The sequence below is a fragment of the Marivita sp. genome, assembly GCF_020055675.1.
Lineage (GTDB): Bacteria > Pseudomonadota > Alphaproteobacteria > Rhodobacterales > Rhodobacteraceae > Marivita.
Genome location: NZ_JAIPUS010000002.1, coordinates 1 through 56,482, shown reverse-complemented (window position 1 = coordinate 56,482; position 56,482 = coordinate 1). Strand labels below are relative to the sequence as shown.

52 protein-coding genes, 2 tRNA genes, 1 other RNA gene and 1 pseudogene (1 of these 56 cut by a window edge) are annotated in these 56,482 nt (G+C 62.6%); 31 read left to right on the top strand and 25 right to left on the bottom strand.

The annotated features are described in order from the left end of the window. The 5 genes from LCF59_RS02120 to putA form a co-directional block, all read right to left on the bottom strand. Positions 1–318, bottom strand: partial view of a L,D-transpeptidase gene (locus LCF59_RS02120; protein ID WP_292285122.1) — the 5' portion only. 243 nt of this gene lie to the left of the window's left edge; the window shows 318 of its 561 coding nt (coding positions 1–318); its start codon is at positions 316–318; its stop codon lies off the left edge, out of view. A 362-nt stretch (positions 319–680) separates the two neighbouring features. Next, complete coding sequence (locus tag LCF59_RS02115; RefSeq protein WP_292285120.1) at positions 681–887, bottom strand: cold-shock protein; 207 nt, start codon at positions 885–887, stop codon at positions 681–683. 235 nt (positions 888–1,122) lie between these two features. Then, positions 1,123–2,778 (bottom strand): energy-dependent translational throttle protein EttA, encoded by a 1,656-nt coding sequence (gene ettA, locus LCF59_RS02110; protein WP_292285118.1) that lies wholly within the window; start codon positions 2,776–2,778, stop codon positions 1,123–1,125. 161 nt (positions 2,779–2,939) lie between these two features. Further along, positions 2,940–3,683 (bottom strand): rhomboid family intramembrane serine protease, encoded by a 744-nt coding sequence (locus tag LCF59_RS02105; protein WP_292285116.1) that lies wholly within the window; start codon positions 3,681–3,683, stop codon positions 2,940–2,942. A gap of 31 nt (positions 3,684–3,714) precedes the next feature. Further along, positions 3,715–7,137, bottom strand: coding sequence for a bifunctional proline dehydrogenase/L-glutamate gamma-semialdehyde dehydrogenase PutA (putA, locus tag LCF59_RS02100; RefSeq protein ID WP_292285115.1), 3,423 nt, complete (start codon positions 7,135–7,137; stop codon positions 3,715–3,717). Positions 7,138–7,248: 111 nt separating this feature from the next. Between putA and LCF59_RS02095 the strand changes: the two genes are divergently transcribed. The 3 genes from LCF59_RS02095 to LCF59_RS02085 all read left to right on the top strand — a co-directional run bounded on the left by LCF59_RS02095 (position 7,249) and on the right by LCF59_RS02085 (position 8,460). After that, entirely contained in the window at positions 7,249–7,719 is a 471-nt protein-coding gene (locus LCF59_RS02095) for an Lrp/AsnC ligand binding domain-containing protein (RefSeq protein ID WP_292285113.1), read from the top strand. 31 nt (positions 7,720–7,750) lie between these two features. Beyond that, complete coding sequence (locus LCF59_RS02090; RefSeq protein ID WP_292285111.1) at positions 7,751–8,296, top strand: tetratricopeptide repeat protein; 546 nt, start codon at positions 7,751–7,753, stop codon at positions 8,294–8,296. Positions 8,297–8,374: 78 nt separating this feature from the next. Then, positions 8,375–8,460 (top strand) — tRNA-Leu (locus LCF59_RS02085). A 231-nt stretch (positions 8,461–8,691) separates the two neighbouring features. Here LCF59_RS02085 and LCF59_RS02080 read toward each other — a convergent pair. Continuing rightward, entirely contained in the window at positions 8,692–9,468 is a 777-nt protein-coding gene (locus LCF59_RS02080; RefSeq protein WP_292285109.1) for a transporter substrate-binding domain-containing protein, read from the bottom strand. A 126-nt stretch (positions 9,469–9,594) separates the two neighbouring features. Here LCF59_RS02080 and LCF59_RS02075 point away from each other — a divergent pair, with 126 nt between their 5' ends. Continuing rightward, positions 9,595–10,335, top strand: coding sequence for an amino acid ABC transporter ATP-binding protein (locus tag LCF59_RS02075; RefSeq protein ID WP_292285107.1), 741 nt, complete (start codon positions 9,595–9,597; stop codon positions 10,333–10,335). Between the two features lie 10 nt (positions 10,336–10,345). Beyond that, complete coding sequence (locus tag LCF59_RS02070) at positions 10,346–11,119, top strand: amino acid ABC transporter permease (RefSeq protein WP_292285105.1); 774 nt, start codon at positions 10,346–10,348, stop codon at positions 11,117–11,119. 89 nt (positions 11,120–11,208) lie between these two features. Here LCF59_RS02070 and LCF59_RS02065 read toward each other — a convergent pair whose 3' ends face one another. Beyond that, positions 11,209–11,793: a TetR/AcrR family transcriptional regulator gene (locus LCF59_RS02065; RefSeq protein ID WP_292285103.1), complete on the bottom strand. Its 585-nt coding sequence runs from the start codon at positions 11,791–11,793 to the stop codon at positions 11,209–11,211. Between the two features lie 73 nt (positions 11,794–11,866). Here LCF59_RS02065 and LCF59_RS02060 point away from each other — a divergent pair, with 73 nt between their 5' ends. The 15 genes from LCF59_RS02060 (at position 11,867) to LCF59_RS01990 (ending at position 26,798) form a co-directional block, all read left to right on the top strand. Then, complete coding sequence (locus tag LCF59_RS02060; protein WP_292285101.1) at positions 11,867–12,175, top strand: hypothetical protein; 309 nt, start codon at positions 11,867–11,869, stop codon at positions 12,173–12,175. A gap of 77 nt (positions 12,176–12,252) precedes the next feature. Further along, positions 12,253–13,539: a homoserine dehydrogenase gene (locus LCF59_RS02055; RefSeq protein ID WP_292285099.1), complete on the top strand. Its 1,287-nt coding sequence runs from the start codon at positions 12,253–12,255 to the stop codon at positions 13,537–13,539. A gap of 85 nt (positions 13,540–13,624) precedes the next feature. After that, positions 13,625–14,590 (top strand): class II fructose-bisphosphatase, encoded by a 966-nt coding sequence (gene glpX, locus LCF59_RS02050; RefSeq protein ID WP_292285097.1) that lies wholly within the window; start codon positions 13,625–13,627, stop codon positions 14,588–14,590. A gap of 10 nt (positions 14,591–14,600) precedes the next feature. Continuing rightward, positions 14,601–16,358: a single-stranded-DNA-specific exonuclease RecJ gene (recJ, locus tag LCF59_RS02045; RefSeq protein ID WP_292285095.1), complete on the top strand. Its 1,758-nt coding sequence runs from the start codon at positions 14,601–14,603 to the stop codon at positions 16,356–16,358. 128 nt (positions 16,359–16,486) lie between these two features. Further along, positions 16,487–16,561 (top strand) — tRNA-Glu (locus LCF59_RS02040). 65 nt (positions 16,562–16,626) lie between these two features. Further along, positions 16,627–18,015, top strand: a complete 1,389-nt coding sequence (locus LCF59_RS02035) for a trypsin-like peptidase domain-containing protein (RefSeq protein WP_292285093.1) — start codon at positions 16,627–16,629, stop codon at positions 18,013–18,015. A 3-nt stretch (positions 18,016–18,018) separates the two neighbouring features. Continuing rightward, complete coding sequence (locus tag LCF59_RS02030; RefSeq protein ID WP_292285091.1) at positions 18,019–19,323, top strand: replication-associated recombination protein A; 1,305 nt, start codon at positions 18,019–18,021, stop codon at positions 19,321–19,323. Between the two features lie 31 nt (positions 19,324–19,354). Beyond that, a complete protein-coding gene (gene crcB, locus LCF59_RS02025; protein WP_292285089.1) occupies positions 19,355–19,735 on the top strand; it encodes a fluoride efflux transporter CrcB in 381 nt (126 codons plus the stop codon). Then, on the top strand, positions 19,732–20,775 hold the full coding sequence (locus LCF59_RS02020; RefSeq protein WP_292285087.1) for an RluA family pseudouridine synthase: 1,044 nt from the start codon (positions 19,732–19,734) through the stop codon (positions 20,773–20,775). The genes crcB and LCF59_RS02020 overlap by 4 nt, the downstream gene beginning before the upstream one ends. Next, on the top strand, positions 20,775–21,458 hold the full coding sequence (locus LCF59_RS02015) for an HAD-IA family hydrolase (protein WP_292285085.1): 684 nt from the start codon (positions 20,775–20,777) through the stop codon (positions 21,456–21,458). The genes LCF59_RS02020 and LCF59_RS02015 overlap by 1 nt, the downstream gene beginning before the upstream one ends. Further along, positions 21,455–22,177, top strand: a complete 723-nt coding sequence (locus LCF59_RS02010; RefSeq protein ID WP_292285084.1) for an ATP12 family chaperone protein — start codon at positions 21,455–21,457, stop codon at positions 22,175–22,177. The genes LCF59_RS02015 and LCF59_RS02010 overlap by 4 nt, the downstream gene beginning before the upstream one ends. A 179-nt stretch (positions 22,178–22,356) precedes the next feature. Then, entirely contained in the window at positions 22,357–23,373 is a 1,017-nt protein-coding gene (locus tag LCF59_RS02005) for an amino acid ABC transporter substrate-binding protein (protein ID WP_292285082.1), read from the top strand. A 128-nt stretch (positions 23,374–23,501) separates the two neighbouring features. Further along, on the top strand, positions 23,502–24,716 hold the full coding sequence (locus LCF59_RS02000; RefSeq protein WP_292285079.1) for an ABC transporter permease subunit: 1,215 nt from the start codon (positions 23,502–23,504) through the stop codon (positions 24,714–24,716). 1 nt (position 24,717) lies between these two features. Beyond that, complete coding sequence (locus LCF59_RS01995; protein WP_292285077.1) at positions 24,718–26,013, top strand: amino acid ABC transporter permease; 1,296 nt, start codon at positions 24,718–24,720, stop codon at positions 26,011–26,013. A gap of 11 nt (positions 26,014–26,024) precedes the next feature. Then, complete coding sequence (locus LCF59_RS01990) at positions 26,025–26,798, top strand: amino acid ABC transporter ATP-binding protein (protein WP_292285075.1); 774 nt, start codon at positions 26,025–26,027, stop codon at positions 26,796–26,798. A 70-nt stretch (positions 26,799–26,868) separates the two neighbouring features. Here LCF59_RS01990 and LCF59_RS01985 read toward each other — a convergent pair whose 3' ends face one another. From LCF59_RS01985 to LCF59_RS01935, 11 genes are all read right to left on the bottom strand, one after another. Beyond that, complete coding sequence (locus LCF59_RS01985) at positions 26,869–27,369, bottom strand: histidine phosphatase family protein (RefSeq protein ID WP_292285073.1); 501 nt, start codon at positions 27,367–27,369, stop codon at positions 26,869–26,871. 27 nt (positions 27,370–27,396) lie between these two features. Further along, positions 27,397–27,969: a ferredoxin gene (locus tag LCF59_RS01980; RefSeq protein WP_292285071.1), complete on the bottom strand. Its 573-nt coding sequence runs from the start codon at positions 27,967–27,969 to the stop codon at positions 27,397–27,399. A 77-nt stretch (positions 27,970–28,046) separates the two neighbouring features. Then, positions 28,047–28,916: an acetylglutamate kinase gene (gene argB / locus LCF59_RS01975; RefSeq protein ID WP_292285069.1), complete on the bottom strand. Its 870-nt coding sequence runs from the start codon at positions 28,914–28,916 to the stop codon at positions 28,047–28,049. 90 nt (positions 28,917–29,006) lie between these two features. Further along, on the bottom strand, positions 29,007–29,657 hold the full coding sequence (gene yihA, locus LCF59_RS01970; protein WP_292285448.1) for a ribosome biogenesis GTP-binding protein YihA/YsxC: 651 nt from the start codon (positions 29,655–29,657) through the stop codon (positions 29,007–29,009). 1 nt (position 29,658) lies between these two features. After that, a complete protein-coding gene (locus tag LCF59_RS01965) occupies positions 29,659–30,402 on the bottom strand; it encodes an MOSC N-terminal beta barrel domain-containing protein (RefSeq protein WP_292285067.1) in 744 nt (247 codons plus the stop codon). After that, the gene (gene yidC, locus LCF59_RS01960) at positions 30,399–32,213 is read right to left on the bottom strand and encodes a membrane protein insertase YidC (RefSeq protein WP_292285065.1); all 1,815 of its coding nucleotides are present in this window, start codon (positions 32,211–32,213) and stop codon (positions 30,399–30,401) included. The genes LCF59_RS01965 and yidC overlap by 4 nt, the downstream gene beginning before the upstream one ends. 141 nt (positions 32,214–32,354) lie before the next feature. After that, positions 32,355–33,818 carry a GGDEF domain-containing phosphodiesterase gene (locus LCF59_RS01955; RefSeq protein ID WP_292285063.1) on the bottom strand — a complete coding sequence of 488 codons (1,464 nt, stop codon included), beginning with the start codon at positions 33,816–33,818 and terminating at the stop codon, positions 32,355–32,357. Positions 33,819–33,942: 124 nt separating this feature from the next. Next, positions 33,943–34,812 (bottom strand): tRNA 2-thiocytidine(32) synthetase TtcA, encoded by an 870-nt coding sequence (ttcA, locus tag LCF59_RS01950; protein WP_292285061.1) that lies wholly within the window; start codon positions 34,810–34,812, stop codon positions 33,943–33,945. 41 nt (positions 34,813–34,853) lie between these two features. Next, a complete protein-coding gene (gene hrpB / locus LCF59_RS01945) occupies positions 34,854–37,304 on the bottom strand; it encodes an ATP-dependent helicase HrpB (RefSeq protein WP_292285059.1) in 2,451 nt (816 codons plus the stop codon). Between the two features lie 40 nt (positions 37,305–37,344). Next, complete coding sequence (locus LCF59_RS01940; RefSeq protein ID WP_292285057.1) at positions 37,345–37,800, bottom strand: excinuclease ABC subunit B; 456 nt, start codon at positions 37,798–37,800, stop codon at positions 37,345–37,347. 38 nt (positions 37,801–37,838) lie between these two features. After that, on the bottom strand, positions 37,839–38,303 hold the full coding sequence (locus LCF59_RS01935; RefSeq protein ID WP_292285055.1) for an excinuclease ABC subunit B: 465 nt from the start codon (positions 38,301–38,303) through the stop codon (positions 37,839–37,841). 107 nt (positions 38,304–38,410) lie between these two features. Here LCF59_RS01935 and LCF59_RS01930 point away from each other — a divergent pair, with 107 nt between their 5' ends. From LCF59_RS01930 to LCF59_RS01920, 3 genes are all read left to right on the top strand, one after another. Then, entirely contained in the window at positions 38,411–38,662 is a 252-nt protein-coding gene (locus tag LCF59_RS01930) for a zf-TFIIB domain-containing protein (RefSeq protein WP_292285053.1), read from the top strand. A gap of 442 nt (positions 38,663–39,104) precedes the next feature. Continuing rightward, positions 39,105–40,670: a cation:proton antiporter family protein gene (locus LCF59_RS01925; RefSeq protein WP_292285051.1), complete on the top strand. Its 1,566-nt coding sequence runs from the start codon at positions 39,105–39,107 to the stop codon at positions 40,668–40,670. A gap of 236 nt (positions 40,671–40,906) precedes the next feature. Next, entirely contained in the window at positions 40,907–41,764 is an 858-nt protein-coding gene (locus LCF59_RS01920; RefSeq protein ID WP_292285049.1) for a formate/nitrite transporter family protein, read from the top strand. 6 nt (positions 41,765–41,770) lie between these two features. On the opposite strand, the gene gdhA is transcribed toward LCF59_RS01920, so the two are convergent. The 3 genes from gdhA to mgtE all read right to left on the bottom strand — a co-directional run bounded on the left by gdhA (position 41,771) and on the right by mgtE (position 46,509). Continuing rightward, a complete protein-coding gene (gene gdhA / locus LCF59_RS01915; RefSeq protein ID WP_292285047.1) occupies positions 41,771–43,117 on the bottom strand; it encodes an NADP-specific glutamate dehydrogenase in 1,347 nt (448 codons plus the stop codon). Between the two features lie 156 nt (positions 43,118–43,273). Continuing rightward, the gene (locus tag LCF59_RS01910; protein WP_292285045.1) at positions 43,274–44,926 is read right to left on the bottom strand and encodes a thiamine pyrophosphate-dependent enzyme; all 1,653 of its coding nucleotides are present in this window, start codon (positions 44,924–44,926) and stop codon (positions 43,274–43,276) included. 188 nt (positions 44,927–45,114) lie between these two features. After that, positions 45,115–46,509, bottom strand: coding sequence for a magnesium transporter (mgtE, locus tag LCF59_RS01905; protein WP_292285043.1), 1,395 nt, complete (start codon positions 46,507–46,509; stop codon positions 45,115–45,117). A 137-nt stretch (positions 46,510–46,646) separates the two neighbouring features. Here mgtE and guaD point away from each other — a divergent pair, with 137 nt between their 5' ends. Continuing rightward, the gene (gene guaD, locus LCF59_RS01900; protein ID WP_292285041.1) at positions 46,647–47,951 is read left to right on the top strand and encodes a guanine deaminase; all 1,305 of its coding nucleotides are present in this window, start codon (positions 46,647–46,649) and stop codon (positions 47,949–47,951) included. Positions 47,952–48,100: 149 nt separating this feature from the next. Here guaD and rpmG read toward each other — a convergent pair whose 3' ends face one another. From rpmG to LCF59_RS01880, 4 genes are all read right to left on the bottom strand, one after another. Continuing rightward, entirely contained in the window at positions 48,101–48,268 is a 168-nt protein-coding gene (rpmG, locus tag LCF59_RS01895; RefSeq protein WP_028958297.1) for a 50S ribosomal protein L33, read from the bottom strand. A gap of 122 nt (positions 48,269–48,390) precedes the next feature. Then, positions 48,391–48,769, bottom strand: an RNA gene (gene rnpB, locus LCF59_RS01890) — RNase P RNA component class A. Positions 48,770–48,947: 178 nt separating this feature from the next. Then, entirely contained in the window at positions 48,948–49,658 is a 711-nt protein-coding gene (locus LCF59_RS01885; RefSeq protein ID WP_292285039.1) for an alpha/beta hydrolase, read from the bottom strand. Continuing rightward, positions 49,651–50,796: a cobalamin-independent methionine synthase II family protein gene (locus LCF59_RS01880; RefSeq protein WP_292285037.1), complete on the bottom strand. Its 1,146-nt coding sequence runs from the start codon at positions 50,794–50,796 to the stop codon at positions 49,651–49,653. The genes LCF59_RS01885 and LCF59_RS01880 overlap by 8 nt, the downstream gene beginning before the upstream one ends. A gap of 259 nt (positions 50,797–51,055) precedes the next feature. Here LCF59_RS01880 and LCF59_RS01875 point away from each other — a divergent pair, with 259 nt between their 5' ends. The 7 genes and pseudogenes from LCF59_RS01875 to LCF59_RS01845 all read left to right on the top strand — a co-directional run. After that, positions 51,056–51,304, top strand: coding sequence for a DUF2484 family protein (locus tag LCF59_RS01875; protein ID WP_292285035.1), 249 nt, complete (start codon positions 51,056–51,058; stop codon positions 51,302–51,304). Continuing rightward, a complete protein-coding gene (locus LCF59_RS01870) occupies positions 51,301–51,561 on the top strand; it encodes a DUF2484 family protein (RefSeq protein ID WP_367273333.1) in 261 nt (86 codons plus the stop codon). The genes LCF59_RS01875 and LCF59_RS01870 overlap by 4 nt, the downstream gene beginning before the upstream one ends. Positions 51,562–51,600: 39 nt before the next feature. Beyond that, positions 51,601–52,536 carry a UDP-N-acetylmuramate dehydrogenase gene (gene murB / locus LCF59_RS01865; RefSeq protein ID WP_292285033.1) on the top strand — a complete coding sequence of 312 codons (936 nt, stop codon included), beginning with the start codon at positions 51,601–51,603 and terminating at the stop codon, positions 52,534–52,536. A gap of 113 nt (positions 52,537–52,649) precedes the next feature. Beyond that, on the top strand, positions 52,650–53,570 hold the full coding sequence (locus LCF59_RS01860) for a D-alanine--D-alanine ligase (protein ID WP_292285031.1): 921 nt from the start codon (positions 52,650–52,652) through the stop codon (positions 53,568–53,570). Beyond that, a complete protein-coding gene (locus tag LCF59_RS01855) occupies positions 53,558–54,433 on the top strand; it encodes a cell division protein FtsQ/DivIB (RefSeq protein ID WP_292285030.1) in 876 nt (291 codons plus the stop codon). The genes LCF59_RS01860 and LCF59_RS01855 overlap by 13 nt, the downstream gene beginning before the upstream one ends. Then, on the top strand, positions 54,430–55,764 hold the full coding sequence (gene ftsA, locus LCF59_RS01850; RefSeq protein WP_292285028.1) for a cell division protein FtsA: 1,335 nt from the start codon (positions 54,430–54,432) through the stop codon (positions 55,762–55,764). Before LCF59_RS01855 ends, ftsA begins: the two co-directional genes overlap by 4 nt. Before the next feature lie 368 nt (positions 55,765–56,132). Then, positions 56,133–56,482 (top strand): annotated as a pseudogene (locus tag LCF59_RS01845) (cell division protein FtsZ); the annotation flags it as partial.

Here is a 56,482-nt window from a genome sequence, read left to right as displayed (position 1 = left end):
CGGTTCGCGCGCGATCATCTCGTTCGTGGGGCGCCAGGTGGGCCATTCCTTCTTGACCGAGATTTCGGCTGTGCCGGTGAACTCAAGCCCGGCGCGGCCAACACCGACGCCATAGCGGCGCGCCACCCCTTGCTCGGTGACATGATAGAGAAAATGCGCGCGCGGCAGGATCAGGATGCGGCCCGGCGCAACATCGGTCTTGAGGCGCACGTTCTGGGGCATGTAGATCGGATCGATATTGACCGCTTGCGCCGTTGCGACATGCGGTGCCGCCAGGCCGGCGGCCGCAGCGGCGATGAAATGTCTTCGGGAAATCATGGGCAGCCCTGGTCCTTTCGGTCTGTGATCCGCGTTACGCGGCTGATCGGGAATTCTGCCGATGCTTATAGCCGGAACAAGTCTATTGATTGCCGGTCCAGCGTTTATAATGATGTATTTGCGGCATAAAGGACACAGTGCCGTGCCAAGGCGTGCCGCGGTCATGGGCAGGCCCGCGTCCCGTGACCGTGTGATCCGCGGCGCCGGGCGAGCAGGAAACCGGTCGCCAATTTTGCATGACGTGGGGTTCCCTCACTCAAGAAGGATCGAGCGAATGGGGTTCCGGGTCGCGACAGGACAAAGAAAAACCGCCCGGAGGCACGCGGCCTCCAGGCGGTTTTCAATCCGAAAATCGGTGTGGCTTATGCCAGCGCGAGGTTGATCGCGCTTTCGCGTCCGTCACGACCAGCTTCGATGTCGAAGTTCACTTTCTGGTCGTCGCTGAGGCCTGTGAGGCCCGAACGTTCAACGGCGGAGATGTGCACGAACACGTCCTTGGAGCCGCCATCGGGTGCGATAAAGCCGTAGCCTTTTGTGGTGTTAAACCATTTCACTGTGCCAGTGGCCATGTGAAGTATCCTTATGTTTTCCGTTGCCCGCGGAAGTGCGGCAACATGGCGAAGTCACGTCTGGATCGAAGACTGAGTGCCGGAATCGGAAAACGTCAGGGTCGAATAGAAGATCGTTAGCCATTTCTCTATGACAGATCGCTGTGAGTCTCACAAGACAAATCTTGGATGTCCTGTCGATCGGTGGTCGATTGCCGGGACGGGCGGCCCCAATCGGGGCCACGTCCGTTTGGCTTTACCGCGAGAACTTCTTGAACTTGACCCGCTTCGGCTCAACCGCGTCCGGGCCGAGGCGGCGTTTCTTGTCTTCCTCGTAATCTTCGAAATTGCCTTCGAACCATTCGACATGTGCATCGCCCTCGAAGGCGAGGATGTGGGTGCAGAGGCGATCGAGGAAGAATCGGTCGTGGCTGATGACCACCGCGCAGCCGGCAAAATCGTCGATGGCGTCCTCGAGGGCGCGGAGCGTTTCGACATCGAGATCGTTGGTCGGCTCGTCAAGCAGCAGCACGTTGCCGCCCTCCTTGAGCAGCCGCGCCATGTGCACCCGGTTGCGTTCGCCGCCTGACAGGAGGCCGACCTTCTTCTGCTGGTCGCCGCCCTTGAAATTGAAGGCCGAACAATAGGCGCGCGAGTTGACCTGCGCATCGCCCAGCTCGATGACCTCGGCCCCGCCGGTGACCGCCTCCCAGACGGTGTCGTCGGACGCAAGATCGTCGCGCGACTGGTCGACATAGGCAAGCTGCACCGTGTCGCCGTAGCTGACATCGCCGCCGTCGGGCTGTTCCTGGCCGGTGAGGATCTTGAACAACGTGGATTTGCCCGCGCCGTTGGGGCCGATGACACCGACAATGCCGCCGGGCGGCAGGCTGAAGGACAGGTCTTCGATCAGCAGCTTGTCGCCCATCGCCTTTTTCAGGCCCTCGACCTCGATCACCTTGGAGCCGAGGCGCGGGCCGTTCGGGATGATGATCTGCGCACGCCCGACCCGTTCGCGCTCGGACTGGTTCGCCATCTCGTTATAGGCCTGGATACGCGCCTTGGATTTCGCTTGCCGGGCCTTCTGACCCTGCCGCATCCAGTCCAGTTCGCGTTCCAGCGTTTTCTGCTTGGCCTTGTCCTCGCGGGCTTCCTGTTCCAGGCGCTTGGCCTTTTGTTCCAGCCAACTGGAATAGTTGCCCTCGTAGGGGATGCCGCGCCCGCGGTCCAATTCGAGGATCCAGCCGGTGATGTCGTCGAGGAAATAGCGGTCATGGGTGACGATCAGGATCGTGCCCTTGTATGCGACGAGGTGGTTTTGCAGCCACGCGATCGTTTCGGCATCAAGGTGGTTGGTCGGTTCGTCGAGCAGCAGCATGTCCGGCGCTTCGAGAAGCAATCTGCACAGCGCAACGCGGCGTTTTTCACCGCCCGACAGCGTTTCAACGTCGGCGTCATCCGGCGGACAGCGCAACGCCTCCATTGCCACGTCGATCTGACTGTCGAGATCCCACAGGTCATTGCTGTCGATCTCGTCCTGCAAGGCCGCCATTTCTTCGGCGGTCTCGTCGCTGTAGTTCATCGCAAGTTCATTGAAGCGGTCGAGCTTGGCTTTCTTCTCGGCCACCCCCAGCATGACGTTTTCGCGCACATTGAGCGACGGGTCGAGCTGTGGTTCCTGCGGCAGGTAGCCGACCTTGGCACCTTCTGCGGCCCAGGCTTCGCCGGAAAAGTCCGTGTCGAGCCCCGCGATGATCTTGAGCAGCGTGGACTTGCCCGCGCCGTTGACGCCCACGACGCCGATCTTGACCCCGGGAAGAAAGTTCAAATGAATGTTTTCGAACGTTTTCTTGCCACCCGGATAGGTCTTCGAGACCTCGCTCATGTGGTAGACATATTGGTAGGAGGCCATGATTGCGTTCCTTTGAATTTCGGTTTTGCCGAGGGATACACGCGCAGGCGCAGCCACGCAATCGCACGTGTTCGGGCTTTGTCTGGAATTGGCGGTTGGCGTGACGGCCACATGATGGTGGATCATGCGGCAGAACACGGGTCAGATCAGGGGGCAGGGCGCTACTTGCGTCTGACCTTGGGCACATTCGTTCGGCTCAGTTGATATTTTGCCTCCGGATGCGGGGGGTGCCCCTCGGTCTGGCTCCAGAAGCGCGGCCCGCCGAGCCGAAGCCAGGTCGGAATCGTCAGGGCCAATCCGACCACGAAGCCGCCGACATGCGCCCAATAGGCGACCCCACCTTCATCGGCGGCGCTGCCAAACCCGCCGAAGACCTGCATTCCGAACCAAACGGCAAGCATGATCCACGCCGGTATGGGAAAGACGCGGAAAATGATCACGATGATGATCAGGATGTCGACCTTTGCCTTTGGAAAGAGCAGCAGGTAGCCGCCCATCACACCGGCGATCGCGCCGGAGGCTCCGACGGTCGGAACCGGCGACAAGGGGGCTGCGATATAGTGCACGGCCCCGGCCCCCAGCCCGGCGGCGAGATAGAACAGCGCAAAGCCGAAATGGCCCATTTCGTCTTCAAGATTGTCGCCGAAGATGTAGAGAAACAGCATGTTGCCGATCAGGTGCATCCACCCGCCATGCAGGAACATCGAGGTGAAAAACCCACTCCAGCCGAGGCCTTCGGAGACCAGAGCCGGGATCAGCGCCCAGTCGAAATAAAAGCGCAGCATCTGCTGCTCGCTCTGCATCACCGGCCAATAGCTCAGGAAGATGCCGATATTCGCGACGATCAGCGCGTAGGTGACATAGGGCGTGCGGCCTGACGGGTTATGATCGCGGATCGGGAACATGCCGCGAGAGTTGTGTCAAAGCGGGGGCGCGTCAAGACGCGCCGCTGAGAAGTTGTGCGTTGCCGCCCGAGGCGGTCGTGTCGACGCAAACATGGCGTTCCCGGCAGACATGGCCGGTATCGGGCATCCCGGTGATTAACGGAAGGATCGGCCCGTCGCGGGTTGCAAGAGCCTGGCGCAGGCTGCGCGCGGTGCCGGTCTCCCCCCACCAGATCGCGCCGTGGTGCGGCAGATCGGTGAGCCAATCCGGTTCGATGTCGCCCTGCGCCGACACGGCCAAGCCGCCAAGCGCCGTGACGGCGTCGGCTTGCGCCTGCGCGGCGCGCTTTCCCGGCCCGAGACAGAGGATCGGGCCACGCGACAGGCAGGTGAGCACGTTGGATTCCCCGGTGGGGCCTGGCAGTGTGCGGGTGCTGACCGGCCGGTCGGAGCCGGCTTCTTGCAGCCCCTTGGCAAGGCGGTCTTTGGCGTCCGGCGTGCCCCAGGCGGCGCCCGTGTCAGTCGCGCGATGGGTGCGGAAGCGGGCAAGGTAGTTCGGGCCGCCCGCCTTGGGTCCGGTGCCCGAAAGCCCCTCGCCGCCGAAGGGTTGACTGCCGACGATGGCCCCGATCTGGTTGCGGTTGACATAGATGTTGCCGGCCTCGATCCTTCCCGAGACGTGCTGCACCCGATCGTCGATCCGGGTTTGCAAACCAAAGGTCAGCCCGTAGCCGGTGGCGTTGATCGTGTTGATGACCTTGTCGATGTTCCTGGCCTTGAAGGTGGCGATGTGCAGCACGGGGCCAAAGATTTCGCGCTCCATTTCTTCGATGCCGGTCACCTTGATCAAGGCCGGGGGCACGAAGGTGCCGCCGTCCGGCAAGGGCAGGCGGTGCAGCACCCGGCCTTCGGCGTCGGCCGCATCGATATAGGACAGGATGTCATCCCGCGCGTCGGCGTCGATCGCGGGACCGACATCGGTTCCGTAGGTCCATGGGTCGGCGATGACGAGCGCATCCATTGCACCGGTGAGCATGGTCGTAAAGGATTCGGCAACGTCTTCCTGCACATAAAGGCAGCGCAGGGCCGAACACCGCTGACCCGCGGATTGAAAGGCGGATTCGACAATGGCTTGGACCGCTTGTTCTGGCAGAGCGGTGCTGTCGACGATCATCGCGTTCAGTCCGCCGGTTTCGGCGATCAGGGGTGCGCCGGGATCGATGTGCTCGGCCATGCTGCGATGGATGATCTGCGCGGTCTCGGTCGAGCCTGTGAAGGCAACGCCCTTGATGTCCGGGTTGGCGCAGAGGGACGCACCGACATCGCCCGCGCCGGGAAGAAGTTGCAGGGCGGTGCGCGGCACACCGGCTTCATGCAGCAACTGGGTGGCGCGATGGCCGATCAGGGGTGTCTGTTCGGCAGGTTTGGCCAAAACGGCGTTGCCGGTTGCAAGAGCGGCCGCGATCTGGCCGGTGAAAATGGCGAGGGGAAAGTTCCATGGGCTGATACAGGCAAACACACCTTGTGGATCCGGCCCGTCGGCGCGCGCGGCGTAGTAGCGCAGGAAATCCACCGCTTCGCGCAGTTCGGCGATGGCATCGGGCAGGGATTTCCCGGCTTCCCGCGCCAGCAGGGCGAAAAGCTCTCCGTAATGCGCCTCATAGAGATCGGCGGCGCGATTCAGGATGTCGGCCCGGTCGCGGACCGGGGCAGACCACGGACGCGCGGCGGTGCAGGCCGCCTGAACTGTGTGGGGGGTGGCCCATGTGACAACGCCCACCCTGTCCCCGGCACGGGCCGGATTGCGCACCGGGTCGGTTGCGCCCGCGTCGGCCTGCGTCGCCAAGAGCGGCGCAGCCTGCCATTGCCCGGAGGCGAAGGGCGCGCGCGCGGCGACGATCGCGGCGCGGGTGGGCCGGTGGGTCAGATCCCAGCCGACAGAATTTGGGCGTTCGGGTTGGAACACCTCGGGCCCGGTGGGCAGGTCAGGCGTACCGGTTGCGTCAAACGGATCGGCGGCCACCTCGGAGGGAGGCACATCGGTATCGACGATCTGGTTCACGAACGAGGAATTCGCCCCGTTTTCCAGCAAGCGGCGGACAAGATAGGCCAGAAGATCGCGATGCGCCCCGACCGGGGCATAGATGCGGCACCGCGTGTTTTCGGTATCCTTGACGGTATCGTGCAGCGCGTCGCCCATGCCGTGCAGACGTTGGAATTCGAAAGAAGACCGATCTTCCGCCATGTGCAGAATCGCCGCCACGGTATGGGCGTTATGCGTGGCGAATTGCGGGTAGATGCGGTCGGTCATGCCAAGCAGTTTGCGGGCATTGGCGATATAGCTGATATCGGTGTGGTGCTTGGCCGTGAATACGGGAAATCCGGACAGACCCTCGACCTGCGCACGCTTGATTTCGGTGTCCCAATAGGCGCCTTTGACAAGGCGGACCATGATCCGCCGGTCGAGCCGTTCGGCAAGGCTGTGCAGCCAGTCGATGACAGGACCGGCGCGCTGGCCATAGGCCTGCACGACCACGCCAAAACCATCCCACCCCTTGAGCGTGGGGTCTGACAGCACGGTTTCGATCACGTCGAGCGAGATCGCGAGGCGGTCTGCCTCTTCGGCGTCGATGTTGAGACCGATATTGGCGGACCGGGCCAGTTGCGCCAGCGTGCGCAGGCGCGGCACGACCTCGTTCATCACGGTGTCGCGCTGGGCCTCTTCGTAGCGCGGGTGCAGCGCGGACAGCTTGACCGATATGCCTGGATTGTCACGGATGTCCTTGGACCTGGCCGCTCCGGCGATGGCGCTGATCGCGCGGGAATACGACAGGTGATAGCGGCGTGCATCGGTTTCGGTGCGCGCGGCTTCGCCCAGCATGTCGTAGGAATAGGAATATCCCTTGGCCTCCATCTTGCTGGCACGGGTCATCGCGGACTGAATGGTCTCTCCCAACACGAATTGCGCACCCATCTCGCGCATGGCGCGGCCGACGGCGCTGCGGATTACCGGCTCTCCAAGCCGCTTGATCGCGCCGCGCAAATGCCCGACCGGGCCGGGGTGTTCGTCGCGCAGCACCTTCCCGGTCAACATCAGCGCCCAGGTCGACGCGTTCACGAGCGGCGACGTGCTTTCGCCCAGGTGGCTGGCCCAGTTGGAGGGCGCGATCTTGTCCTCGATCAGCGCGTCGATGGTTGCCGCGTCGGGCACCCGTAAAAGCGCTTCGGCGAGGCACATGAGTGCGATGCCTTCTTCCGTCGACAACCCGTATTCGCTGAGGAAAACCTCCATCAGGCCGGGGCGCGCGTCCTCGCGAATGCCGGTGACCAGTTTCGTGGCGCGGTCGCGGATATGGGTCCGGTCGTCCTCGGACAGCTCGGCGGTGGCGCGGAGCTGATCGAGGACTGGCGCCTCGGCGGCGTAGGTGTTGTCGTCGATCAACTGGCGCAGGTTTGGACGGTCGTCACGAGGCATGGCGGTCTCCGGTCATTTTCAGTATGATATCGCGCAAATGACGGGTAGAGTTCCGGTTCAGGCGGAACTTGCCGCCTGATTGGACTGATTTTTGGCGAGAGAGCAGGCAAAATGGATATTTCCGATCTGGATCGATTCGACCGCGCTATCTTGCAAGAGATGGCGCGGGATGGCCGCGTGTCGATCACGGAATTGTCCCGGCGGATCGGTTTGTCCAAATCGCCGACGCAGGCGCGTCTGCGGCGGCTTGAGGATCTGGGCGCAATTCAAGGATATCGCGCGTTGCTCGATCCGATCCGGCTGGGGCTTGATCATATCGCCTTTGTCGAAGTCAAGATGACGGACACGCGCGAACTGGCCCTCGCCGCGTTCAACGAGGCCGTGGCGAAGATCCCCGAGATCGAACAGGCGCATCTGATTGCAGGGAATTTCGATTACCTGCTCAAGGTGCGCACCGCGAATATGCGAAACTATCGCCTGGTTCTGGCCGAGAAGATCTCGACCCTGCCGCATGTCGCGTCCACCTCGACCTATGTGGCGATGCAGGCGGTCAAGGAAGAAGCTTTTGGAAACGTGACTTGACGGAGCCGGGGCAAGATTGCGTTATGGCGGCATGAGATACCTGATCGCAGCAGTGGCGCTGTGCCTGGCGCAACAGGCCGTCGCAGATGGCTGCCCGGCCGCGCCGGATCATACCGACGAGCTTGATGAGCTTTACGTGGAGATTCAGCGCGCGCCGGACGATATGGTCGCCCGGGGGATTTCGGACCAGATGTGGGAGCTGTGGCTGGATGCCCCCGACGAGCCGTCGCAATCCATGCTGGACACCGCGCTTGCGGCGCTGCGCGTTGGCGATTACCTGCGCGCCCTGGACCGGCTTGATGCGCTTGTTTCCTACTGTCCGCTTTATGCGGAGGGCTATAACCAGCGCGCATTGCTGAATTTCCTCCGGGGTGACTATCCGGCGGCGTTGCCCGATCTCGATCAGGCGATTTCGCTGAACCCGCGCCACACCGGCGCGCTCACCGGCAAAGCATTGACCCTGATCGAACTGGGAGACGCGGACAAGGCCCAGGAGGTGCTGCGGCGCGCGGTGGCGCTGAACCCCTGGCTGAGCGAGCGGTTCCTGCTGACTGATCCGCCGGGAGAAAAACTGTAGAATCCCGAGCAGCCCGGGCGTGAAACCCGCAGACCGGTGATTGTTTTCGCGCGAAAGCCCGGCTAGGAATAATCGCGTGCGGGCGTGATGGAATGGTAGACATATCAGACTTAAAATCTGAAGGGGATTTCCCCGTGTGGGTTCGAGTCCCACCGCCCGCACCAGGAACGCCTGAAAATGCGGTATGCAATCGCTGTCAGGTTTTCTGATGTCCCAGGAGTATGGCATTTTTCAGGTCTTGGTCATATCCGCGAAGGACAAAGACCGTTGACCTGCCGGCGGCTCGGATCAAGGCGTGGTCGATCCGGGCGATATCGGTCAGACAGGCTGACCGACGGGATCAAGGAAAAAACCGGCCGCGGGGGCCGGTTTTCCAAAGCGGGAGCGATGTGGCGTCATAGCCCCCAGTTCGCCGCGGTGGTTTCGAAAAAGCCCTGCGCTTTTTTCAGCTCGATCCAGCTGTTCACGTAATTGATCCAGACCTGGTCGTCCTGCGGCAGGAGCATCGCGATAGGCGTCGGCGACCGCGGGCTGTCGGTTTCGATCTGGCGCAGGTTGGGGAATTTCGACAACAGGGTGGCGCCTTCGATGTTGGACGTGACGAACACGTCGGAGCGGCCAGACAGGACTTCCTGAAATCCGCGGGCGGGCGCTTCGACGACGTTGATGTCAGAGTCGGGGAACCAGCTACGGACCATGCCTTCGAAACTCGTGCCCAGGGTGGTGGCCACTTTCACATCGCCAGAATTGATGGATTCCCACCCGGAAAAGCGATCCAGCTTGTCATCGGTCGTGAAGGGCAGGATCTCGACCGAGATATAGCTGTCGGAGTAGCCTGCGGCCTTGAGCCGGGCCGGGCTGATCGAGGCGGAGCCGGTCATGTGGTAATTCCCGGCAACGACGCCGTTCACCAGCGTTTTCCAGTCGGTCGGGACAAATTCGAGCTCTACTCCGAGATCAGAGGCAAGCTCTGTCATCACGTCGACGTCGTAGCCCTTGAAGCTGTTGGTGGCAGGATCGCGCACCGACATGGGGTTCCAGTCGCCCGTTGTGCCCACCTTGAGCACGCCGCCGCTCAGGATATCCTGCAAGGCCGACTGCGCCGAGGCAGGGGCGGCGAGCAAGGATGCGGCAAAAGTTGCCGCCAGTCCGATTGATTTCAAAAAACGCATATTAGTTCCTTTTCGTGGATGACCTTTTGGGGCTAGATAGTGCGCACGCTCCGAATACCATCGTAACATGCTGATTTTTTGACGCGCACGCTATCTTGAGAGCACCAGGCAGCTTTGGAGTGGGACATGAGCGCGAACCGCGTCATTGAAATACGGTCATTGAACAAGTCTTTCGGCGATTTCCGGGCGCTGACGGGTGTCGATCTGGATGTGACCCTTGGCGAGCGGATCGTCATCTGCGGGCCATCCGGGTCCGGCAAGTCGACGCTGATCCGCTGCGTGAACGGTCTGGAAGACTATGATTCCGGGCATATCGAGGTCGATGGCATATCCCTGGCGGAGCGCGGAAGCGTGCAGCGCGTGCGCGCCGAGGTTGGCATGGTGTTCCAGCAATTCAACCTGTTCCCGCATCTGTCGGTGCTTGAGAACCTGACACTGGGTCCGATGAAGACGCGTGGGCTGTCGCGCAAGGATGCCGAAGCTTTGGCGATGGATTACCTCGGGCGCGTGCGCATTCCCGAACAGGCGCATAAACGCCCGCGCGATCTGTCCGGCGGTCAGCAGCAACGTGTCGCCATCGCGCGGTCATTGTGCATGAAGCCGAAGATCATGCTTTTCGACGAGCCCACGTCCGCGCTGGACCCCGAGATGATCTCGGAAGTGCTGGACGTCATGGTAGAGCTGGCCGAAGAGGGAATGACGATGCTTGTCGTGACCCACGAGATGGGGTTTGCCCGCAGGGTTGCCGACCGGATGGTGTTCATGGATGGCGGAGAGATTGTCGAGACGGGCGCGCCGTCGGCAGTGTTCGACGCGCCGAGATCGAAACGCTTCCGCGCGTTTCTGGACAAGATAATACATCACTAGGGCGTTATCGATGACAGGTTCACTCAGACGATGGGCGCTCTTGCCGGGTCTCTTGCTGCTTGCCGGGTGTAGCGGATCGGGCGGCACATGGGGTTGGTACGTCATCGATCCCGGCACACCGCAGGGCAGATCGAATGTGGAATTCCTGCTCGGCGGGTTCTGGGCGACGATCCAGTTGTCCCTGATCGCAGCGGGCCTGTCGATGCTGATCGGCCTGCTGGTGGCTTTGCCGGGCATGTCGGCGAACAGGTGGCTGCGGTTGCCGTCGCGGATCTATATCGAATTCGTTCGCGCGATTCCGCTGCTGCCGATGCTGTTCTGGGTATTTTACGGCTTGCCCGTGGTGATGCGATCGCTTGGTGTTCCGATCACGATCGATGCATTCTGGGGCGCGATCATCACCTTGGCGATTTCCGACAGCGCCTTCACCGCCGAAATCTACCGTGCCGGCATTCAATCGATCCCGAAAGGCCAGACAGAGGCGGCGCGGACCGTGGGCCTGAGTTACAGCCAGACGATGCGCTATGTCGTGCTGCCACAGGCGATCCGGCGCATCCTGCCGCCCCTGGCAAACCAGTTTATCTATATTGTCAAGATGTCGGCCTTTGCGTCGGTCATCGGGATGCAGGAGCTGACCCGCCGTGCCAATGAGCTGGTGGTCACGGAGTATCGACCGCTCGAGATTTATTCGCTGCTGATCCTGGAGTACCTGGTGCTGGTTCTGATCATCAGCTTTTTCGTGCGCTGGCTGGAGCGCAGGATGGGATCGGATGAAAGCCGCTGAGACCCCCGCAAATTCGGGGGACGGGAGGACGAAAGCGCTGAGCGCGCCGGGTGCCGCGATTGCGACCCGATGTGCCGGCGGCGTGCGTGTCAAGTCACCGCTTTGCGGACCATGTCCCAGTAGATGGCTTCGACCTCGGCCAGGGACAGGCGCACGCCACTGCGGTAGCATGTGTTGATCCCGGTCAGCATTGCGATGATGGCAAGCGCCGTGACCCTGGTGTCGGCGACATGAAACGCCCCGGCATCGCGCCCGGTTTCCAGGATCGCCTCGAGCACCCCTTCGTAGCGTCGGCGCAGCTCTTCGATGACGCGGAAATTCTCTGGCGTCAGATTGCGCAGTTCCATGTAGGAAATGAACACAGCCTGCGGGCGTTCGAGGTGAAACCGTATATGGAACCGCGCAAAGGCTTCGAGCCTGTCCTGAGGTGATGCGGACGGTGGCTGCGCATCAAGCGCTGTGCGCAAATCGACCATATGCCTCTTGAACAGATCGAACAGGAGCGACTGCTTGTCCGTCGTGTAATTATAGAGCGCCCCGGCCTGCACGCCGACTTCGCCCTCAATCTGGCGCATCGAAACGGCGGCATACCCATGCCGGGCGAAAAGCGTCAAAGCGGCCTCCTGGACCCTTGGACCGGTGATATTCGAATGTGAACCTGCTGTGCGCGCCATTTCGGCAGGTTAACTGAACGTTTGTTCAGAACCAGCCCGTGCTTGCGCGTGCCCGGCGCCTGCGGCATGAAAGATGCCAAAAGAAGGAGCGGTTCTGATGTGGCGGGCGTGGATCATACCGGTGTTGGGCCTGGCGGCTTGTACCGAATTCCCCCAGGTGGACGCCGCCCTGTCGCCAAACGATCCAGGCGCAGACTACCCGGAGCTTTTGCCTTTTGAGCAGTTGGAAAGCGGTCAAGCCCCCCCAAGTCTGACCGATTCCGACGATGACGCCTTGCGCGCCCGCGCCGAGGCGTTGCGCGCCCGCGTCGGGGGGCTGCGCGGGCCGGTGATCGACCCGGACACGCGGGACCGGATGAACGGCGGAGTGGCGCCACCCTGATCAGGGCCGTTGCAGGCCTGAGCGCAAGTCGCTATTGCGGGCATAAGCATCGACCGACTGCAAAAGGATTGCCCGACATGACTGAACCATTGCGCCTTGGAATTGCGGGTCTGGGCACTGTCGGCACGGGCGTTGTCAAGATCGTTCGCCAGAAAGCGGCGCTGCTCGAAGCGCGCGGCGGGCGTCCGATCACGATCTCGGCCGTATGCGCCCGCAACCGGGGCAAGGACCGCGGTGTTCCTGTGGACAGTTATCAGTGGGAAGACGATCCCGTCGCCCTCGCGCAGCGGGACGATGTCGACGTGTTCATCGAATTGGTCGGCGGCAGCGATGGCCCGGCCAAGGCTGCGACCGAGGCGGCACTGCGCTGCGGCAAGGACGTGGTGTCGGCGAACAAGGCCCTGCTGGCGCACCATGGCCAGGCGCTGGCCGAAGCGGCCGAGCAAAACGGCGTGGTCCTGCGGTTCGAAGCGGCTGTGGCCGGCGGTATTCCCGTTGTCAAAACCCTGACAGAAGGGCTTGCGGGCAATGATGTCCAGCGAATCATGGGGGTGATGAACGGCACCTGCAATTATATCCTGACACGGATGGAATCGGCCAACCTGACCTATGACCAGGCCTTCGCGGAGGCCGACAGTCTTGGCTTTCTCGAAGCCGATCCGGAACTGGACGTGGGTGGGATCGATGCGGGGCATAAACTGTCTCTGCTTGCGTCCATCGCATTCGGAACCCAGGTGGACTTTGACGCTGTCGAGCTCGAAGGCATCGGTTTGGTGAGCATCGAGGATATTCAGCAAGCCGCCGACATGGGTTACAAGGTCAAGCTTCTGGGTGTGTGCCAGATGACCGGTCGCGGGTTGGAACAGCGCATGTCGCCTTGTCTTGTCCCGGCAAGCTCTCCGCTAGGACAATTGGACGGGGGCACCAACATGGTGGTCATCGAAGGCGATCAGGTCGGCCAGATCGTCATGCGCGGTGCGGGCGCGGGCGAAGGGCCGACAGCCAGCGCGGTGATGGGCGATGTCCTGGATGTCGCACGCGGGACACGGGTGACGACCTTTGGCCAGCCCTCGGGCAACCTCAAGAAGCCGAAACCCGCCAAGACCGCGACACCGGCGCCCTATTACTTGCGGCTTCGCCTTCAGGACAAGCCCGGTGCCCTGGCCAAGGTCGCCGCGGTTCTGGGCGAGGCGGGTGTGTCCATCAACCGGATGCGGCAGCGCAGCCACGAACAGGACACGGCCCCGGTGCTGATCGTCACGCACAAGACAACGCGCGCGGCGCTGGACAATGCACTTGCCGCGATGGTCGGCACCGGCGTTGTCGAAGGCGAACCGGTGGCGTTGCGGATCGAACAGGTCTGAAGGCTTTAGCGCAACCAACCTTGTCAGGGGTGGGGCCGGCGCGTAACAGGATAACAACGTGAAGAAGCCATGACTGGAGACGCCCATGACCGCGCCCACCGATTTCAATGACCGCATGCTGTCCCTTGGTCTGGCGCGGGTGGCTGAACAGGCCGCAATCGCCACCGTTGACCTGATCGGTCGCGGCGACGAAAAAGCCGCCGACCAGGCCGCTGTGAACGCGATGCGGGAGCAGTTGAACCTGCTGGATATCTCGGGTGTCGTCGTGATCGGCGAAGGCGAACGCGACGAGGCGCCGATGCTGTTCATCGGCGAAGAGGTGGGCACCGGCAATGGGCCGGGCGTGGACATCGCGCTTGATCCGCTGGAAGGCACGACACTGACGGCCAAGGACATGCCGAACGCGCTTACCGTGATCGCCATGGGGCCGCGCGGGTCCATGCTGCATGCACCGGATGTGTACATGGACAAGCTTGCCATCGGTCCGGGGTTTGCCGAGACTGTCGTGACGCTGGACATGACGCCGAAAGAGCGGGTCGAGGCATTGGCCAAGGCCAAGGGATGCGGGCCAAGCGATATCACGGTCTGCGTGCTGGAACGTCCGCGCCACGAACAGATGATCGCAGAAATTCGTGCCACCGGCGCGGCAATCCGCCTGATCACCGATGGCGATGTGGCCGGCGTGATGCATTGCGCACAGCCGATCCAGACCGGGATCGACATGTATATGGGCACTGGCGGCGCCCCCGAAGGTGTGCTGGCGGCAGCTGCTTTGAAATGCATGGGGGGACAGATCCAGGGGCGCCTGTTGTTCCGCAACGATGATGAAAAAGGCCGCGCGGCCAAAGCCGGGATCACCGACCTGGACAAGATTTACAGCCGCGACGAAATGGTCACGCAAGAGGTGATCTTTGCCGCAACGGGTGTGACGGCCGGATCGCTCTTGCCCGCGATCAAGCGCGAGGTCGGATTTTATACCACCGAGACGTTGTTGATGCGGTCTAAAACCGGGTCCGTGCGCCGGATGACCTATCGCAACCCGATGCAGTGATGGAGGCAACGTGACCGGTTATCTTGGCGTTGACCGGTCGCTGACCGGGCGGCGCTGGATCGGCCCCGCGCCAGAGGTCACGCGGCACGCAGAAGCCCTGATGCAGCAGACGGAGCGCCCACCCGCGCTCTGCCAGACGCTTGCACGCCTGGGAGTCGCGGTCGAAGAGGTTGCGACCTATCTCGAACCGACGCTGCGGGCCTTGTTGCCCGATCCCCGGTCCCTGCGCGACATGGAAAAAGCCGCCGCGCGCCTGCTCCGCGCGGTCAAGCGCAATGAACGGATCGCGATTTTTGCCGACTACGATGTGGATGGCGGGGCGTCGGCCGCGCTGCTGATCGACTGGCTGCGGCAGCTGGGCCGTGGCGCGACGCTTTATGTGCCTGATCGGATCGACGAGGGATATGGACCCAACGACGAAGCGATGCAGACGCTGGCGCGGGATCACGACCTGATTGTCTGCGTCGATTGCGGAACTCTGTCGCATGGGCCGATTTCAGCGGCAAAAGGGGCGGATGTTGTGGTGATCGACCATCACCTTGGTGGTGAAACCCTTCCCGAGGCTTATGCGCTGGTAAACCCGAACCGGCAGGACGAGGACGGTGGCTTGGCGCATCTTTGCGCAGCCGGCGTCGTCTTCCTTGCTCTGGTCGAGGCAGGGCGGCAACTGCGCGCGGCTGGCCAGAGCGGCCCGGACCTTATGGCGATGCTGGACCTGGTGTCGCTGGCAACGGTCGCCGATGTTGCGCCCCTCCAAGGGATCAATCGCGCGCTGGTCCGGCAGGGGTTGAAGGTGATGGCACAGCGCGCGCGTCCCGGCCTGGTGGCCTTGTGCGATGTCGGCCGCTTGGAAAGTGCCCCGAAATCCCATCATCTGGGCTTTGTTCTTGGCCCCAGGGTCAATGCAGGAGGACGGATCGGCAAGGCTGATCTGGGCGCGCGCCTGTTGTCCAGCACTGACCCGCAGGAGGCCAAGTCGATGGCTGATCGACTGGATACGCTGAACACGGAACGCCGCGAAATCGAGGAGACGGTGCGTGCGCAAGCCTTGGACCAGGCGGAAGCACGCGGATTTGACAGGCCGCTTGTCTGGGCGGCGGGTGACGGCTGGCACCCTGGCGTTGTCGGTATCGTGGCATCCCGGCTCAAGGAACGGACCAATCGCCCGTCCATCGTGATCGGGTTTGACGGCCAGGACGGCAAGGGGTCCGGCCGGTCGGTGAGCGGCATCGACCTTGGTGCGGCGATCCAGAAGCTCGGTGCCGAAGGCCATTTGCAAAAAGGTGGCGGTCACAAGATGGCGGCCGGGCTTTCGCTGTCGCGCGATCAGCTTGAACCTGCCATGGAGCGTTTGACCGAGCTTCTGGCGAAACAGGGGGCGGACAAGCTGGGTGCGTCCGATCTGCGTCTCGACGGCCCGCTGATGCCCGGCGCGGCGACGCCGGAGCTGGTCGAGCAACTCGAAGCGGCAGGCCCGTTTGGCGCCGGTGCGTCCGCGCCCCGGTTCGTCTTTCCCGATGTTCAGATCTCGTTTGCGAAACGGGTGGGGGCGTCCCACCTCAAGGTCAGCTTCGGAGACGGGCTTGGCGCGCGGTTGGAAGCGATCTGCTTTGGCGCGTTCGACGGCCCGCTTGGCCCTGCGCTCGAACAGCATGGCGGCGCGCGATTCCATTTGGCGGGTCGCCTGGAAATCAACGAATGGGGCGGCCGACGGTCGGTGCAATTGCGGCTCGAGGACGCCGCGCCCGCGCCAGGCCAGAGCTTATAAATACCTGAAATCATTAAAATTCCAAATGCCAGCCCCGCAAGTTCGATCAAAGTGAAAAATACCCGCAATTCCTCGAATTTCCACTTGCATGGCCGCGCCGCTTTGCCTAAACACCGCTCACCAAGCGTGGCCCGTTCGTCTATCGGTTAGGACGCCAGGTTTTCAACCTGGAAAGAGGGGTTCGATTCCCCTACGGGCTGCCACCTTATTCCGAAATCAGTGACTTGCAAAAATGTTGGTGCGGCGACATATCCGGCGCATGGGTGTGATGCGTGTTTTTCATGTGCTTGCCGTGGCGCTTTTGGCGCTTCCGGCCAATGCGCAAACGGACTCCGAACCGCGAGTTCCGACTTCGCGGGCCGAGATCGGCCTGTCCTTTGTCCCCGTGGTCAAGCAGGCGACCCCGGCTGTCGTCAACATATATGCGCGCCGTATCGTGCAGGCCCGGCGCAGTCCGTTCCAGGACGATCCGTTCTTCGGCGAGCTTTTTCGTGATTTCGGGAACGCGCGGCCGCGGGTTCAGAATTCGCTGGGTTCGGGTGTGATCGTGTCGGCGGACGGCTATGTCGTGTCGAATTATCACGTCGTGGGGCAGGCCGACGATATCCGCGTGGTTCTGAATGATCGTCGGGAATACACGGCGCGGGTGCTCATCGGCGATGAGGCGTCCGACCTGGCGATCCTCAAGATCGATGCGGTGGATATGCCGTATCTTCCCCTGAGAGACAGCGGCACGGTCGAGGTCGGAGAGCTTGTGCTGGCCATCGGCAATCCGTTTGGTGTCGGTCAGACGGTGTCGTCCGGGATCGTTTCGGGCCTGGCCCGGTCGGGGACGGCAACGGGCAACGGGCGGGGGTATTTCATCCAGACAGATGCCCCTATCAATCCGGGAAATTCCGGCGGCGCACTGATCGACATTGCGGGGCGGATGATCGGGATCAACACGTCTATCCTGACGCGCTCTGGCGGATCGAACGGTATTGGCTTTGCAATTCCGGCAGCGCTCGTCGCGGCGTTCCTGGAACAGGCGCGGGATGGCAAGACGGCCTTTGAACGGCCCTGGGCCGGGGCTTTGGGGCAACCGGTGGATGCGGATCTGTCGGAGGGACTGGGCATGCTGCGTCCCGAAGGCGTCATCATCACCGCGCTGCATCGCGCCAGCCCCTTGGCCGAGGCGGGACTCGCCGTGGGTGACGTGGTGATCGAAGTCGCCGGCCAGCCGGTCAACACACCCGAGGAAATGCTGTTCCACATGTCTGTTCAGGGTCTCGGCGAAACGGTCGAGATGGTGTATCTGCACGAAGCCGCGCGGGTGCAGGCTGACGTGACCCTGATCGCGCCGCCGGATGATCCGCCGCGCGATACGCATGTGCTTGGCAACCGCGAGGTACTGGGCGGTCTGGAAGTCGCGCGCATCAATCCGGCGGTGACAGCCGAACTGGGGTTGCCCTTGAACAAGGACGGGATCGTCGTGATGACACCGGGACGATTGGGGCAGCGGGTCGGACTGCGGCCCGGCGATATCATCCGCCGTGTGGATCGCATTGTCCTGGAGACACCCGCAGACCTGGGGCCGGCCCTGTTGCAGGCGGCCCCGAACGTGCTTCTGGACGTCGAGCGCGGTGGTCGGCGTGTCATCCTGCGGTTCCGGGCCTGACAGGTGGCGGATCTGTTCGATACCGGGGAAGGTCCCAAAGACACGCCGCGCCCCCTGGCCGACGCATTGCGGCCCCGAAAACTGTCCGAGGTGATCGGTCAGGCGCAAGTGATCGGGCCGGATTCGCCGCTGACCGTGATGCTGGCTGCGGGCAGCCTTGGATCGGTGATATTCTGGGGGCCGCCCGGTGTTGGAAAAACCACGATCGCGCGGCTGCTGGCAGACGAAACCGACCTGCACTTTGTCCAGATCAGCGCGATTTTCACGGGTGTGCCAGAACTTCGAAAAGTGTTCGACGCGGCCAAGCACCGGCGAAAGGCGGGGCAGGGCACGTTGCTGTTCGTCGATGAGATTCACCGCTTCAACAAGGCGCAACAGGACGGATTCCTGCCGCATATGGAGGATGGAACGATCCTTCTGGTGGGCGCGACAACGGAGAACCCGTCTTTCGAATTGAACGCGGCTCTGCTCAGCCGGGCACAGGTCCTTGTGCTTGAGCGGTTGGACGCGGCTGACCTGGAACGGCTGGCACAGCGGGCCGAGACAGAGTTCGGGCGCAGCCTGCCCCTGGACGATGCGGCGCGGGCCAACCTGCTGGAGATGGCCGATGGCGACGGGCGGGCGCTTTTGAACCTTGTCGAACAGGTGATGGCCTGGAATGTCAGCGAACCGCTGGACAGCAGCGCTTTGGCGCAACGTCTGATGAGACGCGCCGCGCAATACGACAAGTCTGGCGATGCGCATTACAACCTGATTTCGGCGCTGCACAAATCGGTGCGCGGATCGGACCCGGATGCGGCGCTTTACTGGTTCGCCCGCATGCTGGACGCGGGCGAAGACCCGCGATACCTCGCCCGGCGCATCACGCGCATGGCGGTCGAGGACATCGGCCTTGCCGATCCGCAGGCGCAGGCGGTCTGTCTGCAAAGCTGGGAAACTTTCGAACGGCTGGGCAGCCCCGAAGGCGAATTGGCGATTGCCCAGGCATTGGTCTATATCGCGCTCTCCCCGAAATCGAACGCGGTCTACGCCGCCTACAAGGGCGCCCGCGCAGCAGCCAGGACGACCGGATCGCTGGCGCCTCCCAAGCATATCCTGAACGCGCCGACCAAGCTCATGAAAGAGCACGGCTACGGGTCTGGTTATGCCTATGACCATGATGCAGAGGACGGGTTTTCCGGGCAGGACTATTTCCCCGAGAGCATGGGCCGGACCGTGTTTTATGTACCCGTCGAGCGCGGGTTCGAGCGCGATTTGACCAAGCGGCTGGAGTATTTTGCGCGGCTGCGGACCAAGCGGCAATCTTGACTCTCGACTGCACGCGCGCGACAGACCGCGCATGTTGACAAGCCTTTCTCTCGTGGCCCTCGGCGGCGCCATCGGTGCCGCGCTCAGGTTCCTGACCGGCCTTGGCGTCCTGCGTCTTTTTGGCGGCGGCGACTTCCCTTTGGCGATTGTCATCGTCAACGTCACCGGCTCTTTCCTGATGGGGGTTTTCGCAGTCATGGCGGCGCAGCGCGGGCTGGCGTATTTTTCACCCTTCGCGATGACCGGAGTTCTTGGTGGGTTCACCACCTTCTCGGCCTTCTCGTTGGAAACGGTCACGCTGATCGAACGCGGTCAGATGGGGTCTGCCGCGCTATACATTGTTTTGTCGGTTGGCCTGTCTGTCGGGGCGTTGGCCCTGGGTCTGCTGGCGGCGCGGGGGATATTCGCATGAGCAGAGTTCAGAACGTAACCGTCGGCCCGGGAGATGCGGACCAGCGTCTTGATCGCTGGCTCAAGCGGTTGTTTCCGCACCTGGGGCAGGGCCGGATCGAAAAGATGTGCCGCAAGGGCGAAGTGCGGATCGATGGTGGCCGGGTCAAGGCCAGCGCGCGTCTTGCCACGGGGCAGGAGGTGCGTATTCCGCCGCTGCCGGAACCGGAGACAGGTCAATCGAGCCCGAAGCCCGGAGTGTCCGACAAGGACGCCGCCATGATGAAGGCGCTTGTCCTTTACAAGGACAACCACATCATCGCGCTGAACAAACCGCCTGGATTGCCGACTCAGGGCGGCAGCAAGCAAACCCGGCATGTCGACGGGTTGGCCGAGGCTTTGACATTTGGTTACGCCGAAAAACCACGCCTCGTGCACCGGCTGGACAAGGACACGTCGGGCGTCCTGCTGCTGGCGCGCACCCGTCAGGTGGCCGGTGATCTGACCAAAGCGTTCCGCGCCCGCGAGACGCGCAAAATCTACTGGGCCGCGGTTGCCGGCGTCCCCGCGCCGCAGATGGGCACGATAAAGTTCGGACTGGTGAAAGCGTCCGGCCATGGCGCTGCGGGCGAGAACGAGAAGATGCGCGCGGTCCACCCTCAGGATGTGACCCGCACCGAAGGTGCAAAACACGCAACGACGGATTACGCGGTGCTGAGCGCGCTGGCAAAGCGCGCCGCCTGGGTCGCGATGGTGCCTGTGACAGGGCGCACTCATCAGCTGCGTGCGCATATGTCCGAATTGGGACATCCGATCATCGGCGATGGCAAATATGGCGGGTCGGGTCAGGAAAACCTTGGCGACGGCTGGGGGGCGATGCTCGGGGGCGATATGAGCCGCAAATTGCATCTGCATGCGCGCTCCATTTCAATCCGGCATCCGGTAACGGGCGCAAAGCTGACCGTGACCGCCCCTTTGCCCGAACACATGGAGCGGACGTGGGAGTTCCTGCATTGGGACCCGCGTGAGGTGCCAGCCGATCCGTTCGAGGATCTTGATTGATGTCGCCACCGCTCGGTCTCGTGGTGTTCGACGTGGACGGCACGCTGGTCGACAGCCGCGCCCATATTCTTGCGTCAATGGCGGCGGCCTTTGCCGATCTTGGCTTGGCTGCGCCACCGCGCGAGGCGATCGTGCAATCCGTCGGCCTGTCCCTGCCAGAGGGAATGGCGCAATTGACACCGGATCAGGGCGAAGACATACGCCGCGCGCTTGTCGAGCGGTATAAAAGCCACTCGCTGCCGCGGCATACGGCACATGGCAGCTCTGCCAGTGCGATGTTCTTTCCCGGCATGCGGGCTGTTCTGGACCGGTTGAAACTGGAGCCATACATCCTGATGGCTGCCGCAACCGGTATGTCGCGGCGGGGGCTGGACCGGATCATCTCGCAAAACGGGCTTGAAGGATATTTTCACGCGACCCAGGTTGCCGATCATCACCCCTCCAAGCCGCATCCTGCCATGCTGCTCGCCGCACTTTCGGAAACCGGTATAGAAGCGACACATGCAGTGATGGTGGGTGATACCCTCTATGACATTCAGATGGGGCAGGCTGCCGGGGCGCGCGCGATCGGGGTGACATGGGGCAATCACGACGCGGCGCATCTGTCGGGCGCGGATCACATTGTGGACAGCCCCGCCGATCTGGACATTGCACTGAAAAACTGGATGGAAGACCTGACATGAGCGAATGGGCCCCGAAACGTTTCTGGACGGATGCCACCACGACGCAAACCGAAGACGGGTACGGTGTCCTGTTGGACGGCCGGCCGGTGCGGACCCCGGCAAAAGCTCTTCTCGTGGTTCCGAGCCACGCCATCGCCGAAAGAATTGCCGCGGAATTCGCGGCTCAGGAGGACCGGATCGACCCGGTCACGATGCCGTTTACCCGCACGGCGAATGCCGCCATCGACAAGGTCTCCCTGCAACGTGCGGAGGTGGCCGACATGATTGCCGAATATGGCGACAGTGACCTGCTGTGTTATCGCGCTGATGCGCCGGATGAACTGGTCGCCCGGCAGGAGACCCAATGGACCCCGCTGCTGGATTGGGCAGCAGAGACCCTGAATGCGCGGCTCGAGCCGCGGGTCGGTGTCATGCATGAACCGCAGGACGCGACGGCCCTGTCTGAGCTGCGGCGGCGCGTCCATGACCTGAGTGCATTCCAATTGACCGCATTTTCCGATCTCGTGTCGATCAGCGGGTCGCTTGTCATCGGCTTCGCCGCCAAAGAAGGTCTGCACCGGGCCGAGGATTTGTGGACCATCTCGCAACTGGACGAGATTTGGCAGGCAGAACAATGGGGCACGGATGAAGAAGCGCAGGAAATGGCGCTTCTCAAGCAGGCAGCATTTCTGCATGCCGACGTGTTCCTGCGATTGATTGATGGGCAGTCAACGTCGTAACAAATCGCAAAGTGGGGCGGCTTGTCCAAAAAATAGGCTAATCCGCTTGACCTATGGAACTGAATCCTCGCAAAATCGCTGTTATTGGAAGTGGGGTCTCCCGACTTTCGTCGTATGAGCGTGAATTCGCTCGTCCAATAACCGCGCTTCAAGGTGCGGGCTAACAGGAAGAGGTAATAATGAAAAAACTTGCAACTCTTGGCGTGATGACTGCCGCTGGCCTATCGGCTGGTGCTGTATCAGCAGCCACGCTTGATGATGTCATGGCGCGCGGCCAGCTCAATTGCGGCGTGACCACCGGTCTCGTCGGATTTGCCGCGCCGAATGCCAACGGCGAGTGGGATGGTTTTGACGTCGGCGTATGCCGGGCCGTTGCGGCGGCTGTGCTGGGCGACCCGACTGCTGTCGAATTCGTGCCGACAACCGGTAAAACGCGCTTCACGGCCCTGGCTTCGGGCGAGATCGATCTGCTCGCACGGAACACCACATGGACGTTCTCGCGCGATGTGGACCTTGGCTTTGAATTCGTCGGCATCAACTACTACGACGGGCAGGGCTTCATGGTTCCGAAGGAACTGGGCGTGTCCTCCGCCAAGGAGCTTGATGGCGCAACCGTCTGCATCCAGACCGGCACCACGACCGAGTTGAACCTTGCCGATTACTTCCGCAAGAACAACCTCGACTACGAGCCGGTCCCGATCGAAACCAACTCCGAAGCGCAGCCGCTTTATCTCGAAGGGGCGTGCGACGTCTACACCACCGACAGTTCGGGTCTTGCCGCCACGCGTGCAGCCTTCGAAAACCCGGGCGATCACGTGATCCTGCCCGAAATCATCTCGAAAGAGCCGCTTGGCCCGCTCGTGCGTCATGGTGACAACGAATGGGGCGATGTCGCGCGCTGGACACTGAACGCGCTGATCGCAGCCGAAGAGCTGGGCGTGACATCGGCCAATATCGATGAATTGGCCAGCGGCACGAACAGCCCGGAAATCAACCGTCTGCTCGGTACGGAAGGCACATTGGGCGACATGCTCGGACTTGATGCCGATTGGGCCGTGCGCGCAATCAAGGCCGGCGGCAACTACGGTGAGCTTTTCGAAAAGAACATCGGTGAAAACACACCGATCGGGCTTGCACGCGGACTGAACGCACAGTGGACCGATGGCGGCCTGCTGTACGCTCCGCCCTTCCGCTAAAATCAACGGACAAGAGAAAGGGCGCGGGTTACTCCGCGCCCTTTTTTGAATAACGACAAGCCTTCCGGTCCGGCATCAGAGCGCGAAAAGCGCCGCCAAAAAAATACCGGGATAACAGGGATAACAATATGTCTTCGATTTCAGACCCACCGTCGGGGTCGTTTCAGCTATCCATGCTGATAAACGACACGCGTTATCGGTCATACACGTTCCAATTTGTCGCGTTGCTCTTGCTGATCATGGCCTTTGCTTATCTGGGGTATAACCTGATCAGCAACCTCCAGGCTGCTGGATTGAATATCTCCTACCAGTTTCTCGGCGAACCTGCGGGCTATGATATCAACCAGACATTGATCCCCTACACCAGCCAGTCAACGCATTGGCAGGCCTCATTGGTTGGCGTGCTCAACACGCTTCTGGTCGCGCTTCTCGGGTGCCTGATGGCAACGATCATCGGGGTTGTTGTCGGTGTCCTGCGCCTCAGCAACAACTGGCTGGTGCGGCAACTGATGTCCGTCTATGTCGAGATTTTCCGCAACGTCCCGGTCTTGATCTGGATCCTGATCATCATGGCGATCTTTGTCGCCGTTCTGCCGCAACCCCGCGATTTCCGCGGAGACGATCCCGAAGCGACGATGGTGCTGGGGGCTTTCGCCTTCACCGGGCGTGGATTCTATTCGCCTGCACCGATCTTCGGCCCGCTCTCGGGGATCGTGATCGCCGTGTTTCTCGCGTCGATCGCCGGGATTTTTGCGCTGCGCAGCTATGCCAAGAAAGCGCTGTTCGATCGTGGGCAGGTCATAAAGACGTTCTGGCCCTCCGTCGCGATTTTCTTTCTCCCGACGATCATCGTCTATTTCGTCCTCGGCCGGCCGATCACCCTGGAATACCCGGCATTGACGGGGTTCAATTTCCAAGGCGGCATCTTCATGCGGAATTCGCTGATATCGCTGTGGTTTGCCCTGTCGATCTACACCGCCGCCTTCATCGCAGAGAACGTGCGGGCGGGTATCCTTGCCGTCAGCAAGGGCCAGACCGAAGCGGCTGCCTCACTTGGCCTGCGTCCCGGGCGGATCATGAACCTTGTCGTTCTGCCCCAGGCGCTGCGGGTCATTGTGCCGCCATTGATCTCTCAATACCTGAACCTGACGAAGAACTCGTCGCTTGCCATCGCGGTGGGCTACATGGACCTGACCGGCACATTGGGCGGAATCACCCTGAACCAGACGGGTCGCGCGATCGAGGCCATCTTCCTGCTGATGTTGTTCTACCTTGCCATTTCGCTCGCGATTTCGGCGATCATGAACGTCTACAACAATTCCGTCAGGCTGAAGGAGCGCTGAGATGTCAGATACACATGCACAGTCCGTCGCCTATGTGCGGGATACGATGCTGCCGGAACAGGCCCCCCCCGTCACCGAGGCCGGGGTGATCAAATGGATGCGGGAAAACCTGTTCAAAGGCTGGTTCAACTCGATCCTGACGATCGTGTCGCTTTATTTCATCTACCAGATCGTGACCGGAGCATTTCCGTGGTTCGCCAATGGTATCTGGTCCACCAGTTCTCTCGCCGAATGTCGGGAGGTGCTGGATGGCGCGACCGGGGCGTGTTTCTCGGTTCTGACGGAACGGTGGAACCAGTTGCTGTTCGGGTTCAAGTATCCGTCCGAAGGATACTGGCGCCCGACGCTGGCCTTCGTCTTTCTGATCGTTGCATTGGCACCGGCTCTCTATCCGGCCGCGCCGCGCAAGATGCTGTTCTTCACGGGGCTCTATCCCTTCATTGCCTTCTGGCTGATCTGGGGCGGGACCATATTGATTCCCCTCATGGTTCTGATCGGGGTCATCGCGGGGTATTTCGCCTTCAAACGGTTTGAACGCCAGAGCTTTGCCATGGGCATGCTGGCCGGTCTTTTGGCGGCTGTTGTCGTGATATGGGCGGGTGGACTGATCCCATCCTTGCTGCCTGGTTTCCTGGCGCTCGAGGCGGTTCCCTCGCGCGACCTCGGGGGCTTCATGCTGAACATGATCCTCGGGACGGTCTGTGTGTCGCTGTCGCTGCCCATCGGGATTCTGCTGGCGCTGGGTCGTCAGTCCTCCATGCCGATCATCAAGTGGATTTGCGTGATCTTCATCGAATTCATTCGGGGCGTGCCGCTTATCACGCTTCTTTTCGTGGCGAATGTGGTTCTGGCCTACTTCTTCCCGCCGGATGCCAACATCGACCTTGTGCTCAGGGTCATCATCATGATCACCATGTTTGCCTCGGCCTATATCGCCGAGGTGATCCGGGGCGGGCTGGCCGCGCTGCCGCGTGGGCAATACGAGGCGGCCGACAGTCTCGGGCTGGACTACGCGCAATCCATGCGCCTGATCATCCTGCCGCAGGCTTTGAAGATCTCGATCCCTGGTATCGTCAACGTTGCAGTGGGGCTGTTCAAGGACACCACGCTTGTATCGGTGATTTCGATGTTCGATCTCGTGGGAATGATCCGTGGTCCGATCCTGGCATCGACCGAATGGAACGGCGTCTATTGGGAACTCTGGGGCTTTGCAGTCTTCGTGTTCTTCATCGTCTGCTTCAGCATTTCCAAATATTCACAGTGGCTTGAGCGTCAGCTTGCCACGGATCACCGATAAGGAGGCCGAAAATGGCTGAACCTGCACCTGCGCAATTGGCTGTCTCGGATGAGCTGGCGATTCAGATCCAGAACATGAACAAGTGGTTCGGAACGTTCCACGTGCTCCGCGACATCGACCTGTCGGTTTATCGCGGTGAACGGATCGTGATCGCGGGACCCTCCGGGTCTGGCAAATCCACTTTGATCCGCTGCATCAATGCCTTGGAGGAACACCAGAAAGGGTCGATCACTGTCGACGGGACATTGCTGTCGAACGACATCAAGAACATCGACACGATCCGCTCCGAGGTCGGGATGGTGTTCCAGCACTTCAACCTGTTTCCGCATCTGACCATCCTGGAAAACTGCACGCTGGCCCCGATCTGGGTGCGCAAGACGCCCAAGCGCGAGGCCGAGGAAACCGCGATGCATTTCCTGGAAAAGGTTAAGATCCCGGAACAGGCCAACAAGTATCCGGGCCAGCTTTCGGGTGGTCAGCAGCAGCGCGTGGCCATCGCGCGGTCGCTCTGCATGCGGCCCCGGATCATGCTGTTCAATGAACCCACATCGGCGCTTGACCCCGAGATGATCAAGGAAGTGCTCGACACGATGGTCAGCCTTGCCGAAGAGGGCATGACGATGCTCTGCGTAACGCACGAGATGGGCTTTGCCCGGCAGGTGGCGAATCGCGTGATCTTCATGGATGCGGGCCAGATCGTGGAACAGAACGAACCCGAAGAATTCTTCAACAACCCGCAGAATGAACGGACCAAGCTGTTTTTGAGCCAAATCCTGGGGCACTGATCTCCCGGGAAAAAGTAAAACTGCGCCCCGGAAGACTCCGGGGCGCTTTCGTTTGGGGCTGCGCGCCGCTTCAGGTGTTTTCGGCTATCACCTCGCGCGGGATGGCGAAGTGTTCGCATTGTCCGGTCCCCTGCGTCACCTTGGACCAGTCGGCGATATCGAAGGATATCAGGCTTGTGGCGCAGGTCGGGTAATCTGTGAAGCGCGGGTGGTCCGGCGGATGGCTGACCAAGGCACTTGCACAGTCCGCTATACCGTAATTATGGCCGAGGATCAGAACCGTCTCCGCCGTCGCGCCTTGCAGGACCGCAATGATGTCGCTGGCCTCTGCCAGATAGAGCGCGCGCTCGAAACGGGTCGGGATCTCCGGCAGGCCAAGCAGCGTCAACGTCTGCCGTGTCCGCGTTGCGGTGGAGCAAAGAACCTCGTCCGGCAGCCAGCCCTGACGGCGCACCCACTGGCGCATCGCGGCTGCGCTTGCTTCGCCCCGCCGGTTCAATGGACGGTCATGATCGTCACCGTTGGCCGACCAGTCCGACTTCGCGTGCCGCATGAGGATCAATCGTTTCACGGGAGCGCGCCTTTCTTTGAATTCCGGTCAGTCTCCCAAAAATGCGCGCATGTGGAAAGCGGATTGTTCCTCCAGGCGTCCGAACTGCTGCGACACGGGACAGGCGCGCCGAACAAGGCATCCCTGGCGGCACGCTGCACCTTCCGGAGACCGGATATGCGCGATGCAGGCCGGCACGTCATAGTCCTTGCCCGGTGCCATGGCACCGACCGGGCAGGCCGTGACACATGGCTGGTCCGCGCAGCTGTGGCAGGGGGACGGCGACGGCCCGGGCAATTCGAAGCGCTCGGGGACAGCCAGCGCGGCCCGGAAGCTGATGAACAAGCCTGCGGTGTCATGTACCAAAAGCGCAACCGGTGACGGCCGGGAGACCCCGCTTCGTTCGGCCCATCTCAGGAAGGGCGCATAAGGCGGGCCGTCATAGGGATAGATGCCTACGCCGCGATACGCGCTTGCCAAGATCGGTGTCACCCGCTTGGACCACCTGTCCAGGGGGTGTTCCCGACCATCGATGTATTCGGGTGAGGCGGTGAAGATCGTCCAGAAGTCCGGCTCATCCGGCCCGAGCATGACCAGTGTTCCGGCCCAGTCCGGTGCCATGTCCCCATCCTGGGGATGAAAGGCCCCGCGCACGGCCAGCCCAAGGCGACGGGCTGCTGTATCAAGATCGGAAAGGCTCACTGGATCGGGCGGATCAGTGAGCCGGCGCCATGCTCGGTGAAGAGTTCGAGAAGACAGGCATTTGACACGCGCCCATCCAGAATGACAACGGCGCGGACCCCGTCCTCGATCGCCTTGAGCGCGGTTTCGGTCTTGGGGATCATGCCGCCGGCAATGATGCCGCCCGCCGTCATCTCACGCACCTCTTCGGGTGTCATGGCCGTCACCACCTCGCCGCTGCTGTCTTTCACGCCGCTGACATCGGTCAGCAACAAAAGCCGGTCCGCCTTGAGTGCGCCAGCAATCGCGCCCGCCGCTGTGTCGCCATTCACGTTGAACGTTTCGTTCGGCTGCATGCCGGTCGCGACCGGCGCCACCACGGGGATGATCCCGGCCTTGAACAGATCGCGCAAGACCTGGGGGTTGATCTCGACGGGGCGCCCGACGAATCCCAGGTCAGGGTCGTCCGCTTCGCAGACCATGAGATCGTCATCCTTGCCAGACAGCCCCACCGCGCGGCCGCCTTCGTCCATGATGGCCTGGACGATCCGCTTGTTCACGAGGCCCGTCAACACCATCTCGACCACTTCGACAGTCGCTTTGTCGGTCACCCGTTTGCCGCGCACGAAATCAGACGTGATGCCCAGTTTGGTCAGCATCTCGTTGATCATCGGGCCGCCGCCATGCACCACGATCGGGTTGATCCCGACCTGCCGCATCAGAACGATATCGCGGGCAAATTCTGCCATCGCGGTTTCGTCCCCCATGGCGTTGCCGCCGAATTTCACCACGACGACCGACCCGGCATAGCGCTGCATGTAAGGCAGAGCTTCGGACAGGGTTCGAGCAGTGGCGATCCAGTCGTGATTCATGGTTCTGGTTTTCATCTACTTGCAATCCCGGCCAGAACGCGGTCTGGCATCTGCCTTGTGTGCGACACCGGGCGTGCAGAGGCAAGCCGATTTGCGCTGTCCGCGTCAGGTGATCCCGGCGATGATGCTGCGCAACGTGGCGATGCCGTCACCCTTTTCACTGCTCGTCAGCACCAGTTCAGGATAGGCGGCCGGATGTTGGGCCAGCTTGCCGCGCACTTGTTGCAGCACGCCGTCCCGCTGCGACGCTTTGATCTTGTCCGCCTTGGTCAGCACGACTTGAAAGGTTACGGCGCTTTTGTCGAGCAAGGTCATGATCTCTTGATCAACGGGTTTGATCCCGTGGCGCGCATCCACCAACACGAACGCGCGGCGCAGGCCAGCGCGGCCAGACAGGTATTGCTTGAGCAGCGCTTGCCACTTTTCAACAACATGCAGCGGCGCATTGGCATATCCATAGCCCGGCAGATCGACGAGGTAGCGCGCATCACCAAGCGTGAAATAGTTGATTTCCTGTGTGCGTCCCGGCGTGTTCGAGGCCCGCGCAATTGCCTTGCGGCCCGTCACTGCGTTGATGAGCGTGGATTTCCCGACATTGGACCGTCCGGCAAAACATACTTCGATGCGGTCATCTGCGGGCAAGCCAGACATGGCGACCACACCTTTGAGGAAGTCGACCTCTCCTGCAAAGAGCTTGCGCCCGGCTTCGCGGGTCTGCGCGTCGGGCTCTTCGGCAAGGGCAAAAGGAAGCTGCATGTCAGACATTGGTCACCTCATCGCCAATCCTGAGGAGGCCACCCTCGATCACCTCGGCCCGGACAGAGAAGTCCTGATGCCCCAGGTGGTCCAATGCGCCCAGGACATCTGTATCGCGTTTGCCGGTGTCCGGATTGCTATGGATCGACTTGCAGCGATCCGTCCTCTCGCGAATGCGCAGGACGAGCTTGCCGACAGCAACATGTCGTCCGGCCCAATCGAATTCTTCCCACGGGGCAAGCCCGTCGATCCAGATATTGCCACGCCACCGCAAGTGCGAAATCGGTCGGCCAATCTGCTGTTCGACGGCCCGGTGCGACGCGTGATTGCACAGCGTCACGCTCGCAAAATCGCTGTCGGTAAATGCTTGGGTCTGTGCCTTGACCAATCGCGCGGGTTGCAACGCGTCATCCGGCACCAGGCCGCGCACCCAGTCCAGAAAGGCTTCGGCGTCCTTGTCCGGGTCAAAGGTCAGCTCTTCAAGATCAGGGTGCCGGAGGGTCATCAGCCCCGTTGCCGCGTCATGTTTCGCGGTTATTGCCATCAGGCTCGGCACCTTGGCGACACGGCAAAATTGGCCGCAGCTGGCCCATGTGCTGCCATCTGCCGTCGACCGTTCATGCGCGACTGCCCAGACCCGGTCCAGTGGCATTGCCTTGCCTGCCTCAAGCGTCACCGACTCCAGCGTTTCCCGACCGTGGCTCTTGATCGGGTGCCGCCATATCTCGGTGACGGTCGCAGTCATTTCTCGTCCGACTTCGTGTCACGCTTGATGCCGGATTTGATGTTGCCGAACACGTCCGGCTTATATCCCTGGGTGCGCATGATCAGGTATTGCTGGGTAAAGGTGATCGTGTTGTTCGCAATCCAGTAGACCACCAGCCCGCTGGCGAAGCTGCCCAGCATGAACATGAACACCCATGGCATCCAGGCAAAGATCATCGCTTGCGTTGCATCGGTGGGGGCCGGGTTCAGCTTTTGTTGCAACCACATGGAGATGCCCAGAAGCAATGGCAGGATTCCGATGAACACGAGCGCGAGGATCGAACCGGGCTCCGGGGCGGCCCAGGGCAGCAGACCGAAGACATTCATGATCGAGGTCGGGTCTGGCGCCGACAGGTCCTGGAACGGCCCGAGCCATGGCGCGTGGCGCAGCTCCAGGGTGACGAAAATGACTTTGTAGAGTGAGAAGAAGATCGGAATTTGCAAGAGGATCGGCAAACAGCCCGAAGCCGGGTTCACCTTTTCCTTCTTGTACATTTCCATCATTTCCTGCTGGAGCTTTTGTCGATCGTCTCCGGCGCGCTCCTTGATCTTTTGCATCTCCGGCTGAAGCTCTTTCATCTTCGCCATGGAGACGTAGGATTTGTATGCCAGCGGGAACAGCACGGCCTTGATGATCAGGGTCAGGCCGATAATCGCCCAGCCCATGTTGCCGATCAGGACGTTCAAATGGTGCAGCAGCCAGAAGATCGGTTTCGTCAGGAAAAAGAACCAGCCCCAGTCGATACTGTCAATGAACCGGTCAACGCCGTCCCCTTGGTAGTCGCGGATCGTTTCCCATTCCTTCGCGCCGGCGAACAATTGTGTCGTGACCTCCCGGGTTTCACCGGGTCCGATGCTGACCGTTGGCTGCACGGCCTCGGTTTGGTAGATGTTGCTGGTCTCGTTGTACTTGGCCACCTGGCGGAACGGCGTGCCGTTCCCGGGAATCATGGTCGTCATCCAGTAGTGGTCGGTAAACCCGATCCAGCCGCTGTCTTCGACCTGGGTTACCTCGGCGCGGGCACCTTCCGACGCGTCGACGGCGAAATCCGTCATGTCGCCATAGTCGATTTCGGCCAGAGTGCCGTCTGCCATGGCGACGACACCCTCGTGTAGAATGAAGAAGTTCTTGAGCGAGGCCGGTTCGCCATGCCGCGCGATCAGGCCGTAGGGCGCGATGGTCATGGTGTCGTCGCCGGCATTTTCGACCGATTGCGTGACGGTGAACATGTAGTCTTCGTCGACCGCGATGGTCCGCCGGAAGGTGACGCCGTTCGGGCTGTCCCACCGCAGGGTGATCGGCGAGTTTGCCGTCAGGGTATCGCCGCGTTCAACCATCCATTCGGTTGCGACGCTTGGCACATCGTCTATCGTCAATCCGCCGCCCGGTGCCCAGCCGAACAGTGCATAGTACGGGTTTTCAGACCCGACCGGGTTCAGCAGATGCACAACGTCAGCCGATTCTTCGACGCTGACCCGATAATCCTTGAGCGACAAGTCATCGATGCGCCCGCCGGCCAGAGAGACGGAACCGACCAGTCGGTCTGTTTCGATCTGCACGCGCGGCGCGTCTGCCGCTTCGGTCGGCGCGGTTTGCGTGGCTTCGGAACGATCGGCCGGTGCCGCCTCGGGGGTGGTGGCCACCGTGGGATCAGAGCTTTCGGCAGTCGGTGGCAAGTCGGCGTCCGGGTCAAGTGCTGGATCGGGCGGCGGGAACAGGACAAACCATCCCAGAATGACCGCAAAGCTCAGCGCCGTCGCGATTAAAAGGTTCTTGTTCTGATCGTCCATAGGAGACCGCCGCCCGTGGTTTTGGATTACCGCTGCGTTCAACAGGCACAGTGCCAGAACGTCAAGCGGATTTACAGGCCGCAAATGGGGCAGACCCCATGCTGGGCGCCTTGTAACGCGGGTTTTGCTGAGCCCGCGCGCCTATCTCACGCGCCTGAGCACGGCACTCCGGGCTGGATCCCTTTGCTCCTGCCTATCGGCCAGCCACCTGGACATTTCCACCGCCGAGCCGGGTTCGGCAAACAGGAATCCCTGTGCGTGGCCACATTTCAACTCTTGCAGGATGCCATGTTCACCCAATGTCTCCACACCTTCGCCAATCGTTTCGAGGGTCAGCTCTTCGGTCATTGCCATTATCGCCGCAAACATGCGGCGTTTGTCGTTCCGGCGGTCAATGTCCTTGATGAAGCTGCGGTCGATTTTCACGCGGCTGATCGGAAATTGTTGAAGCGTCGTGATCGATGCGTGACCGGTCCCGAAATCATCCAGGTCGATCCGACAGCCCAGTTCTCTGAGCGCGACGAGATTGCGCCGCACGATGTCGTCGCCAGCCTGGGCCACGACCGTTTCGAGCACTTCGATCACAAGGCGTTTTGCCGTCAGTCCAGTCCGGTCGAGTTCGACCCCGATCCGTTCGGGCAGATCCGGGTTGCGCAATTCGGCCTGTGACAGGTTCACGCTCACGGCGGGGACGGTGAGCCCGGCATTGTCCCAATCGATCAATGCGTTCAGGGCCTGGGTCAGCATGATTTGGCCCAGTCTATCCATTTGGCCGCTTTCCGACATCTGGTGCAGAAACCCGGCCGGACCAATCACGCCCTTTTGGGGATGATGCCAACGGGCCAGGGCCTCCATACCGGTGACGTCGCCGGAAAGAACCCCAACCTGTGGCTGAAAGACCGCCTGAAACTCACCACTGTCCAATGCCGCGCGTATCGCCTTGTGCAGGTCTTTCTGCGCCGAATTCGGTTTGACCTGCTTGTCGGACCAGACGCGTGTCGAGGGTGTGCCTGTGGCCACGGCCTCCTCCAGCGCCTGGTTTGCCGAGGCCAGCCATCGCTGCGCGGTGACGTTGCGCCCGAAATTGAGAGAGGATGCAATCCCGATGGATGCGGACACATAGCGCGACGTCCCCGCCACTGACAACGGTTCATCGAGCGCCCGGCGTAGGCGCGTGGCCAACTCGGTCAGCGCATCGAGCCGGAGCCTGTAACCGGGCGCCACGAGCACGATGAATTGTGCAGGGGGGGCGTGAAATACCCGGTCACCGTCGCGCAAAACCGATTGCAGCCTAGCGTCCAACAGGCACCGCGCCTCATCGGCGGCGGCGTCGCCAAAGCGTTGCGCTATATCCGAAAGTCCATCTATTTCCACCTGGAAACAGGCGGTTGACTGCCCGTTGTGACGAGCGATCGACAGAAATTCCCGGGCCACATCCTCGACCGGCGGGTTTGGCACAGCCGGGGGCGCAGCCATCCTGGACGCTTGGCCAAATCCCCCGGCCAATGCATAGATCAGCGGAACGGCAAGAGCGCTGAAGATCAGGAACCCTTCGCCCCCGCCCCAGAACGCGACAAGGCACAAGGCCGGCAAGAACGCCAGCATATGCGGCCCGTACAAGCCTCGCAAAAGCACCGATCCGGACGCTCTGGTTTTTGATCGTGGACGCATCTTGATCCTGTCCCGAAATGGTTTCGGACAGGATGGTCCTGTGTCGGTAAGCCAAGGCTTAACGCAGGTCGGGTATTTCCTTAGAATTCTCTGCAGTTTCGCCCATCTGCGTCAGCAAGCCTTTGAAATCAAACAGATCGCTGTCCATCATATGCGAGGGACGCACATTCGTCAGCGCGCGGAACATGACTTGGCGGCGCCCGGGGCTGTTCTTTTCCCAGCCATCGAGGATCGCTTTGACCTGCTGACGTTGCAGCCCGTCCTGGCTGCCGCACAGGTCGCACGGGATTATCGGATAGTTCATCGCCTTGGCAAATGTCTCGCAGTCGGCTTCGGCAACATGGGCCAAGGGTCTGTAAACAAAAAGATCCTTGTCCTCGTTCACCAGTTTGGGCGGCATCGTGGCCAGGCGCCCGCCGTGAAAGAGGTTCATGAAGAACGTCTCCAGGATGTCGTCGCGGTGATGTCCGAGCACAACCGCAGAGCACCCTTCCTCGCGGGCGACGCGATAGAGGTTGCCGCGCCTGAGCCGAGAGCACAGCGCACAATATGTGCGCCCCTGCGGCACCTTGTCGACCACGATTGAATAGGTGTCCTGGTATTCGATTCGATGCGGCACGCCCATCTTTTCAAGGAAATCCGGGAGCACGGTCGCGGGAAATCCCGGCTGCCCCTGATCAAGATTGCAGGCCAGCAAATCCACCGGAAGCAGCCCGCGCCATTTCAACTCGTGCAGCACGGCCAGAAGGGTATAGCTGTCCTTGCCGCCTGACAGGCAAACCAGCCAGCGGGCGTCGCGCTCGATCATGCCATATTGCTCGATCGCCTCGCGGACGTTCTGCACGATGCGCTTGCGCAGCTTTTTGAACTCGGTGGTCTTTGGCGCACCGTGGAAAAGCGGATGGATGTCGTCGGCGGTGTCGAGCATGGCCCCGGTTTACGGCGGAACAGCTGCGGCGGCAAGAGGCGTCAGCGGCCGCGCGGTTTGGCGCGCAGGGTCGGATCGGCTATGGTGGGATCGTCCGGCCAGGGATGCTTGGGATACGCGGCGCGCATGTCCTTGCGCACATCCGCGTAGGATCCTGACCAGAAGCCCGGCAGGTCCATCGTCGTCTGCACCGGCCGCCGCGCCGGAGACAGCAGCGTGACGCACAGCGGTGTATTGCCCACCAGCGGATGTGTCTTCTGGCCGAACATCTCTTGCAGGCGCAGCGATATCTCTGGATGCTCACCAGTGTAGTCGATCGGGATCTCCCGCCCCAGCGGCGTGGTGAATTTCCCCGGAACGGCGCGGTCCAGTGCCTGCATGAGTGGCCAGTCCAGCATGCACCGCAACGGGGTGATCAGGTCGAAGCGTTTCCAATCTTCGGCGGATCGCACACCGCTCAGATGCGGCAGAAGCCAGTCGTCCAAAGTTTCCATCAGCGCCGCCTCCGACATGTCGGGCAGGTCTTGCCCGGCGTCGCGGGCGATCGCCACGCGGGCAATGAACCGTCGCGCGGCATCGGTCATCGCCGGGGCCAGCCCAAGATCTCGCACCCCGTCGAGCATGGTCTTGGCGATGGCCTCGGGCGGGGCGTCCTTCCAGATCCGGTCGTCCAGCGCGATGGCCCCTAATCGTTCCTGCTGCCGCGCAACGACGCGCCGCTCTCTTCTGGACCATTCGCACAGATCGACCCATGCGATCCGCACCGGGAACAATGCGCGCAGTGCACTTTCGGTGATCTGGATCGCTTGCCGGATACGCGCCTCGCGGGGGTTGCCGTCAAGGTCGGTGGCGACGATCAGCCGCGCGCCGGCAAGCGCATCAGCGTCGTCCAGAACGGCGCCCTTGCCGCCCGAAAGCTGGTAACGCGGTGCGTCCCCCTTGCGGCGCAGGCCAATGCGGTCGGGATAGGCGAGGGCGGCCATTTCGGGCGGTCCCAGTCCGGGAAGCTGCGGTTCGGGCGCGGCGCGATGCAGGCGCTTGGCCTCGATCTTGATCCGGTCCAGTGTCCCGTGATTGATCGTGGCGCGGCGCGTCTCGGCACAGCGCCCGGGCGCAGACAATGCCTCCAGCCTGAGGGTCAGATCAACGCCGGCGCCCCGCAAGGGGTCGGGCTCTGCCATGAGGGCCGCCAGCGGTGCGGCGGCCGGACCGGTCATGCTCAGCATATGGCCCAGCCGGGGGTGCAAGGGCAAAGCGGACAGGATGCGCCCGTGTTCGGTGATCCGGTTCTGCCGATCCAATGCGGTCAACATTCGCAAAAGCGTCTGGGCCTCGGTGTAGGCCCCGTCCGGCGGTTGCGTGAGGAACGGCAGGTCCTGCGGCTGCGCCCCCCAGAGCGCCAGTTCCAGTGCCAGCCCGGCAAGGTCCGCCGCCTCGATCTCGGCCGGGGGAAAGGCGGCAAGCGCGCCGTCTTCGCCTTTGCTCCAGAGCTTGTAGGCCGTGCCTTCGGCCACGCGCCCGGCGCGCCCGGCCCGTTGGGTGGCTTCGGCCTTGGTGACCTTCTCCGTCACCAAGCGGGACATGCCGGCCCCAGGATCGAAGCGCGCCCGCCGTGCGCGGCCACCATCAACGACCACCCGAATGTCCTCGATCGTGAGAGAGGTTTCGGCGATCGCGGTGGCGAGCACGATCTTGCGCCGGTCGGGTGTCGGTCTGATCGCTGCCTGCTGCGCCTTGAAAGGCATGGCGCCGAACAGCGGGCAGATGTGGCACCCCTTGGGCAGTCGCCCATCAAGCGCCGCCTGAACGCGGCGGATTTCTCCCTCGCCGGGCAGGAAGGCGAGAATGCCGCCTTCGGTTTCGGCGGCCGCCCGCGCGATCAGGTCGGCCATGGCCGGTTCGAACCGGGTCTTGCCGGGCAGCGGCCTGTCCAGCCAGCGTGGCGTCACCGGGAAACTGCGCCCCTCTGAGGTGACGACGGGCGCGTCCATCAGCCCGGCGACCGGCGCGGCATCCAAGGTTGCGGACATGGTCAGCAGGATCAGGTCTTCGCGCAGCGCGCCGGCGATTTCGATGCAAAGGGCCAGCCCCAGGTCGGCGTTCAGGGAGCGTTCATGGAATTCGTCGAAGATCACCGCGCCGATGCCGGTGAGTTCGGGGTCGGATTGAAGCATCCTGGTGAGGATCCCCTCGGTGACGACCTCGACCCGTGTGGCCTTGCTCACCTTTGCCGCGCCGCGAACCCTGTAGCCGATGGTTCCTCCGGCGGGTTCGCCCAGCGTCTGGGCCATCCGCTCGGCGGCGGCGCGGGCGGCGAGGCGGCGCGGTTCGAGCATGATGATCCGGCCCGACGTCAGACCCGCCTCCAGCATGGCAAGGGGCACGCGGGTGGTCTTGCCGGCGCCCGGCGGCGCCTGCAGGACCGCGCGGCCGGTCGCGCGCAGATGCGCGATCAGGTCGGGCAGGACGTGGTCGATGGGAAGCCGGGTCATGTCGCCTTCTATGCCGGGCTGGCCGCGCGCGGCAAGGGGATCAGCTGTCGGCTTCGGGGAAGGCTTGCAGGCACGCCGCGGCGCCCCGCTCTGCTGCCCGCTCCAGCCGCGGCAGGTCGCGGGCCAACTGGGCATCGCGTGCCTTGAGCGCGGCGGGGTCGACGGGGATGCGGCGGGTCACGGGATAGGTTTCGCGATCCCAGCAGGGGACCCATCCGCCCTCCTTGGTCTCGCAGCGGGTGAAGACGCGGCGGGTCTCGTATTCGGTGACGATATCGACGCCACGGGCCAGGGATTTGGCGATCTCGGCACGTTCCTTGAGGGCCGCCCGGTAGGGTGCCGCGGCATCGTTGATGCAGCGCTCCTGCGGGGTGGCGCAGGCGGCGAGGAGGAGCAGGATCGGGACAAGCTGGCGCATGGCGTGGAGGGTAGCCAGATCAGGGCGACCGGGCAACGCAAATGCGGTGTCCCATCCATGGGACGGATCGCAGAGCACGGAAAATCAATGGCTTACAGTGATGGATTCACGAAATATTAACTTTGGATATCCGCTGCAAACGCCAGTTGATCGCCTGGGCAGGCGCGGAAGGCCTCAACCGCGGCGGCCGCGCCGTACAGCGATACGGGCACTTCCAGATCACCCAGAACGGCGACGGCGCGCGTGTTGAAATGCAGGCCGTTCAACACGTTGCCGAAGCCCCGGTCCCGCACCGTGAGCGTGCGCGGATCCCCGGCCTCGATCCGGTGCCGGTCGGTCGAAATGATCAACCCGCGCGGGCCTTCGAAGCGCATCGAGAAAACATCGCCCTCGGGCCAGCCGGCGTCGCGTGACAACTGGATCGTGTATTCGCCGATGGCCGGGTCATGGGTTACCATCACGGCCATCTCCGCGCCCTGATGGAACAGGGTGCAGATCGGAACCGGGGTGAAATCCCACGCGGCCACGGGAGAGGCAAGGCAGGCAAAGGCAAGGGCCATCATACGCATGTCGGGAAACATAGCATGTCCGGCGCTCCGGGCCAGCATTCCAGACAAAACCGGGCCATCGGGTAGGAAACAGCGCTCGGAATACCTAGATCGTCAGGACACATCAGGAGGTGACACCCATGAAATGTCCGATCGACCAGACCGAGCTTGTGATTGCCGAACGCTCCGGCGTCGAGATCGATTATTGTCCGAAATGCCGTGGCGTTTGGCTCGACCGGGGCGAACTGGACAAGATCATTGATCGAAGCGCCGATTTCACCCCTGCACCCGCCCCGCCGCAACACGCGATGCCCGACGAACCGCGTCGCGATGACGGCTATCGCCGCAAGAAAAAACGCGGCGGGTTCCTTGAAGAATTGTTCGACTTCTGATTGGTGGCCCGGTAGGTCGGGCAAGGTTGTTCGACCAAGGAGGCCGGCATGCGCGTATGGATCGCAGTTGCGAGTTTGATGGTGTTGAGTGCCTGCGGCGTGCCGTTCATCCCGATTATTTGAGGCTGTCTGCACAGGCCGTTTGCACAGCGTGTCATGCACGCCCCGGCGCGGGTGCCGGGGCCAATGCCCCGCGCGTCAAGGGCGCGCGCGACGGCCGAGACATCAAAGGATTTCAGACCAAGGCCGTGACAGAGCGGCCTGGAACCTGCACGCTCCGCTGCATTGTTGTGCCGGGGCTGCGTCCGGGGTGAATTGTGCCGCCCTGCTTGCCTGCACCCGTCATGTTTGCCTTGTCCGTCAGGGCCTTCAATTGCACACTCACGTCTGCGCTTGCGGTTGACCGGGCGCCACGTGGGAAAAAAGCGACGGGATTGAGGACATGGTGTTCGAGGTTTTTGCCATCGGTGCGGCTTTTGTCTTCGGACTGGCCGTTCGGCCATTCGGCCTTCCGCCGCTGGTCGGGTTTCTGGCCGCCGGGTTTTTCATCAACGCTGTTGGCCCCCGTTTCGGCATGCCGGACCAGACCGGGCCGATCCTTGATTACATCGCCAACCTGGGCGTTCTGATCCTGCTTTTCACCGTGGGGCTGAAGCTCAAGCTACGGCAGATCGGCGCGCCGCATGTGATTGGCGTGTCGCTGTTGCATTTCGCGCTTTCGGTGGCGCTCTTTACACCGATCGCGCGGCTTTTGTTCACGCCGGACTGGACGGTTGCGCTGCTTGTCGGGATCGGGTTGGCGTTTTCGTCCACGGTCCTGGCCGCCAAGATGCTCGAGACCAAGCGAGAGATGGGGAATTTCCACGGCCGCGCCGCCATCGGCATCCTGATCGTGCAGGATATCATCGCGCTGGTGGTTCTTGCCATCTTCTCGGGCAAGATGCCGGGTCCCTGGGCGCTGCTGATCTTCGCGGTGCCGCTGCTGCGCCCGCTGCTCTATAAGCTGCTGGATTTGGCCGGCCACGACGAGGTGCTGATCCTGTGCGGCATGGCGCTGAGCCTCGTGATCGGCGGTTACGGGTTCGAGCTTATCGGTCTCAAGGGCGAAATCGGTGCGCTTGTGATGGGGCTTGTGCTCTCCAACCACCCGCGTGCCAGCGAGCTTTCGAATTCATTGTGGTCGTTGAAGGAACTCTTCCTGGTCGGCTTTTTCCTGTCGATCGGCATGTCGGGTCTGCCGGATTGGAACGCGATGCTCTTTGCCGTGGTCATGGGCGCGCTGTTGCCGTTGAAAACGCTCTTGTTCTTCTTCCTGCTCGTGGCGTTCCGCCTTCGGGCGCGCACGGCGTTCCTGTCGTCCCTGGCGCTGGGGGTTTACAGCGAATTCGGCCTGATCGTCGCGGCGGGCATTCCCGCAGCCGAGCCGTTCCTCGTGCCACTGGCCATCGCCGTGTCGGTGTCGTTCCTGATCGGCGCACCGCTCAACCGGCTTGCGCATCCGCTGTTCGAGAAATTCGAGCGGCAGCTTCTGCGCTACGAGCGCGATACCGCGCACCCCGACGACCCGCCGACTGTTTTGAACGACGCCGATGTCATGATCTTCGGGATGGGGCGCACCGGATCGGCCGCCTATCAGGCGCTGTCAGACAGCGGCTTTCGGCCTGTCGGCCTCGATGCCGACACCTACAAAGCCAACGCCCATGCCGAGGCAGGCCGCAATGTCGTGTTTGCCGATGCCGAAGACAGCAACTTCTGGAACGGTGTCACGCTTGACCGGATCAAGGCCGCAGTGCTGGCGATGGACGATCTTGAAGCCAAGCTCATTGCCACGCGCACCTTGCGGGCCAAGGGGTTCACCGGGCCGATCGTCACCCATGCGCTGCACGAAGAGCATGTCGACATGATCAACGAGGCCGGTGCCAGCCGCACCTACCTGACCATGCGCGAAGCGGGGCGGAGCCTTGCCAGCCACGCCATTGAAGCATCGCGCGCGGAGACCGCGTCCTAGTCCCCTGGCGGGTCGGGTCGCGGATGGATCGATCCGGAGCATCCCGGACGGTGGCCGGTTGGTTGGTCCTGACGGTGCGGCTGCGCGCCATGGCGCTTTTGTGCACAGGTCAGGGCAGGGTTTTCAGCGCGATCCCAGGCCGCAGGCGGAACCGCGCCACGGTGCGGTTGGAACCGAACGGGGCATGAGACCGTTTCGTGGCAGAGCAAGACTTTCCCGGTCAGGACAGAGAGTGCATGGGACAGACGAACCAGGCTGACAAGGCGGTGCGGCATCACAAGGAGGAGGCCTCTGTGACCGAGGCCACACGCCTGTCGGCGCGTCTGATCTACGAGGTGGTGCGCCGGGATGGCGAGGAAGAGCTGCGGCGCCCCATGCTGTCGCTTTTGTGGTCCGGTATCGCGGCGGGCATATTGATCAGCCTTTCGGTATTGGGCGAGGCGATCTTTCGCCTGAACCTGGACCCGGAGGCCCCGAGTTCGTACCTGATAGAGAACGCCGGCTATTCGCTGGGCTTCATCGCGGTGATCTTTGGCCGGTTGCAGCTTTTTACCGAGAACACGATCACCACGGTGTTGCCGGTGATTGCGCATTCTGATCGGCAGTCCTTTCATGCGATGCTGCGCCTGTGGGTGCTGGTGCTGGCCGCGAATGCGGTGGGGGCCTTCATCGCCGCCGGGTTCATGGGGCTGACGCGCGTTTTGAGCCCCGACATGGTGGCGACGATCACCGATCTTTCGCGCCATGCGACAGGGTTCGGCGCATTCGAGGCGTTCCTGAGGGCGATCCCGGCTGGCGTGCTGGTGGCTGCGATCGTGTGGATGATGCCCTCGGCGGAAGGCAACGCCTTCTTCATCATTTTCACGTTCACATGGCTCATCGCGGCCGGGGATTTCACACATATCGTGGCAGGCACGGTCGAAATGGCGTTCCTCATGCTGCGGGGGGATCTGGGCTTTGGACCTGCCATGCAGGAGTTCTTTCTGCCGGTCCTTGCGGGCAACATCGTGGGCGGGACGGCGATTTTCGCGCTCCTGGCCTGGGGCCAGGTGCGCAAAGAGGTACAAGACGGCGTGGGCGACGATGACAGGTGACGGGCCTCACCCCACGCCTGCGGCATACATGGCCTGCGCCACCTTCCTGAACCCGGCGATATGTGCGCCCCTGGCATAGTCGATGCCCGCTTTGCCCTGTCCCGCTTCGGCGCAGGTGTCATGGATGTCCTGCATGATCGCCTTGAGCGCTTCGGCAAGTTCGGCACGTGACTGGTGGCGGCGCTGGCGGTTCTGGTTGATTTCGAGACCCGAGACCGCGACGCCACCCGCATTGGCGGCCTTGCCGGGGGCGTAAAGGATACCGGCCTCGTGGATTGCCTGTTTCGCGTCGGCGGTGGTGGGCATGTTCGCGCCTTCGACAATCGCCTTGCAGCCATTGTCGATCAGGCTCTTTGCGCCGGCCCTGCCCAGCTCGTTCTGGGTTGCGCAGGGCAGGGCGACGTCGCAGGGGATGTCCCAGGGGGCTTTGCCCTCGTGCCATGTGGCGTCGAATGTCTCTGCATAGGCTTCGAGACTGGCGCCGGCCCTGGACTTGCGATCGCGGACCCAGTCGATCTTGTCCTGTGTCAGTCCGGCTTTGTCGTGGATGACCCCCTTGCTGTCGGACAGCGTCACGACGGTCCCGCCGGTCTCGATCGCCAATTCGGCGGCGAAGGTGGCGACGTTGCCGGCGCCGGAGATCGCGATGGTCTTGCCATCGATCCGGTCGCCCTGTTCGGCGAGCATGTGGCAGAGGAATTGGACAACGCCGTAACCCGTGGCCTCGGTCCGCAATTGGCTGCCGCCGAACGACAGGCCCTTGCCGGTGAGCACGCCTTCGAACTGGTTGGTGATACGGCGGTATGCGCCGAACATCCAGCCGATCTCTTGCGGGCCCACATTGATGTCGCCGGCGGGAATGTCGACGTCGGGACCGATATGGCGGTGCAGTTCGACCATGAAGGACTGGCAGAAGCGCATGATCTCGGCTTCGGATCGGCCCGTCGGATCGAAATCCGCGCCGCCTTTTCCGCCGCCCATCGGCAGGCCGGTGAGGGCATTCTTGAATGTCTGTTCGAAGCCCAGGAATTTCAGGATCGAGGTGTTCACGGAGGGTTCGAAGCGCAGGCCGCCCTTGTAGGGTCCGATGGCGGCGTTAAACTGCACCCGGTGGCCGCGATTGACATGAGGCACGTTGTGATCATCGCGCCATTCGACACGAAAGGTGATCGTGCGATCCGGCTCCACGAGGCGCTCTAGGATTGCCGCGTCCCGGAATTCCGGCGTGTCGTTGACCACCGGGACAAGGTCAGGGATGACCTCGCTCACCGCCTGGTGGAACGCGTCTTCGCCCGGGGTGCGTTCCTTGAGTTGGGACATGAAGGTATTCGGGTCAATCTTTTGCTGGGTCATCCTGCCTCTTTCGGTCGTGACCAGTGCCAACCAGCGACCGGCCCGGATGTTCCGTCACATCCCCGTTTTCGCAATCGTCGACCGGGATCACCACCGGCGGCTGGGTGTCATCGCACCGTGGCCCGGATATACAGCCGCGGGCGGGTCCGCGCGGTTTCAGTCCAATCGCGTGCCGGGAGACAGAAAGCCCGGATCTGCCGGAACTTCGATCAGGTTGACGCCGCCGCGCGTTCGCGCCGCTGCCACTGCGGCCACGAAGCTGTCGTAGTCCGGGGCTTTTTCGGCCTGTGCGCCGAAAGAGCGTGCAAACGCGCAGAAATCCGGATTGGTCAGGCCGGTGCCGGAGACCCGCGCGGGGTATTCGCGTTCCTGGTGCGCGCGGATCGTGCCATAGCGGGCGTTGTCGATGATGATCACGGTCAGGGTCAGGTCATGATGTACCGCCGTGGCGAGTTCCTGGCAGGTCATCAGGAAACACCCGTCCCCGGCGATGGCATAGACCTCGCGGTCTGGTTCGCAGATCGCGGCGGCGATGGCGGCGGGCAAGCCGTAGCCCATTGAGCCGGATGTTGGCGCAAGCTGCGATCCCGGCGCGCGGTATCGGTAGAAGCGGTGCAGCCAGCCAGCGTAGTTGCCCGCGCCATTCGTCACAATCGCATCGTCCGGGAGCACCTCGGCCAGATGTGCGAAATGCCGGGCGAGGGGGTCGTCCGGGACCGAAGCGGGGCTGCTGAACGCTTCGTAGTCTTCGCGGAGTTGCTTTGTGCGGTTCGAGAAGGCCCCCGGCGAGACAGGGTCCCAGGTCGCCGCCGCAGTGCAGAAGCTTTCGGTGTCGGCGACCAGCGCGATATCGGGCTGGTAGACGCGGCCGATTTCCTCGGGTTGCGGGAAGACATGGGCAAGCTTTTGTTCGGTGACAGGCGACGACAGAAGCGAATAGCCGTTCGTGGTCATCTCGCCCAGCCTCGGGCCGATGGCGATGAGCAGATCGGTGTCGGCCATGATCCGTTTCAGGTAGGGCGGCGTTCCGACACCGTAGTGTCCGATATAGTTCGGGTGGCGGTTGTCGATCAGGCTTTGACAGCGCAGCGAGACAGCCACCGGCAGCGCCTGGGTTTCGGCAAATCGTTGCAGGGCCGTGATGCCCGCGTCGGTCCACGCGCCGCCACCGGCCAGGACGAGCGGGGTTTTGGCGTCGGCAATCCGCTTTTGCAGCGCGTCCATTGCGCCGGCAGACGCCGCGAAGCGCGGCGTTTCCGCGCGTGCCGGTGCGGCCGGGGACGGGAGCATGTCGTAGAGCATATCCTCTGGCAGGGCGAGCACGACAGGGCCAGGACGGCCCGACAGCGCCGTGCGGACCGCGCGGTTGACATATTCCTGAAGCCGGGAGGCGTCATCGATCTGGGCCACCCATTTGGCGATCTGGCCGAACATGCGGCGGTAGTCGATCTCCTGGAACGCCTCGCGGTCGGTCATGCCCCGGGCGACCTGTCCAAGGAACAGGATCATCGGGGTGGAATCCTGGTGCGCGACATGCACCCCCGCGCTGGCATTGGTGGCGCCGGGGCCGCGCGTTGCAAAGCAGATGCCGGGCCGGCCGGTGAGCTTGCCATAGGCGTCAGCGGCCATCGCGGCGCCGCCCTCTTGCCGGCAGGTGACAAAGCGGATCGCGTCTTCGCGTCCATAGAAGGCATCCAGAACGGGAAGGTAGCTTTCGCCCGGAACGCCGAAGGCGGTGGTGATGCCCTGGGCGACCAGCAAATCAACGAGGTGGTCAGCGGCGCGGAGCGTGTTTTGCGGATGGGTCATGGTGATGCGGCTTTCGATTGATGGGTCCTGAGCCTAGTACTACAGTTGCACTTGCGGAAGATCCATGGTTCATCCTTCTCAAGGAATGGGAGGATATGTCATGACTGTTTCGGATTGGGCCGGCTGCATTTCGGATTGGTCGCATGCGCTTGCCGACTTGCGTGCTTCGGCCTTGCGCGCCTCGGGCCTCACAACAGCACCAGCACGGCCAGCCCGAGAAAGGCGAAAAACCCGACCACATCCGTGACGGTGGTCACGAACGCCCCCGAGGCCAGCGCCGGGTCTATCCCCAGCTTTTCCAGCGCGATCGGGATACCGGTACCGGCAAGCCCCGCCACCACGAGGTTGATCACCATCGCGGCCGCGATCACGCCCCCCAGCGCCAAGGACCCGAACCAGACGTAGCCGACCGCGCCCATGATCACGGCAAAGGCAACGCCGTTGATCAGCCCGACCAGCACCTCGCGCCGGATCACCCGCCAGACGTTCGAGCCGGTCAAATCCTTGGTGGCCAGCGCCCGCACCGCCACGGTCAGCGATTGGGTGCCCGCATTGCCGCCCATCGACGCCACGATGGGCATCAGCACGGCCAGCGCCACGATGGTCGCGATCGCCTCTTCGAACTGGGAAATGACAAGGCTGGCAAGGATGGCCGTCACAAGGTTGACGAACAGCCACGGAAAGCGCCGCTTGGTGGTTTCGCGCACCCGGTCCGCGACCGAGCTTTCGCTGTCCACACCGGCAAGGCGCAGGATGTCTTCCTCGTTTTCCTCGTCCAGCACCGCCATCGCGTCATCGATGGTGATGACCCCGACAAGACGCTCGTTCTCGTCGACCACGGGGGCGGAAATCAGGTGATACTGGTTGAACGCGTAGGCCACGTCCCCTTCGTATTGTGACACGGGAAAGACGTGGAAGGTCTCTTCCACGAGCGATCTCAGCAACACCTCGCGGCGCGACCCCATCAATTTGCCAAGCGTAATGTTGCCAATCGGGTGAAGCCGCGGATCGACGAGAATGATGTGGTAGAACTGGTCAGGCAGGTCTTCCGAGGCACGAATGAAATCAATCGCGTCACCGACGCTCCAATGTTCCGGCGCCATCACGACCTCGCGCTGCATCAGGCGTCCGGCAGAGTACTCCGGGTATGTCAGCGATTGCTGCACCGCGACCCGGTCGCTGTCTTCAAGCGCATCAAGGATCGCACCATGCTGGTCTTCTTCGAGGTCCTCGAGAAGATCGACAACATCGTCGCTTTCCAGGCCGCGCACCGCGTCGGCCAGAACCTGCGGCGACAGGATGCTGATCACCTCTTCACGAATGGACTCGTCCAGCTCCGACAGGATGTCGCCATCGAATTCGCGGTCATAGAGCCGGATCAGACGTACCCGTTCGAAGGAATCGACCTGTTCCAGCAGGTCGGCGATGTCTGCCGGGTGCAGAGGCTCCATCAGCTCGACAAGCTGGTCGCGGTCCTCCCTTTCAACGGCATGGAGAATCTGCCCGACGGCACTCCGACCAAGGCTGAAGCCATCGTCCTCTTCGGAGATTTCGGGTGCGTCCGAGGATTGATCTCTGGTCATCGTGCCCTTGCCCCCATCATAGGCGTCTCAGAGCTTCATTTACGGATTCCCCGCCGGATACAACAGGTCACCTGTGCAATTTACCCGGTGGCCCGGACAGGCTAGGCTGGTGCGCCCGATAAACACACAGGCCAGACATGTCAGACATCACGCTTCATCTGGGCCAGACCCTCTGGTTCACCGGCAACCCGCAGATCGACGGGCCTGCTGCTGCGCAATTCGACCCCAGAGGCGCAATTGCGGTGAAGGAGGGGCATGTCCTGGAACGCGGGTCTGCAGATGATATGCGCCGTGCGCATCCCGCCGCCCATGTCGAGGATCATGCGGAGGCCCTGATCCTGCCGGGATTCGTCGACGCGCATGTCCACTACCCCCAGACCGGCATGATCGCGAGCTGGGGCAAGCGGCTGATCGACTGGCTCAACACCTATACGTTCCCCGAAGAGATGCGGTTCGGCGATGCGGGCTACGCGGCCAAGATCGCGGAGCGGTATCTGGACCTGGCGCTGGCGCACGGCACCACGACCATGTGCAGCTATTGCACCATCCATCCGCAAAGCGTCGATGCCTATTTCACGGCGGCGCAAGCGCGCGGGATGCGTGTTCTGGGCGGCAAGACCTGCATGGACCGCAACGCGCCCGACGGGCTGCGCGACAGCGCGCAATCGGCCTATGACGACAGCAAGGCGCTGCTGGCGCGCTGGCAGGGGCAGGGCAGGGCGTCCTATGTCATCACGCCGCGCTTTTCGCCGACCTCGACGCCGGATCAATTGTCGGCGCTGGGCGCCGTCTGGGCCGAACATCCGGACTGCCTGATGCAAACCCATCTGAGCGAACAGACCGACGAAATCGCCTGGGTGCGCGGGCTTTACCCGCGGGCGCGCGATTATCTGGATACCTATGAGGCGCACGGTCTGCTGGGTGCAAACGGCCTTTACGGCCATGCCATCCACCTTGAGCCGCGCGAACGCGACCGCCTGCGCGAGGTCGGCGCGGCACTGGTGCATTGCCCGACCTCGAACACCTTCATCGGATCGGGCCTCTTTGACATGGCGGGGCTGGTGGCCGAGGGCCAGCGCGTCGGGCTGGCCACCGATACCGGCGGCGGGTCGTCTTTCTCGATGCTGCGCACGATGGCGGCGGCCTACGAGGTGGCGCAACTGCGCGGCACGGCGCTGCACCCGTCGGCACTGCTGTGGCTGGCCACCGAAGGCTCGGCGCGGGCGCTGCGCATCGCAGACCGGGTGGGCACGCTGGCCCCGGGAACCGAGGCGGATTTCATCACGCTCGATCTTGGCTCAACGCCCGCCATCGCTCAACGCAGCACCCGCGCGGCGGATATCTGGGAAGCGGTGTTCCCGACGATCATGATGGGCGACGACCGCGCTGTGTCCGGTGTCTGGGTGATGGGGGAACGACGCGGCGTGCCAAGCCCCGACTGATGATCGGCAACAAGCCGGTGCCGAGCACGGGCATCTTGCGACGTCATCCAGGCCGTCAGTCATGTTGTTCCACGGTTTGACCCACGAAAAAAGCCGCGTCCAGAGTGCCCCGGCGCGGCTTTTCTTCACTGTCCGTGTGAACGGAAGGCTTACTTGATCTTGCCTTCCTTGTACTCGACGTGCTTGCGCGCGACGGGGTCGTACTTGCGCACAGACATCTTTTCCGTCATCGTCCGCGCGTTTTTCTTGGTCACGTAGAAATGACCCGTTCCCGCAGACGAGTTCAGGCGGATTTTGATTGTGGTCGGCTTCGCCATGGGTCGTCTCCTGCATCGGGCAAGGACTGCCCGTGAATATTCTCTTGAACGTCGCCTTCTACCCGTGCGCGCGGGTGAGTCAACCCGTCACGCGGGGTTCTTTGCCCGGAAAGCTCATAAAAACGCGCGGAGGGCCTGTAAGCCGGATTCTGTCCCCCTCGGGTTGCCCCGAGGTTGGATGACCATTCCTCTGGGACCGATGTTGCCACCGGCCTCGTGCTGCCAACCCGGGGATCTGGGCTGAAGCGACCCTGCCGGCGCGCGGCGCGATCCCCCTATTCGGCATTGCTCCCGGTGGGGCTTGCCATGCGGGGACTGTTGCCAGCCCCCCGGTGGGCTCTTACCCCACCGTTTCACCCTTGCCCCGACCGAAATCGGGGTGGTCTGTTCTCTGTGGCGCTTTCCGTCAGGTTGCCCTGCCCGGGCGTTACCCGGCACCGTTGCTTCAGGGAGTCCGGACTTTCCTCCCCTCTTTCGAGGGGCAGCCATCCAGCCCTCCACGCGACCCGTGGCGTAGGTGAAGACGCCCCCGCGGTCAATCGCCCTGTTTCGAGCCCTGCGCTCCCCTGTCTTCTCTGGTTCGCAAATATCCCGGGAGTTTGAGGGCAGAGCCCTCAAGATGGTCCGTCGACGGACCATTCCCGCTGCGTCGACGCGGCGTGCCCCTGGCCCAGCATTCCTAGCGCAGCACATAGGGCTGGTGCAGCCACTCCCACAGCGCATCGTTCGTCTCGTCCGGGGTTTCCAGCGTCGGCAGGTGGCCGGCGTCATCCAGCACGACCAGCCGGGCATGCGGGATCAATTCCGCCATGAAACTGTGCCGCTTGACCGGGCAGAGCGCGTCATGCGCACCGCAAAGCACCAGCGCGGGCTGGCGGATCTTGCGCAGCGTGGATTGCTGGTCGCGGCGGCGTTGCAGGGCGCGGGATTGGGTGATGAACACCTCCGGTCCCAGCGTTTGGGCCATGTCCATCATCGTTTGCAGCACCGCCGGGCGCCGCGGGCCGGGGGCAAGGTAGATGGGCTTCAACGCATCCCGCATCACGTCGGTCAGCTTGCCGGCCTTGACCTTGATGATCTGCGGCTCGCGATCGGCTGCAACAGGCGGCGTTTCAGCAAGGCAATTGGTGTCCATCAACGCGATCCGCGTCACCCGGTCCGGTGCGCGGCGCAACACTTCCATGGCCACGACACCGCCCATGCTCAGCCCGGCCAGCGCGAATTTTTGCGGCAGCGCGGTCAACAGGTTCGACGCGATTTCCTCGATCCGTTGACCGTGGGTTATTGGCGCAACCATGACCGGGTGGGTGGCAGACAAGGCGCGCAACTGCGGCTCGAAGAGCCGCGCGTCGCACATCATTCCGGGAAGAAAGACAACCGGTTCATTCATGGCTTTGTACGCGTCCCGACGCCAGCTTGGCCCCGTCCGCAAGCGCGCCCAGCTTGGCATAGGCGATCTCGGGATCGACCGTCCCGAAACCGGCAAACGTGCCAAAACCGCAATCGCTGCCTGCGATTACCCGGTCCGCCCCGACGATCCCGGCAAAGCGGTCGATCCGCTGCGCCACCACTTCGGGGTGCTCGACGAAATTGGTTGTCGTATCGACCACGCCGGGCACCAGCACCATGTCGTCTGGGATCTCGGATTTGCGGTCGCGGAACACGGTCCACTCATGCGCGTGGCGGGGGTTCGAGGTCTCGAACAGCACCTGTCCCGCCCGCACCTTCATCAGGGTCGGAAACACCGTGTCCATGTCGATGTCGCACACATGGGGGCCTTCGTAATTGCCCCAGCAGATATGCACCCGCACGCGGGCCGGGTCGATCCCGTCCAGCGCGTGGTTCATCGCTTCGACATTGGCCTCGGCGATCCTGACGAATTCGGCATCGGTCAGGTCGTTGAACAGCATGTGCTTGGATAGGGCCAGATCGGGACAATCGAGTTGCAGCATCAGCCCGCTGTCCACGATGGTGCGGTATTCGTCCTTCATCGCGTCGGCGAGTGCGGCCAGGTAAGCGTCGCGGCTGGGATAGAAATCGTTTTGCAAGAACAGAGAGATGACGCCTGGAGAGGCGGCATTCATGAAGCCTTGGGTTGCGTCATGCCCGGCCATCGCGGTCTTGAGATTGCCGATGTCGGTTTCCAGCTCGCCCTGGCCCCTGGATTTGACCTCGCCGATGCACATCGGGCGCGCGTATTTTGGCGACCCGGCATCATCCCTGAGCCGCTCCAGGAAGGAGGGGTAGAGCTTGAGATCCGCCGGCGCGTTGCGCGGGCTGTCGCCGTCGAAGCCCTCGTAGCGGTCCTTGACATAGGTGGCGTAGCTGATCTTGGAGGTTTCTCCGTCACTGACAACGTCGATCCCGGCCGCGACCTGTCGGCGCACGGTTTCACAGACGGCTTCGGTCATCGCGGCGTCGAAGGCCTTTGCTTCATGGACTGTGCCCGTCTCGCGGGCGAAAATGAAATCCACCACCTCTTGCGTGCGCGGGAGCGATCCGACATGCGTGGTCCTGATGTGTGTCATGTGACCAAGGGTCCCGTTCTGCGCGGCGTTGCTGCGACACTAACAAAACCGCAGCCGGTTGAAAGAGGGTTCGCATGGCGCGGGCGCGGCGCCGCCGTTCGTCAGCCTCGGCAGACCGCCGTCGGGAACGGGGCTTTATGCCGGTACGTGCCGGTTTGCCTGAATTTTCCCCAAGTTTGTCCAATGCTCGGCCATCTTTCGCCGTGATCCTCTGGTGTACCGGCAACCACCGAACAAGAAAATGGGACATGATCGCAGTATGCTTGTCTGGCTTTGCCTTGCCTGGGTCTTTGCCTCGGCGCTTGTGGCGTTCCTGCCGATGCGGCGGCAATATGTGCCCGGGGTTGCGCTCCTGCTGACGGCGCCCGTGTTGATCTGGCAGATCGCGGATGCGGTCGGTCCTTGGGCAGCACTCGGAGGGCTGCTGGCCTTCGGGTCGATGTATCGCAACCCGCTGCGGTATGTCTGGAAGCGGCTGACCGGCCAAAACGTGGAGTCCCCCGGATGATGAGTTATTCCCTGAGTGCTGCGTGTTGCTGGATCATCCTTGCCGCCATTCTTGCCGCGATCCCGTCGAACGACAATCATTGGCGGCGGGCCTACATCCTGATGACGGCGGGCGCTCCCATCCTGGTCTGGGTTTACATGGCCGATGGGCTGTTCTGGGGGCTCTTGTTTACCGTGGCGGCCATGAGCGTGTTTCGCTGGCCGTTGAAATATTCGGTTGCCTGGATCCTGCGGTTGGTGACGCGGCGCGCCGATTGAGCCTTTACGCCTTGGCATCGGCGTTGCAAAAGGCACAGCATGACGCGGCTTCCTGATGTGCGCGGGCGGTTGACGCCCGACAAACCCCTGAGCGATATGACATGGCTGCGCGTGGGCGGGCCTGCGGACTGGGTGTTCCAGCCGGCCGACCTGGCCGATCTGCAAACATTCCTGCGCCACCTGCCCGGCGATGTGCCGGTCTTCCCCATGGGGGTCGGGTCGAACCTGATCGTGCGCGATGGCGGCTTGCGCGCAGTGGTGATCCGGCTTGGGCGCGGGTTCAACACCATCGAGGCAAAGGGCGGGCGCGTAACGGCCGGGGCGGCAGCGCTGGATGGGCATGTGGCGCGGCGCGCGGCCGATGCGGGGCTGGACCTGACCTTCCTGCGGACCATTCCGGGTGCTGTCGGCGGCGCGGTCCGGATGAACGCGGGCTGCTATGGCAGCTATGTCGCCGATCACCTTGTCGAGGTGCGGGTGGTCACGCGGGACGGCGATCTGGTGACGGTGCCGTCGGCCGATCTGGCCCTGACCTACCGGTCGAGCGACTTGCCCGCGGGGTGGGTGATCGTGGAGGCCGTGTTCGCGGCCGGGGCGGGGGACCCGGCGGCGCTTCATGCGAAGATGGAAGAGCAGCTGGCCAAGCGCGATGCGACGCAGCCGACCAAGGATCGCACGGCGGGCAGCACGTTTCGCAACCCGGCGGGGTTTTCATCGACCGGGGCGGCGGATGATGTGCATGACCTCAAGGCGTGGAAGGTCATCGCCGACGCGGGGCTGCGCGGGGCCACGCACGGCGGGGCGCAGATGTCTCCGAAACATCCCAATTTCCTTGTCAATACGGGCGATGCGACGGCTGCGGACCTCGAAGGATTGGGCGAAGAGGTGCGAAAAAGGGTTTTCCAACACTCTGGAATAGAGTTACAGTGGGAAATCAAGCGTATCGGGGATCCGGTGCGGTCTGACGCGGGCTAAACCCGCGCAGGTGATGGCAGTGCGCCGGGCAGGTTGCACAACAGAAAAAAGAACGGGACGCGATCCCGTCATTCGGCAGAAATGGGGTGACATCCCCATGATTTGAGGCGGTTTTGGGTATGTCGAGCAGGGCAAACCCGAAAGTGGCAGTATTGATGGGTGGCCCTTCGTCCGAGCGCGAGGTGTCGCTGTCATCGGGGCGCGAATGCGCGGCCGCTTTGCGGGACGAGGGATTTGAGGTTCACGAGATCGATGCGGCCCGTGATCTTGCATCCGTGCTGATCGATCTATCCCCTGACGTGTGTTTCAACGCCTTGCATGGCCGCTGGGGCGAAGACGGCTGTGTCCAGGGCCTGCTGGAGTGGCTGGGCCTGCCTTACACCCACTCGGGAGTGCTTGCCTCTGCCCTTGCAATGGACAAGGAGCGCACGAAGGACGTGTATCGCCGCCATGGCTTGCCGGTGGTCGACAGCGTGTTGGCGCCACGGGGCGAGGTGTGCCGCCGGCATGTCGTTGCGCCGCCCTACGTCGTGAAGCCGCATAACGAGGGGTCGTCGGTGGGCGTCTACCTTGTGCATGATGCCGCGAACGGACCGCCAAAGCTGTCGGACGAAATGCCCGAAACCGTGATGGTCGAGGCGTTTGCGCCGGGACGCGAGCTGACCACGACCGTTGTGGGCGATCGGCCGCTTTGCGTGACGGATATCCTGACCGACGGCTGGTACGATTACGACGCGAAATACAAGCCCGGCGGGTCGCGCCACGTCCTGCCGGCAGAGGTGCCCGAGGAGATCACGGCGAGATGTCTGGACTACGCGATCCGGGCGCATCAGGCGCTTGGCTGCCGCGGCGTGAGCCGGACGGATTTCCGCTGGGACGAGAGCCGGGGACAGGACGGGTTGATCCTGTTGGAGACCAACACCCAGCCGGGGATGACGCCGACCTCGCTGACACCGGAACAGGCGTCCCATACCGGCATGGGCTTTGGTGCGCTGTGCCGATGGATGGTGGAGGACGCGTCATGTCACAGGTGAACATGCGTCCCGATCCGGCGCCATCGCGGCTGAAATACCGGATGGAGCGGCTGATGCTGACGCCGGTTTTCCGGGTGTTGCTGCGCTTTGGTCTGCCGTTCGTGTTGACGGTCAGCCTTGCGACATGGTGGCTGTCGATCGACGAAAACCGGCAGAAAATCTTTGATACATATGCCGATCTGCGGGCGCAGATCGAAAGCCGTCCGGAATTCATGGTCAACATGATGGCGGTAGATGGGGCGAGCGATCTCGTGGCCGACGGCATACGGCAGATGCTTCCGCTCGAGTTTCCGGTCAGTTCCTTTGATCTTGATCTCGAGCAGATGCGCGAGACGGTCGTGTCCCTGGACCCGGTGAAATCGGCGCGGCTCTTTGTGCGGCAGGGCAATGTGCTTCAGGTTGACGTGGTCGAACGTATCCCGGTCGTGTTGTGGCGCAATGACCGGGGGCTGCGGCTTCTGGACGAGGAGGGCGTTGTGGTCGGCCCTGCCTTCGCGCGGTCCGACTGGCCCGAACTGCCGCTGATCGTCGGAGAAAGCGCCCGTGACAGGGTGTCCGAAGCGCTTGAGCTTGTGGCGGCGGCCGAGCCACTGTCCGCGCGGATGCGTGGGCTGGTGCGCATGGGCGAGCGGCGCTGGGATGTGGTTCTGGACCGCGACCAGCGGATCATGCTGCCCGAGACCGGCGCGATACAGGCGTTGGAGCGGGTCATCGCGATGGACCAGGCGGTCGACGTTCTGGCCCGCGATATCGTGGCTGTCGATTTCCGGCTGCCGCGCAGACCGACAATAAGAATGACAGATGGGGCGATGCGCGAATTGGTGCGTATCCAGGCGATCGAGGCAGGGGAACCAGTGGAATGATCGAGCTTTACGAGTCTCAGCGTGCAATGCGCAACATGCGGCGCGCGGCAATGCAGCGCGGGGTGATTGCCATTCTCGACATTGGCAGTTCCAAGATCGCCTGTCTCGTGCTGCGGTTCGACGGAACCGACCGGGGGCTTGAGAGCGACAGTATTGGGTCACTGGCCGGGCAGTCCGGCTTTCGGGTGATCGGGGCGGCCACGACGCGGTCGCGCGGCGTGCGGTTCGGCGAGATCGAGTCGATGGGCGAAACCGAGCGTGCCATTCGCACGGCGGTGCAGGCGGCGCAGAAAATGGCGCAGCTTCGGGTGGATCACGTGATCGCCTGCTTTGGCGGGGCAGACCCGCGCAGTTACGGTCTGGCCGGCAAGGTCGAGGTGGCGGGGACCACGGTTGACGAACAGGACGTGGCGCGCGTGCTGTCGGCGTGCGACGTGCCGGATTTCGGCCATGGCCGCGAGGTGCTGCACGCCCAGCCGGTGAATTTCGCGCTGGACCATCGCAGCGGCCTGATCGACCCGCGTGGGCAGATCGGTCAGGAACTGGCCGCCGACATGCACATGCTGACGGTCGATGCGATGGCGATCCAGAACCTCGCCCATTGCATGAAGCGCTGCGACCTCGAATTGGCCGGTATCGCGAGTTCGGCCTATGTGTCCGGTGTTTCGGCGCTGGTCGAGGACGAACAGGAGCTGGGCGCGGCCTGTATCGACATGGGCGGCGGGGCCACCGGCCTTTCGATCTTCATGAAAAAGCACATGATCTATGCCGATGCCGTGCGCATGGGCGGTGACCATGTGACCAGTGACATTTCAATGGGGTTGCAGGTGCCGATGGCGGTGGCCGAACGGATCAAGACGTTCCACGGCGGCGTCGTTGCCACGGGTATGGACGACCGCGACATGATCGAGATCGGCGGTGATACCGGCGACTGGCACCATGATCGCCGGTCGGTGAGCCGGGCGGAACTGATCGGGATCATGCGTCCCCGTGTCGAGGAAATCCTCGAAGAGGTGCGCGCACATCTCGATGCAGCCGGGTTCGAGCATTTGCCAAGCCAGCAGATCGTTCTGACAGGCGGCGCAAGCCAGATCCCCGGCATGGATGGGTTGGCAACGAAAATCCTGGGCCAGCAGGTCCGACTGGGCCGCCCGATGCGGGTGCATGGGCTGCCGCAGGCCGCGACGGGGCCCGGCTTTGCCAGCGCCGTTGGCCTGTGCCTTTTCGCGGCGCATCCGCAGGATGAATGGTGGGATTTTGAAATCCCGGTGGACCGCTACCCGGCGCGGTCGCTCAAGCGGGCGGTCAAATGGTTCCGGGACAATTGGTAGGCGCGGCCGTCCGGGCAGTAAAACCCGGCGGGGTTCGGGTGTCGCAGGGCAGGTGACGCTGGAAAGAAATGCGGGAACGTGGTAGAGTAGGATAAACAAAAGGCAGACCCGAGCAGGTCACGACCACGGATATTTTCGACATCCCGTTTTCACGGGCGTGATTCCTCTATGCTTGTAGGTATGAGGGCTTTGTCCGCTATATATCGACATATCGGCGAAATTCCGCGATGAATTATGCGATTTGGGCCATATTTGGGGCCTAATTCGTGTTTTTTGCGTGACCTTCGCGTGCTTGGACGATATTGATGAGCAGAATAGGTGCAGAAAAAATGCTCTGAATGGAGCGAAAGTAGCAGGCGGACAGACACATGACTTTGAACCTTTCGGTGCCCGGACAGGAAGAATTGAAACCTCGCATCACCGTGTTCGGTGTTGGTGGCGCAGGCGGCAACGCGGTGAACAACATGATCGACAAGGCCCTTGAGGGTGTCGATTTCGTGGTTGCCAATACCGATGCGCAGGCCTTGCAGCAAAGCCGGTCCACAAGCCGTGTTCAGCTTGGGGTCAAGGTGACCGAGGGGCTGGGGGCCGGTGCGCGGGCGACCGTCGGCGCGGCCGCTGCCGAAGAGAGCATCGAACAGATCGTCGATCACCTGGCCGGCGCGCATATGTGCTTCATCACTGCGGGTATGGGCGGCGGGACCGGGACCGGGGCCGC

Bases quoted from the DNA above. Each gene is read 5' to 3' on its own strand.
- LCF59_RS02115 (WP_292285120.1), bottom strand. From the start codon at position 887: ATGGCCACTGGCACAGTGAAATGGTTTAACACCACAAAAGGCTACGGC.
- ettA (WP_292285118.1), bottom strand. From the start codon at position 2,778: ATGGCCTCCTACCAATATGTCTACCACATGAGCGAGGTCTCGAAGACC.
- LCF59_RS02105 (WP_292285116.1), bottom strand. From the start codon at position 3,683: ATGTTCCCGATCCGCGATCATAACCCGTCAGGCCGCACGCCCTATGTC.
- putA (WP_292285115.1), bottom strand. From the start codon at position 7,137: ATGCCTCGTGACGACCGTCCAAACCTGCGCCAGTTGATCGACGACAAC.
- LCF59_RS02095 (WP_292285113.1), top strand. From the start codon at position 7,249: ATGGATATTTCCGATCTGGATCGATTCGACCGCGCTATCTTGCAAGAG.
- LCF59_RS02090 (WP_292285111.1), top strand. From the start codon at position 7,751: ATGAGATACCTGATCGCAGCAGTGGCGCTGTGCCTGGCGCAACAGGCC.
- LCF59_RS02080 (WP_292285109.1), bottom strand. From the start codon at position 9,468: ATGCGTTTTTTGAAATCAATCGGACTGGCGGCAACTTTTGCCGCATCC.
- LCF59_RS02075 (WP_292285107.1), top strand. From the start codon at position 9,595: ATGAGCGCGAACCGCGTCATTGAAATACGGTCATTGAACAAGTCTTTC.
- LCF59_RS02070 (WP_292285105.1), top strand. From the start codon at position 10,346: ATGACAGGTTCACTCAGACGATGGGCGCTCTTGCCGGGTCTCTTGCTG.
- LCF59_RS02065 (WP_292285103.1), bottom strand. From the start codon at position 11,793: ATGGCGCGCACAGCAGGTTCACATTCGAATATCACCGGTCCAAGGGTC.
- LCF59_RS02060 (WP_292285101.1), top strand. From the start codon at position 11,867: ATGCCAAAAGAAGGAGCGGTTCTGATGTGGCGGGCGTGGATCATACCG.
- LCF59_RS02055 (WP_292285099.1), top strand. From the start codon at position 12,253: ATGACTGAACCATTGCGCCTTGGAATTGCGGGTCTGGGCACTGTCGGC.
- glpX (WP_292285097.1), top strand. From the start codon at position 13,625: ATGACCGCGCCCACCGATTTCAATGACCGCATGCTGTCCCTTGGTCTG.
- LCF59_RS02035 (WP_292285093.1), top strand. From the start codon at position 16,627: ATGCGTGTTTTTCATGTGCTTGCCGTGGCGCTTTTGGCGCTTCCGGCC.
- crcB (WP_292285089.1), top strand. From the start codon at position 19,355: ATGTTGACAAGCCTTTCTCTCGTGGCCCTCGGCGGCGCCATCGGTGCC.
- LCF59_RS02020 (WP_292285087.1), top strand. From the start codon at position 19,732: ATGAGCAGAGTTCAGAACGTAACCGTCGGCCCGGGAGATGCGGACCAG.
- LCF59_RS02015 (WP_292285085.1), top strand. From the start codon at position 20,775: ATGTCGCCACCGCTCGGTCTCGTGGTGTTCGACGTGGACGGCACGCTG.
- LCF59_RS02010 (WP_292285084.1), top strand. From the start codon at position 21,455: ATGAGCGAATGGGCCCCGAAACGTTTCTGGACGGATGCCACCACGACG.
- LCF59_RS02005 (WP_292285082.1), top strand. From the start codon at position 22,357: ATGAAAAAACTTGCAACTCTTGGCGTGATGACTGCCGCTGGCCTATCG.
- LCF59_RS02000 (WP_292285079.1), top strand. From the start codon at position 23,502: ATGTCTTCGATTTCAGACCCACCGTCGGGGTCGTTTCAGCTATCCATG.
- LCF59_RS01995 (WP_292285077.1), top strand. From the start codon at position 24,718: ATGTCAGATACACATGCACAGTCCGTCGCCTATGTGCGGGATACGATG.
- LCF59_RS01990 (WP_292285075.1), top strand. From the start codon at position 26,025: ATGGCTGAACCTGCACCTGCGCAATTGGCTGTCTCGGATGAGCTGGCG.
- LCF59_RS01980 (WP_292285071.1), bottom strand. From the start codon at position 27,969: ATGGCACCGGACTGGGCCGGAACACTGGTCATGCTCGGGCCGGATGAG.
- argB (WP_292285069.1), bottom strand. From the start codon at position 28,916: ATGAAAACCAGAACCATGAATCACGACTGGATCGCCACTGCTCGAACC.
- yihA (WP_292285448.1), bottom strand. From the start codon at position 29,657: ATGCAGCTTCCTTTTGCCCTTGCCGAAGAGCCCGACGCGCAGACCCGC.
- LCF59_RS01965 (WP_292285067.1), bottom strand. From the start codon at position 30,402: ATGACTGCGACCGTCACCGAGATATGGCGGCACCCGATCAAGAGCCAC.
- yidC (WP_292285065.1), bottom strand. From the start codon at position 32,213: ATGGACGATCAGAACAAGAACCTTTTAATCGCGACGGCGCTGAGCTTT.
- LCF59_RS01955 (WP_292285063.1), bottom strand. From the start codon at position 33,818: ATGCTGGCGTTCTTGCCGGCCTTGTGCCTTGTCGCGTTCTGGGGCGGG.
- ttcA (WP_292285061.1), bottom strand. From the start codon at position 34,812: ATGCTCGACACCGCCGACGACATCCATCCGCTTTTCCACGGTGCGCCA.
- hrpB (WP_292285059.1), bottom strand. From the start codon at position 37,304: ATGACCCGGCTTCCCATCGACCACGTCCTGCCCGACCTGATCGCGCAT.
- LCF59_RS01935 (WP_292285055.1), bottom strand. From the start codon at position 38,303: ATGTTTCCCGACATGCGTATGATGGCCCTTGCCTTTGCCTGCCTTGCC.
- LCF59_RS01930 (WP_292285053.1), top strand. From the start codon at position 38,411: ATGAAATGTCCGATCGACCAGACCGAGCTTGTGATTGCCGAACGCTCC.
- LCF59_RS01925 (WP_292285051.1), top strand. From the start codon at position 39,105: ATGGTGTTCGAGGTTTTTGCCATCGGTGCGGCTTTTGTCTTCGGACTG.
- LCF59_RS01920 (WP_292285049.1), top strand. From the start codon at position 40,907: ATGGGACAGACGAACCAGGCTGACAAGGCGGTGCGGCATCACAAGGAG.
- gdhA (WP_292285047.1), bottom strand. From the start codon at position 43,117: ATGACCCAGCAAAAGATTGACCCGAATACCTTCATGTCCCAACTCAAG.
- LCF59_RS01910 (WP_292285045.1), bottom strand. From the start codon at position 44,926: ATGACCCATCCGCAAAACACGCTCCGCGCCGCTGACCACCTCGTTGAT.
- mgtE (WP_292285043.1), bottom strand. From the start codon at position 46,509: ATGACCAGAGATCAATCCTCGGACGCACCCGAAATCTCCGAAGAGGAC.
- guaD (WP_292285041.1), top strand. From the start codon at position 46,647: ATGTCAGACATCACGCTTCATCTGGGCCAGACCCTCTGGTTCACCGGC.
- rpmG (WP_028958297.1), bottom strand. From the start codon at position 48,268: ATGGCGAAGCCGACCACAATCAAAATCCGCCTGAACTCGTCTGCGGGA.
- LCF59_RS01885 (WP_292285039.1), bottom strand. From the start codon at position 49,658: ATGAATGAACCGGTTGTCTTTCTTCCCGGAATGATGTGCGACGCGCGG.
- LCF59_RS01880 (WP_292285037.1), bottom strand. From the start codon at position 50,796: ATGACACACATCAGGACCACGCATGTCGGATCGCTCCCGCGCACGCAA.
- LCF59_RS01875 (WP_292285035.1), top strand. From the start codon at position 51,056: ATGCTTGTCTGGCTTTGCCTTGCCTGGGTCTTTGCCTCGGCGCTTGTG.
- LCF59_RS01870 (WP_367273333.1), top strand. From the start codon at position 51,301: ATGATGAGTTATTCCCTGAGTGCTGCGTGTTGCTGGATCATCCTTGCC.
- murB (WP_292285033.1), top strand. From the start codon at position 51,601: ATGACGCGGCTTCCTGATGTGCGCGGGCGGTTGACGCCCGACAAACCC.
- LCF59_RS01855 (WP_292285030.1), top strand. From the start codon at position 53,558: ATGTCACAGGTGAACATGCGTCCCGATCCGGCGCCATCGCGGCTGAAA.
- ftsA (WP_292285028.1), top strand. From the start codon at position 54,430: ATGATCGAGCTTTACGAGTCTCAGCGTGCAATGCGCAACATGCGGCGC.